General features: G+C 60.4%; 40 protein-coding genes and 1 tRNA gene. 24 read left to right on the forward strand and 17 right to left on the reverse strand.

What is annotated here, in order from left to right:
• The 3 genes from ACTIE1_RS14565 to gap form a co-directional block, all read right to left on the reverse strand.
• A partial coding sequence (locus ACTIE1_RS14565; RefSeq protein ID WP_439563460.1) for a type I glyceraldehyde-3-phosphate dehydrogenase occupies positions 1–557 on the reverse strand: 557 nt, incomplete at its 3' end.
• Between the two features lie 133 nt (positions 558–690).
• Positions 691–1104, reverse strand: a complete 414-nt coding sequence (locus ACTIE1_RS14570; RefSeq protein WP_439560458.1) for a rhodanese-like domain-containing protein — start codon at positions 1102–1104, stop codon at positions 691–693.
• Positions 1105–1225: 121 nt separating this feature from the next.
• Positions 1226–2230: a type I glyceraldehyde-3-phosphate dehydrogenase gene (gene gap, locus ACTIE1_RS14575; protein ID WP_439560457.1), complete on the reverse strand. Its 1005-nt coding sequence runs from the start codon at positions 2228–2230 to the stop codon at positions 1226–1228.
• Between the two features lie 208 nt (positions 2231–2438).
• Here gap and ACTIE1_RS14580 point away from each other — a divergent pair, with 208 nt between their 5' ends.
• From ACTIE1_RS14580 to ACTIE1_RS14620, 9 genes are all read left to right on the forward strand, one after another.
• Positions 2439–2999 carry a component of SufBCD complex gene (locus tag ACTIE1_RS14580; protein WP_439560456.1) on the forward strand — a complete coding sequence of 187 codons (561 nt, stop codon included), beginning with the start codon at positions 2439–2441 and terminating at the stop codon, positions 2997–2999.
• A gap of 58 nt (positions 3000–3057) precedes the next feature.
• The gene (mfd, locus tag ACTIE1_RS14585) at positions 3058–6510 is read left to right on the forward strand and encodes a transcription-repair coupling factor (protein WP_439560455.1); all 3453 of its coding nucleotides are present in this window, start codon (positions 3058–3060) and stop codon (positions 6508–6510) included.
• Between the two features lie 226 nt (positions 6511–6736).
• On the forward strand, positions 6737–7672 hold the full coding sequence (locus ACTIE1_RS14590) for a hydrogen peroxide-inducible genes activator (RefSeq protein WP_439560454.1): 936 nt from the start codon (positions 6737–6739) through the stop codon (positions 7670–7672).
• Between the two features lie 103 nt (positions 7673–7775).
• Positions 7776–8726: a lipoyl synthase gene (gene lipA / locus ACTIE1_RS14595; protein ID WP_439560453.1), complete on the forward strand. Its 951-nt coding sequence runs from the start codon at positions 7776–7778 to the stop codon at positions 8724–8726.
• A gap of 162 nt (positions 8727–8888) precedes the next feature.
• Positions 8889–9587: a ribulose-phosphate 3-epimerase gene (gene rpe, locus ACTIE1_RS14600; protein ID WP_439560452.1), complete on the forward strand. Its 699-nt coding sequence runs from the start codon at positions 8889–8891 to the stop codon at positions 9585–9587.
• On the forward strand, positions 9584–10243 hold the full coding sequence (gene gph, locus ACTIE1_RS14605) for a phosphoglycolate phosphatase (RefSeq protein WP_439560451.1): 660 nt from the start codon (positions 9584–9586) through the stop codon (positions 10241–10243). The genes rpe and gph overlap by 4 nt, the downstream gene beginning before the upstream one ends.
• 10 nt (positions 10244–10253) lie before the next feature.
• Positions 10254–11246 carry a tellurium resistance protein gene (locus ACTIE1_RS14610; protein WP_439560450.1) on the forward strand — a complete coding sequence of 331 codons (993 nt, stop codon included), beginning with the start codon at positions 10254–10256 and terminating at the stop codon, positions 11244–11246.
• Between the two features lie 99 nt (positions 11247–11345).
• The gene (guaB, locus tag ACTIE1_RS14615; RefSeq protein WP_439560449.1) at positions 11346–12794 is read left to right on the forward strand and encodes an IMP dehydrogenase; all 1449 of its coding nucleotides are present in this window, start codon (positions 11346–11348) and stop codon (positions 12792–12794) included.
• Between the two features lie 6 nt (positions 12795–12800).
• Positions 12801–13580 carry a sulfite exporter TauE/SafE family protein gene (locus tag ACTIE1_RS14620; protein WP_439560448.1) on the forward strand — a complete coding sequence of 260 codons (780 nt, stop codon included), beginning with the start codon at positions 12801–12803 and terminating at the stop codon, positions 13578–13580.
• Here ACTIE1_RS14620 and ACTIE1_RS14625 read toward each other — a convergent pair.
• From ACTIE1_RS14625 to ACTIE1_RS14645, 5 genes are all read right to left on the reverse strand, one after another.
• Complete coding sequence (locus tag ACTIE1_RS14625; protein WP_439560447.1) at positions 13573–14529, reverse strand: alpha/beta fold hydrolase; 957 nt, start codon at positions 14527–14529, stop codon at positions 13573–13575. The genes ACTIE1_RS14620 and ACTIE1_RS14625 overlap by 8 nt on opposite strands.
• On the reverse strand, positions 14504–15421 hold the full coding sequence (gene metA, locus ACTIE1_RS14630; RefSeq protein ID WP_439560446.1) for a homoserine O-acetyltransferase MetA: 918 nt from the start codon (positions 15419–15421) through the stop codon (positions 14504–14506). Before metA ends, ACTIE1_RS14625 begins: the two co-directional genes overlap by 26 nt.
• A 27-nt stretch (positions 15422–15448) precedes the next feature.
• Positions 15449–16306, reverse strand: coding sequence for an ATPase (locus tag ACTIE1_RS14635; protein ID WP_439560445.1), 858 nt, complete (start codon positions 16304–16306; stop codon positions 15449–15451).
• 123 nt (positions 16307–16429) lie between these two features.
• Entirely contained in the window at positions 16430–17512 is a 1083-nt protein-coding gene (locus ACTIE1_RS14640) for an OmpP1/FadL family transporter (RefSeq protein ID WP_439560444.1), read from the reverse strand.
• A gap of 157 nt (positions 17513–17669) precedes the next feature.
• A complete protein-coding gene (locus tag ACTIE1_RS14645) occupies positions 17670–20126 on the reverse strand; it encodes a penicillin acylase family protein (protein WP_439560443.1) in 2457 nt (818 codons plus the stop codon).
• A gap of 97 nt (positions 20127–20223) precedes the next feature.
• Here ACTIE1_RS14645 and ACTIE1_RS14650 point away from each other — a divergent pair, with 97 nt between their 5' ends.
• Both ACTIE1_RS14650 and ACTIE1_RS14655 read left to right on the forward strand, forming a co-directional pair.
• The gene (locus ACTIE1_RS14650; RefSeq protein ID WP_439560442.1) at positions 20224–21102 is read left to right on the forward strand and encodes an NAD(P)-dependent oxidoreductase; all 879 of its coding nucleotides are present in this window, start codon (positions 20224–20226) and stop codon (positions 21100–21102) included.
• Complete coding sequence (locus ACTIE1_RS14655; RefSeq protein WP_439560570.1) at positions 21102–21626, forward strand: gamma carbonic anhydrase family protein; 525 nt, start codon at positions 21102–21104, stop codon at positions 21624–21626. Before ACTIE1_RS14650 ends, ACTIE1_RS14655 begins: the two co-directional genes overlap by 1 nt.
• Before the next feature lie 265 nt (positions 21627–21891).
• Here the strand turns inward: ACTIE1_RS14655 and typA are convergent, their stop codons facing one another.
• From typA to ACTIE1_RS14685, 6 genes are all read right to left on the reverse strand, one after another.
• Positions 21892–23712, reverse strand: a complete 1821-nt coding sequence (gene typA / locus ACTIE1_RS14660; RefSeq protein ID WP_439560441.1) for a translational GTPase TypA — start codon at positions 23710–23712, stop codon at positions 21892–21894.
• Positions 23713–23783: 71 nt separating this feature from the next.
• Positions 23784–24386 carry a YitT family protein gene (locus tag ACTIE1_RS14665; protein WP_439560440.1) on the reverse strand — a complete coding sequence of 201 codons (603 nt, stop codon included), beginning with the start codon at positions 24384–24386 and terminating at the stop codon, positions 23784–23786.
• Between the two features lie 4 nt (positions 24387–24390).
• Complete coding sequence (locus ACTIE1_RS14670; RefSeq protein ID WP_439560439.1) at positions 24391–24714, reverse strand: SMR family transporter; 324 nt, start codon at positions 24712–24714, stop codon at positions 24391–24393.
• A gap of 10 nt (positions 24715–24724) precedes the next feature.
• Positions 24725–25453, reverse strand: coding sequence for a M48 family metalloprotease (locus ACTIE1_RS14675; RefSeq protein ID WP_439560438.1), 729 nt, complete (start codon positions 25451–25453; stop codon positions 24725–24727).
• A gap of 140 nt (positions 25454–25593) precedes the next feature.
• Positions 25594–26805 (reverse strand): NADP-dependent isocitrate dehydrogenase, encoded by a 1212-nt coding sequence (locus ACTIE1_RS14680; protein WP_439560437.1) that lies wholly within the window; start codon positions 26803–26805, stop codon positions 25594–25596.
• A 142-nt stretch (positions 26806–26947) separates the two neighbouring features.
• Positions 26948–27607: an alpha/beta hydrolase gene (locus ACTIE1_RS14685; protein WP_439560436.1), complete on the reverse strand. Its 660-nt coding sequence runs from the start codon at positions 27605–27607 to the stop codon at positions 26948–26950.
• 317 nt (positions 27608–27924) lie between these two features.
• On the opposite strand from ACTIE1_RS14685, the gene ACTIE1_RS14690 reads away from it, so the two are divergent.
• The 10 genes from ACTIE1_RS14690 (at position 27925) to ACTIE1_RS14735 (ending at position 36056) form a co-directional block, all read left to right on the forward strand.
• The gene (locus tag ACTIE1_RS14690) at positions 27925–28383 is read left to right on the forward strand and encodes an Rrf2 family transcriptional regulator (protein WP_439560435.1); all 459 of its coding nucleotides are present in this window, start codon (positions 27925–27927) and stop codon (positions 28381–28383) included.
• Between the two features lie 103 nt (positions 28384–28486).
• Positions 28487–29533 carry a cysteine desulfurase family protein gene (locus tag ACTIE1_RS14695; RefSeq protein ID WP_439563461.1) on the forward strand — a complete coding sequence of 349 codons (1047 nt, stop codon included), beginning with the start codon at positions 28487–28489 and terminating at the stop codon, positions 29531–29533.
• 49 nt (positions 29534–29582) lie between these two features.
• Positions 29583–31094 carry a Fe-S cluster assembly protein SufB gene (sufB, locus tag ACTIE1_RS14700; RefSeq protein WP_439560433.1) on the forward strand — a complete coding sequence of 504 codons (1512 nt, stop codon included), beginning with the start codon at positions 29583–29585 and terminating at the stop codon, positions 31092–31094.
• A 12-nt stretch (positions 31095–31106) separates the two neighbouring features.
• Positions 31107–31334 (forward strand): hypothetical protein, encoded by a 228-nt coding sequence (locus ACTIE1_RS14705; protein ID WP_439560432.1) that lies wholly within the window; start codon positions 31107–31109, stop codon positions 31332–31334.
• Between the two features lie 16 nt (positions 31335–31350).
• Positions 31351–32109 carry a Fe-S cluster assembly ATPase SufC gene (gene sufC, locus ACTIE1_RS14710; protein ID WP_439560431.1) on the forward strand — a complete coding sequence of 253 codons (759 nt, stop codon included), beginning with the start codon at positions 31351–31353 and terminating at the stop codon, positions 32107–32109.
• Positions 32109–33407: a SufB/SufD family protein gene (locus ACTIE1_RS14715; RefSeq protein WP_439560430.1), complete on the forward strand. Its 1299-nt coding sequence runs from the start codon at positions 32109–32111 to the stop codon at positions 33405–33407. Before sufC ends, ACTIE1_RS14715 begins: the two co-directional genes overlap by 1 nt.
• 129 nt (positions 33408–33536) lie before the next feature.
• A complete protein-coding gene (locus ACTIE1_RS14720) occupies positions 33537–34046 on the forward strand; it encodes a YIP1 family protein (RefSeq protein WP_439560429.1) in 510 nt (169 codons plus the stop codon).
• Positions 34047–34071: 25 nt separating this feature from the next.
• On the forward strand, positions 34072–34650 hold the full coding sequence (locus ACTIE1_RS14725) for a YIP1 family protein (protein WP_439560428.1): 579 nt from the start codon (positions 34072–34074) through the stop codon (positions 34648–34650).
• On the forward strand, positions 34650–35870 hold the full coding sequence (locus ACTIE1_RS14730; protein WP_439560427.1) for a cysteine desulfurase: 1221 nt from the start codon (positions 34650–34652) through the stop codon (positions 35868–35870). The genes ACTIE1_RS14725 and ACTIE1_RS14730 overlap by 1 nt, the downstream gene beginning before the upstream one ends.
• Before the next feature lie 109 nt (positions 35871–35979).
• Positions 35980–36056: transfer RNA gene (locus tag ACTIE1_RS14735), tRNA-Arg, on the forward strand.
• Positions 36057–36226: 170 nt separating this feature from the next.
• Here ACTIE1_RS14735 and ACTIE1_RS14740 read toward each other — a convergent pair.
• From ACTIE1_RS14740 to ACTIE1_RS14750, 3 genes are all read right to left on the reverse strand, one after another.
• Positions 36227–36733, reverse strand: a complete 507-nt coding sequence (locus ACTIE1_RS14740; protein WP_439560426.1) for a DUF2383 domain-containing protein — start codon at positions 36731–36733, stop codon at positions 36227–36229.
• Between the two features lie 29 nt (positions 36734–36762).
• Positions 36763–36936 (reverse strand): DUF1328 domain-containing protein, encoded by a 174-nt coding sequence (locus ACTIE1_RS14745; protein ID WP_439560425.1) that lies wholly within the window; start codon positions 36934–36936, stop codon positions 36763–36765.
• Between the two features lie 215 nt (positions 36937–37151).
• Positions 37152–37946, reverse strand: a complete 795-nt coding sequence (locus ACTIE1_RS14750; protein ID WP_439560424.1) for a response regulator — start codon at positions 37944–37946, stop codon at positions 37152–37154.
• A gap of 201 nt (positions 37947–38147) precedes the next feature.
• Between ACTIE1_RS14750 and ACTIE1_RS14755 the strand changes: the two genes are divergently transcribed.
• From ACTIE1_RS14755 to ACTIE1_RS14765, 3 genes are read left to right on the forward strand one after another with little or no spacing between them, the layout of a single operon-like run.
• Positions 38148–38327: a NepR family anti-sigma factor gene (locus ACTIE1_RS14755; protein WP_439560423.1), complete on the forward strand. Its 180-nt coding sequence runs from the start codon at positions 38148–38150 to the stop codon at positions 38325–38327.
• The gene (locus ACTIE1_RS14760) at positions 38324–38896 is read left to right on the forward strand and encodes a sigma-70 family RNA polymerase sigma factor (protein ID WP_439560422.1); all 573 of its coding nucleotides are present in this window, start codon (positions 38324–38326) and stop codon (positions 38894–38896) included. The genes ACTIE1_RS14755 and ACTIE1_RS14760 overlap by 4 nt, the downstream gene beginning before the upstream one ends.
• A gap of 31 nt (positions 38897–38927) precedes the next feature.
• Entirely contained in the window at positions 38928–40637 is a 1710-nt protein-coding gene (locus tag ACTIE1_RS14765) for a sensor histidine kinase (protein ID WP_439560421.1), read from the forward strand.
• The last annotated feature ends 151 nt before the right edge of the window (positions 40638–40788 follow it).

The raw sequence follows: 40788 nt of genomic DNA on the forward strand, positions 1-40788 counted from the left end.
AGCGTGGGCTGGTCGCCCGTATAGCTGTGGATGGTGGTCATGAAACCGCGCGTAATGCCGATTGTGTCGTGCAAGACCTTGACCACAGGGCTAAGGCAGTTGGTGGTGCACGACCCGTTCGAGACGATGCGGTCGGCTGCGGTCAACTGGTCATGGTTCACGCCGTAAACAATGGTTTTGTCCGCGCCGCCGGACGGGGCCGAGACCAGAACCTTGCCCGCGCGCCCCAGATGCACCCTGGCCTTTTCCGCGTCGGTGAAAATGCCGGTGCATTCCAGAACAATGTCAATATCGTCCCAAGGCAGGTTTGCGGGATCACGTTCGGCAGTCACCTTGATGGGACCGCGCCCGACATCGATGCAATCCCCGTCAACGGTGACTTCGGTCGGGAACCGGCCATGCACGGAATCAAAGCGCAGCAGATGCGCGCTGTTTTCAACCGGACCAAGATCGTTGATGGCAACGATTTCCAGATCATCGCGGTTCTGCTCGACCAAGGCGCGCAGCACCAGCCGCCCGATACGGCCAAACCCGTTAATGGCAAGACGTGTGGTCATCGGCCCTTATTCCCCATATTTGAACTGTGGTTTGAAATCCTGTGATTGCGCTAACATGATCGGCACAGGAAAATCAAGCGGCAAGCGGAATAACATGCCGCGTGGTGACGGGGCCTTGGTCCTGTCGTGTCCGTTAGCAGATGGTGCAGCCCTGCGCGCGGGTGGGGCGTTCGGGCGTGTAGCCCGCAGCCATAAGGCCGAACATGCCGCCCTGCACGTCAATGACAGGCACGTCCAGTTGTTGTGCCAGAATGCGCGCCGCGCGGCTGGTGCGGTTTCCCGTCCGGCAGATCAGCGCGACCGGTTGGCCGGATTGTAGATGCGGGCGCAAGGCGGCTAGAAACGCATCAGGGGTGTCAAATGGCAGCAAGACCGCATTGGGCAGAACACCGGTTTCGACCCATTCATGCGGTTGGCGTATATCGACCAGCACCACCGGCGCGTCCTGTAATTGCTGCGCAGAAGGTTGGGCCGTGAACACCTGGCCTGCGGTGGCGGGTGTGGTCAGGCAGGACAGGGCAAGAAGGATCGGGGCAAGAAAGCGCATTCGCAACAACCTTTATGATTTTTTGAATATGTATCAGCGGGTCGTGCAAGATAGAATATGACAGGGCGTCGCATGAAAAAACCCGCCAATTGGCGGGCTTTTGGTCGTGTCTTGTGATGCGCTAGTGGATCAGCCGCCCCATTGCGCCGGCCACATCGGCCATACGGCACGAAAACCCCCATTCATTGTCATACCACGCCAGAACGCGCACCATACGACGCCCCACAACCTTGGTCTGGTCGGGCGCGAAGATCGAGGAATGCGGCGTATGGTTGAAATCGATGGACACTTTCGGTTCTGGATCATAGGCCAGCACGGCCCCCATGGGTCCGTTTGCAGCCTCGCGCATGATGGCGTTGACTTCGTCCGCAGTGACGTCCCGCCCCGCATAGAAGGTCAGATCCACCGCGCTGACATTGGGCGTGGGCACGCGCAGCGCGGTCCCGTCCAGTTTGCCCGCCAGTTCCGGCAGCACCTCGCCCAGCGCCTTGGCGGCGCCGGTGGATGTGGGGATCATGGCCATGGCCGCGGCGCGTGCGCGGTACAGGTCCTTGTGGCGGCGGTCCAGTGTCGGCTGGTCGCCCGTATAGCTGTGCACAGTTGTCATAACACCGGATTCAATGCCGATCGTGTCATTCAGCACCTTGGCCAGCGGGGCCAGACAATTCGTCGTGCAAGACCCGTTGGACACCACCAGCTGGTCGGCGCGCAGGCTGCGGTGGTTGACGCCATAGACGATGGTGGCGTCGGCATTCTTGGCGGGGGCGGATACCAGAACGCGCGACGCCCCGCGCGTCAGGTGGACCGCAGCCTTGTCACGGTCATTGAACTTGCCGGTGCATTCCAGCACGACGTCAACGCCGTCCCAGTCCAGTTCTTCGGGGTTGTATGTGGACATGACCTTGATCGGCCCGCGCCCCAGATCCAGTTTGTCCCCATCCACCCGGATGGTTCCGGGGAAACGGCCATGGACGGAATCGTATTTCAGCAGATGGGCATTGGTCTCGATCGGGCCAGTGGCGTTGATCTTGACCACTTCGACATCGTTGCGCGCGCTTTCGGCGATATGTGCCAATGTGCACCGCCCGATGCGCCCGAATCCGTTGATTCCGATGGTGATTGTCATGCCCATTCTCCGCGCTGTGCTACTATTCTTGGGTATAGCCAGCCGATCAGGGCGAAAAAAGGGTCAAAACCCGTTTGAAACGGGCACGTTAGCGCAATCTTGCAATGATAGGGCTAACGTGTCTGCGCAAATAGGCGCCATGCGGCCGCCTGCGCCCCTTGCGCCGCGTGCCCTGCCGTTGCAAGAAGTAGGGCGGGCATGGCCCCGCATGTGTAACACCGCCATGCAGGAGCAGACAGGTTTGGCCCTTCTCGACAATATCTTGAGTCTGATCGATATGCGGTCCTTTTCCTCGGTCTGGTTCTGGATTGTCGTTGCGTTGTTCTGGTCGGCGGTCACCCATACGGTGCTGGGCGTGTCCTATGACCTGATTGTTCAGGCGCGCAGGAAAGGCGGGCAACCGCTGGCGGATATGCAGGCGCTGGTTGAAATTCATGTGCGGCGCATGCTGGCCATGGTGCGCCATGTCGGGCATTGGATCATGGGCTTTGTGGCGGCGGTGCTGTCGCTGATTTTTGTGCTGGCCTTTGTCTACGGGCTGGAAATGGCGCAAGCCCTGTTCCTGCTGCTTTTGCCGTTGACCATAACGCGGTTGATGGCGCTGCGCCTTGCGTTCCGGATCGAACGCGAGGGGATGCACGCGGAAAAACTGATTCAGGTGCTGTTGCGCCACCGGCTGTGGGTGCAGTTGCTGGGCGTTGTCATCATCTTCATGACAGCGATCTGGGGCATGATGCGTGTGATGACGGCCTCGGTGTTGTCGATATAGGGGCAATGGGCGGATTTCAGGCATTGACACCGGATCAGCGCGGGGTAGGTCAGGCGCGATGACACAGACCTATTCGCAGATCATACTGGGCGGCGCACCCGAAGGGTTTGATGCGCTGTTGCTGGCACGCGAGCTGGAGAAAACCGGCGCGCCCCTGCTGCATGTTGCCCGCGATGACAAACGCGCCGAGGCAATGGCCCGCGCCCTGGCGTTCTTTGCGCCGGAAATCACTGTTTTGCGCTTTCCGGCATGGGATTGCCTGCCTTATGACCGCGTGTCGCCCAATGCCGATGTGTCCAGCGCGCGGATGGCCACGCTGGCGGCGCTGGCGCATGGCGTGCCTGGCCCTTTTGTGGTGTTAAGCACGCTGTCGGCGGCCATGCAGGCCGTGCCTGCGCGCGATATCGTGGCGGGCGCGTCCTTCGTGGCGCAGGTCGGACGGCGCATTGACGAGGGGGCGTTGCGGGGCTGGCTGGTGCGTATGGGGTTCACGCAGGCCCCTACGGTCACCGAACCGGGGGATTATGCCATTCGCGGCGGCATTATCGACATCTACCCCCCCGGCGAGCTTGGCCCCGTGCGGCTGGACATGTTCGGCGATGTGCTGGAGGGGGCGCGCCGGTTCGACCCCGCGACCCAGCGCAGTCTGGAAAAGCTGGATGTGGTGGAATTTGCGCCAGTGTCCGAGATTATTCTGGATGAGGCGGCAATCACGCGGTTCCGGCAGAATTATCGCATAGAATTTGGTGCCGCGGGCAGTGATGACCCGCTGTATGAAGCCGTCAGCGCGGGGCGCAAACATCAGGGGATGGAGCATTGGCTGCCGTTCTTTCATGCCCGTATGGAAACGCTGTTTGACTACCTGCAAGGCGCATCGGTCCTGCTGGATGACCAGATCGAAGCCGCACGCATTACGCGCTGGGACGGTATTGCCGACCAGTATGATGCCCGCCGAGAGGCGATGGCAGACCGCAAGCGTTTGGACACAATCTACAAGCCTTGCCCGCCCGAGCAGTTGTATCTGAATGAAACGGCATGGGTGCAGGCCGTGTCGGGCAGGCGGGTCATCCAGTTGCAACCGACAAAGACCGCACCGGGGCCGGGCGTTCTGGATGCAGGCGGGCGGATGGGGCGCAGTTTTGCCCCCGAACGGCAGGCGGAAGCCAATGTGTTCGATGCGCTGGCCGCCCATATCAATGACCGGCGCGCGCATGGCGATGTGGTGATCGCCAGCCATTCGGATGGCGCGCGCGAACGGTTGTCGGGGCTGCTGGAAGATCATGGCGCGGGGCGTGCGCAGAATATTGCGACAGCGCGCGATATGGGCGCTGCATCGGGGGGCGGGCGGCTGTTTCTGACCGTCTGGCCGCTGGATGCAGGGTTTGAAGCGCCGGGTCTGACGGTGATTTCCGAACAGGATGTATTGGGCGACCGTCTGGTCGGGCGTGCCAAACGGCGCAAGCGCGCCGAGAATTTCCTGACCGAGGCGCAAAGCCTGTCGCCCGGTGATCTGGTTGTGCATGTCGATCATGGCGTGGGGCGCTATACGGGGCTGGAAACCATCAGCGCGATGGGGGCGCCGCATGAATGCATCGCGCTGGAATATGCGGGCGGGGACCGTCTGTTCCTGCCGGTGGAAAATATCGAACTGCTGTCGCGCTATGGCCATGAAGAAGGGCTGCTGGACCGGCTGGGCGGGGGCGCATGGCAGGCCAAGAAGGCGCGGCTGAAGCAGCGCATCCGCGAAATTGCAGACAAGCTGATCCGTATTGCAGCCGAACGCCAGTTGCGCAAAGCCCCCCAGTTCAGCGCGCCTGATGGCATGTGGGACGAATTTCTGGCCCGCTTCCCCTATGCCGAGACGGATGACCAGTTGCGCGCCATCGAAGATGTGATTGATGATTTCGACTCCGGCCGTCCCATGGACCGGCTGGTGGTGGGCGATGTGGGGTTCGGCAAGACCGAAGTCGCCATGCGCGCGGCCTTCATCGCGGCCATGTCCGGTGTGCAGGTTGTCGTCATTGCGCCCACCACGTTGCTGGCACGCCAGCATTACAAGACCTTCGCGGACCGGTTTCGCGGCTTTCCCATCAATGTGCGGCCCCTGTCGCGATTCGTCAGTGCCAAAGATGCCAATGCCACCCGCGAGGGGCTGGCCAAGGGCAGTGTGGATATTTGCATCGGCACCCATGCGCTGCTGGCCAAGGGCGTGAAATTCGCCAATCTGGGCCTGTTGGTGATTGACGAGGAACAGCATTTCGGTGTGACCCACAAGGAACGCCTGAAGGATTTGCGCAGCGATATCCATGTGTTGACACTGACGGCCACGCCCATTCCGCGCACGCTGCAACTGTCGCTGACAGGAGTGCGCGATCTGTCCATCATCCAGACCCCGCCTGTGGACCGGCTGGCCATCCGCACCTATGTCAGCGAATTCGACACTGTGACCCTGCGCGAGGCGTTGTTGCGCGAACATTATCGCGGGGGGCAGTCGTTTTTCGTGGTGCCGCGTATTTCCGACCTGCCGGAAGTTGAAGATTTCCTGCGCACTCAGGTGCCGGAAATCAGCTATGTCACCGCCAATGGCCAGATGGCCGCGGGCGAGCTGGACGAGCGGATGAATGCCTTTTATGATGGCAAATATGATGTTCTGGTCGCGACCAGTATTGTTGAGTCCGGCCTTGATATTCCGCGCGCCAACACGATGATCGTGCACCGCGCCGATATGTTCGGGTTGTCGCAACTGTATCAGATACGCGGACGTGTCGGGCGGGCCAAAACGCGCGCCTATTGTTTCCTGACCACAAAGCCGCGCGCGCCATTGACCCCGCAGGCGCAAAAACGCCTGCGCCTGCTGGCCAGTCTGGACAGTCTTGGGGCGGGGTTCAACCTTGCCAGCCATGACATGGACCTGCGTGGCGCAGGCAATATTCTGGGCGAGGAACAGTCCGGCCATATCAATGAGGTCGGCTATGAATTATACCAGCAAATGCTGGAGGACACGATTGCCAAGATCCGGTCCGGCGAGATTGCGGATGTCTCTGATCTGGACGGGCAATGGGCGCCGCAAATCAATCTGGGCGTGCCGGTGCTGATACCAGAGGACTATGTCCCCGACCTTGATGTGCGCCTTAGCCTGTACCGGCGCTTGTCGGGGCTGACAAACAAAGTCGAGCTGGAAGGATTCGCTGCCGAACTTATCGACCGTTTTGGCAAACTGCCGAGAGAGGTGAACACCCTTCTGGTGGTCATGCGCATCAAGGCCGAATGCAAACGCGCAGGCATTGCGAAGCTGGATGCAGGACCGAAGGGCGCGACGATCCAGTTCCATAACGACAAATTCGCAAACCCTGCGGGGCTAGTGGAATTTGTGACCGACCAGCAGGGTCTGGCAAAAGTGCGTGACAACAAGATCGTCGTGCGCCGCGACTGGAGCACCGAGAAAGAGCGTGTGCGCGGTGCCTTCGCGATTGCGCGTGATCTGGCGGTGAAGGCGGATGCCAAGGGCTGAGGCGTGTTGTCGGAACCTGCGGTCGGGCGGTGTTGGCCTATGGGGGGGATAGAAGTGTCCAAGGCGCGGAACAAAGGGCGCGGGCTATATCCATAGCCGCAACGCTGAGATAGGCTGGACTTACCCCGCGCTGCGCGTCCCGCTGCCATGACGGCGGTATGGCGCAATGAGGGGGGGGCAATCAGGGCACTTGGCAATCATCCATCATTTTTGATAAGACTGCCTTATGAAAGTTACCCTGAAACAGCTTGCCTATTTCCGTGCGCTGGCACAGGCCCGCAATTTCGGGCGCGCGGCGGAACTGGCCAATGTCACGCAACCCGCCCTGTCGATGCAGATCAAGGAACTGGAAGGTGTGCTGGGCGTGGCGCTGGTGGAACGCCTGCCGCGCGATGTGCGCCTGACGCGCGCAGGCCGCGAGGTGCTGGCGCGGGCCGACCGCATTTTGTCGGAAGCGATGGAACTTGAAACCTCGGCGCGGCGGCAGGGGTTGCAGGCGGCGCTGACGCTGGGCATGATTCCCACGATTGCGCCTTATCTGCTGCCCGGAACGCTGGCGCGGTTGCGCGCCGGTGACATAACCCGCGACCTGCGCCTGCGCGAGGCGCAGACCGCCGACCTGCTGTCGGGGCTGCGCGAAGGGCGGCTGGACGCGGTGGTTCTGGCCGATCCAGCGCCCGCGCCCGATCTGGTCATTGCGCCGCTGTTTCAGGACCGTTTTGTGCTGGCAGGGTCCGAAGGGCGCATTGGCGTTCTGGAACAGGGGCGGCGCGCGCTGGACCCGACCACGCTGAACCCCGATCATCTGTTGTTGCTGGATGATGGCCATTGTCTGGCCGATCAGGCGCTGGCCTTTTGCGCGATCGACCGGCGCCAGACGCGGCTTGATCTGGGGGCGTCCACGCTGTCCACGCTTTGCGGGCTGGTGGCGCAGGGGTTCGGGCTGACATTGCTGCCCGAACTTGCGGTGCGTGCCGAAGCGGCGGGCGGGCAGGGAATTGTGCTGCAACGCTTTGGCCAGCCCGAACCCTTCCGGCAAATCGCGCTGTTGCGCCGTGCCTCATCGGACGGGGGGGCATGGTTCGACGATCTGGGCGCGCATCTGTGCCATGCGGGGCAGGAGTTGATTGCGGCGGCGCGGCTGCGTTGTGCGCCAGTGTGAAGCGGCCATGCAGCCAATGCATGGCGGGCTTGAACGGTTGGCGTTGTTTTTGCCCTGAATTCGGGCTAGATGGAAGCTGGCAGCGTCCAGAGGAGGGGAAGCCTTGCGCGATTTGAAATTGCCTGACCAGCGCCACCCGGAAAAAGCCCACCGCGCGGTGCAGGCCCAACCCAAGAAACCCGACTGGATTCGCGTCAAGGCCCCCGGTGGCAAGGGCTATGCCGAAACGCATAAAATCATGCGCGAACACAAGCTGACCACTGTGTGCGAAGAAGCCGGTTGCCCGAATGTGGGCGAATGCTGGTCGCAAGGCCACGCCACCATGATGATCATGGGCGAGATCTGCACGCGCGGCTGCACATTTTGCAATGTGGCCACCGGCCGCCCCGACACATTGGATGCGTTTGAACCGGGCCGTGTGGCCCATGCGGTTGACAAATTGGGCCTGAAACATGTGGTCATCACATCGGTGGACCGCGATGATCTGGACGATGGCGGGGCGGAGCATTTCGCCCAGACGATTCGCGCCGTGCGTCACCGCAGCCCGGACACAACCATTGAAATCCTGACGCCGGATTTCCTGAAATGCGCGCCCTCGGTGCTGGAAACCGTGGTCGCCGCGCGCCCTGATGTGTTCAACCACAATCTGGAAACCGTGCCGGGCCTGTATCCCGAAGTGCGCCCCGGCGCGCGCTATTTCCACAGCCTGCGCCTGTTGCAGCGCGTGAAGGAACTGGACCCGTCGATGTTCACCAAATCGGGCATCATGGTGGGCTTGGGCGAAGACAGGCAGGGCGTGTTGCAGGTCATGGATGACATGCGCGCGGCGGATGTGGATTTCATTACCATTGGCCAGTATCTGCAACCGACCCCGCGCCACCACCGCGTGGACCGTTTCGTGACGCCGGATGAATTCAAATCCTATGAGAAGGCCGCCTTTGGCAAAGGGTTCCTGATGGTGTCGGCCACGCCGCTGACGCGCTCCAGCTATCACGCGGGCGATGATTTCGCGCGCCTGCGCGATGCGCGGCTGGCAAGGCTTGCGGGCGCGTAAACTGCTGTTTTGCGGTGCCGTTATGGTCCATGCCTTCGGCAGAGAGTATTTGTGGCAAGATGAAACCCGAAGCTGCGCCTGCCACGGCGGATGTGAAGGGGTGCATTTGTCCCGATGGGGCGCTATGAACGGGCCAACGAGCCGACTCAGGAGTGCTGCATCATGACATTTTCACGCGCCATCAAGATTGCGCCGTCCATTCTGGCCGCTGATTTCGCCAATTTCGGGGCCGAATGCCGCGCGGTGGAAGATCAGGGCGCGGATTGGGTACATGTGGATGTGATGGACGGGCATTTTGTGCCCAATATTACCTTCGGTCCGGCCACCTGCGCTGCCATCCGCCCCCATATTCGCGGCGTTATGGATGTGCATCTGATGATCGCGCCGGTTGACCCCTATATCGAGGGGTTCGCAAAGGCGGGTGCGGATTTCATCACGGCGCATATGGAAGCGGGGCCGCATATCCACCGCACCTTGCAAGCCATCCGCGCCAGTGGTGCGAAGGCGGGTCTGGCCCTGAACCCCGGCACCGGGCTGGACGGGGTGGAAAACCTGCTGGATATGATTGATCTTGTCTGTGTGATGACGGTCAATCCCGGTTTTGGCGGGCAGAAATTCATCGATATGACGGACAAGGTGCAGCGCTTGCGTGCCATGATCGGGGCGCGGCCTGTTCATATTGAAATTGACGGCGGAATCACGCCTGACACGGCACCTGTGATGGCGCGCGCGGGCGCGGATGTGCTGGTTGCGGGCTCTGCGGTGTTCAAGGGCGGATCGGTGGACAGCCCTGCGCCATACGGGGACAATATTCGCGCGATCCGCACGGCTGCGGAAGCGGCCATAGGGGTCGCGGTGTGATCCGCGCGGTTGTCTTCGACCTTGATGGCACGCTGATTGACAGCGCGCCCGATATTCATGCCGCCGCCAATCTGGTGCTGGACGGCGCAGGGCTGCCGCAGGTCAGTTTTGAGCAATCGCGCAGTTTTGTGGGGCGGGGCGCCCGCGTGTTCGTGGAGCGTATGGAGCACGCGGTCACAGGGGGCAATGACCCCGCACTGACCGCGCATTTGCATGCGCGGTTTCTGCATTTCTATGAACGCGCGCATGAACACACGCGGGTTTACCCCCATGTGCCCGAAATGCTGGCGGAATTGCGCGGCAAGGGGCTGGGCTTGGGCCTGTGCACCAACAAACCGTTGCGGCCCACACAGGCTGTGCTGACGCATCTGGGCTGGGACAGCATGTTTGATGTGGTCATTGGTGGCGACAGTCTGGCGGTGGCCAAGCCCGACCCCGCGCCGCTGCTGGCGGTGGTGTCCGGTCTGGGCCTGACGCTGGCCGAGATTGCCTATATCGGTGACAGTGAAACCGACGCGGAAACGGCTGAACGTGCAGGCGCGCGCTTTGGCCTTTATACGCAAGGGTATCGCAAAACGCCGGTGGAGCAGATGTTCCACCATTTCCGGTTTGATGATTACCGGCAGATGACCGGCCAGTTGTTCCAGCCAGGTTGAAGGTCCGCAGATGACCCAACCCCGCCGCCCCATGCCGCCGCCATTACATGTGCCCAAGCCCGGTTTCGGGCGGCGCACCCCGCCTGCGATATTTGCGCCGATTATGGGGGTGTTCGGGCTTGGGCTGGCGTGGCGCGCAGGGGCAGGGCTGTTTGGCATGTCGCCTGCCATTGGCGAGGTGATCCTTGGGGCGGTGTCCCTGCTGTTTGTGTTCGCGCTGCTGGCCTATGTGGCAAAACCCCTGCGGCGTGCATCCGCGCTGGTAGAGGATATGCGCGTATTGCCCGGACGGGCGGGGCTTGCCGCTGCCAGCCTGTCGCTGATGCTGCTGGCCGCCAGCCTTGCGCCCTTGGTGCCGCGGGTGGCCACAGTGCTGGCATTATGCGCATTTGTGGTCCATCTGGGGCTGGTTGCCTTGCTGGTCCATGTGCTGCGCACAAGCCCGCCCGAGGGGCGCGTTGTGACCCCTGTGTTCCATCTGAGTTTTGTGGGCTTTATCATCGGGGGTGTGGCGGCGAATGCGTTGGGCCATCACGATATTGCGCGCGCGCTGGTCTGGGTGATGCTTGTGCCTGCCGCGATAATCTGGGGAATAAGCCTGCGCCAGATCGTCACGCGCATCCCGCCTGCGCCGCTGCGCCCGTTGCTGGCCATTCATCTGGCGCCTGCCTGTCTGTTCGCCATTGTGGCGCATGGCGCGGGGCTGCACGGCGTGGCACAGGGGTTTGCAGTGCTGGCCATCGTGATTTTCGCAGCCCTTATGGCAAGCCTGCGCTGGTTGACGGTGGCGGGGTTTTCGCCGCTATGGGGGGCGTTCACCTTTCCTTTGGCGGCGTTTGCGACTGTGCTGACACTGGTATCGGGGGGCACGGGTGTTATGGGGCTGGGGGCGGGCGTCATTCTGGCGCTGGCGACATGCGTTGTGCCTGTTATTGCCTACAGGGTGCTGAAAATGTGGCCGGGCGGCAGTCTGGCGGCGAAAACCAACGCCGCCGAAGCCTGAGCCTGTGCCCGACAAGAGAACCCCGATACAGGGGTTTTCATTTCCGCCAAGACGTGAAAAAGGAAACTGCCAAGCGATCCACCCATAAGGAGGCCGGTCATGGAGATTCGCGAGGCGCTTACCTTCGACGATGTGCTTCTGGTGCCAGCGGCATCAAGCGTTCTGCCCACGCAGGCAGATACCACAACTTTTGTTACCAAATCCATCAGGCTGAACATTCCGCTGCTGTCCTCGGCTATGGACACAGTGACCGAAGCGCGTATGGCCATTGCCATGGCGCAGGCCGGCGGGATGGGCGTGATTCACCGCAATCTGGACACCGATGCGCAGGCTGATGCGGTGCGTCGGGTCAAACGCTTTGAATCGGGCATTGTCTATAATCCTGTGACCCTGTCGCCAGACCAGACGCTGGCGGATGCCAAGGAATTGCAGGCGCGCTACAGCGTGACGGGGTTTCCGGTGGTGGACAGTTCCGGTCGGGTTCTGGGCATTGTGACCAACCGCGACATGCGTTTTGCCAGTGATGACAAGACACCGGTGCGGGTGATGATGACCGCCGATAATCTGGCCGTCCTGCGTGAACCTGCCGACCGCGAGGAAGCGCGCAGCCTGATGCAGGCGCGCCGGATCGAGAAATTGCTGGTCACGGATGCGAAGGGCCGCCTGACCGGATTGCTGACCTTGCGCGATATTGACCGCGCGGTGCTGAACCCGACGGCCTGCAAGGATGATCTGGGGCGGTTGCGTGTGGCGGCGGCATCAACCGTGGGTGATGCGGGGTTTGAACGGTCGATGGCGCTGATTGATGCAGGCGTCGATCTGGTGGTGATTGACACCGCGCATGGCCATTCCGAAGGGGTGGCGCGTGCGGTGGAACGTATCAAGGCGCAAGCGCCGGCCGCGCAGGTTGTGGCGGGCAATGTGGCCACGGGGGACGCCACGCGCGCGCTGATCGATGCGGGCGCGGATGCCGTGAAGGTGGGCATTGGTCCGGGGTCCATATGCACCACGCGCGTCGTGGCGGGCGTGGGCGTGCCGCAACTGACCGCGATCATGGATTGCGCCGCCGCTGCGGGTGATGTGCCCATCATTGCGGATGGGGGCATCAAGATGTCGGGCGATTTCGCCAAGGCGATTGCGGCAGGCGCAAGCTGCGCGATGGTGGGCAGTGCCATTGCAGGCACGGATGAGGCACCGGGCGAGGTGATCCTGTATCAGGGGCGCAGCTTCAAAAGTTACCGTGGCATGGGCAGCCTTGGGGCAATGGCGCGCGGCTCTGCCGACCGGTATTTCCAGAAAGATGCTGCCAGCGACAAACTGGTGCCCGAAGGGATCGAGGGTCAGGTTCCTTATAAGGGGTCTGTGGGTGCGGTGCTGCACCAGATGGTCGGCGGTTTGCGTGCGGCAATGGGCTATACCGGCAAAGGCACAGTTGCCGATATGCGCGGCCAGTGCCAGTTTGTCCGCATCACCAATGCCGGATTGAAGGAAAGCCATGTGCATGACGTGCAGATTACCCGCGAAAGCCCGAATTACAGGGTTGGCTAGGCGCGTATGACGCTTCTGGAACAGACGACCCTGTTCGGGGACTGGCCCACATTGACGGCGGCGATTGTCGCCGTCTTTCTGGTCGGGCTGTCAAAAGGCGGGCTGGGCGGCGCGTTTGCATTGATGGGCGTGCCGATACTGGCGCTTGTCATGTCGCCGGTTCAGGCGGCAGCGCTGTTGTTGCCGGTCTTGCTGATGATGGACGGTGTCAGCCTGTGGACATGGCGCGGCTGGTTTGACCGTGCCACGCTGGTGCATCTTTTCCCCGGTGCCTTGCTGGGCATTGCCATTGGCGGGCTGGCGGCGGCCTTCACATCGGAAGCGTTGGTGCGGTTGATCGTGGGGGTGGTCGCCCTTGGGTTTGTCGCGCGTATGGCGCTGGCGCGGTCCGGTGGGGCGGCACAGGGGCACGGGCATGTGCGTGGCGGGTTCTGGGGCAGCGTTGCGGGGTTCACCAGTTTCGTGGCGCATGCAGGCGGCCCGCCTTTTCAGGTCTATGTGCTGCCCCTGCGGCTGGACCCGAAAGTGTTTACCGGCACAAGCGTGATTTTCTTTGCCGTGGTGAATGCGATCAAGGTGATCCCATATGCGGCCTTGGGCCAGTTTGACCGCGTGACACTGGTGTCCGCAGCCGTGATGCTGCCGCTTGCCGTCCTTGCGACATTGCTGGGTGCGGCTGTGGTCAAGCGCATGCGGGCCGAGGTGTTTTATCCGCTGATGTATGTGATGATCACGCTGGTGGGCCTGAAGCTGGTCTGGGACGGCGTGAACGCGCTGCTTATCTGACAAGCCCTGCGCGCTGTGCGGTGCGCAAAATGGCATTCGCAACCGCGTCGGGGCGGGCGTGATGGGGCATATGGCCAACGCCGTCCAGCCGTGTCAGGTTGACCGAGGGGACCTCGCGTTCCAGCCGTTCGGAATGGATGGACATGCCCACAGTTTCATCAGCCGTGCCGTGCACCACCTCGATGGGGATGTTGAGTGCGGGATATCCGGTGGCCATTGCTTCGACATGGGGTTTCAGGCCGTTCACCTGCTGGGCATTCAGCGCCAATTGTTCCGCGCGCAGGGTCAGGTCGCGGCCCAGATGATCCAGATACCCGTCCGGCACCGGATTGGGCGCAAATACCCCGTCCAGCGTCGAGTCCACCGCAGATGCAGGGGCGAAGCGCGCCACCAGCGGCAGCACAACGTGCTGGCCCAACGCAGACGCGCTGATGCGATACCACAACCCCAGATCACCCGGCCACGGATGCGAGGCGGGGGCCAGCAAGGTAAGGCCCGCCACGTCATCGCCCGCGCGCAACGCCCAAGCCAGCGCCACAGCCCCGCCATAGGAATGGCCCAGCACAATGGGGCGGGTCACATCCAGTTCGGCAACTGCCGCGCGCAGAATATCGGCCTGTTCCACCGGCCCGTCCGGCCCGCCGAAATCATCGGAAAACCCGAAACCGGGCCTGTCCAGTGCAATGACGCGAAAATCGGCGGCCATCCGGTCAATCAGGTCGAAACTGAAATCGCGGGCATTTCCATTGGCCCCGTGGATCATGACCAGATCTGGCCCCTGACCGCGGATCACGGCATGAATGCGCCCCTCGGGCAGGGTCACAAACGCCCCTTCGGGCTGTGTCTGGGCATGGGCCATCCGGTCCTCCGCCATGCCGACGCAGGCTGTCACTAGGCCCGCGCCCAGAACAAGTGCTGCAAATCTACTGGCCGATATTTTCAAGGTCATACGGTGTCGTCTGGTAAATCTGGTTTATCCAGTTGCCATATAGAAGATGCGCGTGGCTTCGCCAGCGATTGAGGGGTGTTTTCGCGGGATTGTCATCGGGATAGTAGTTCTGGGGCACATTTATGGGCTTTCCGGCCGCGATGTCGCGGTCGTATTCGTCCTTCAGCGTGGTGCTGTCATATTCGAAATGGTTAAAGATCATCAGCGCGCGATGCGCGGGATCCTGAATCAGGCAAGGGCCTGCCTGATCCGAGGCGATAAGCGTCTCCAGCCCGTCCACGGCGTCGATATCTTCCTGCCGCAATTCGGTCCAGCGGCTGACAGGGATCAGCAGATCATCCGAAAACCCCCGCAAATAGGGCGAGGCCGGCGCCAGATTGCGGTGCCGGAAACAGCCGAACGCCTTGGCGTCCAGCATATGTTTGTTGACGCCGTGGAAATGCCACAGCATGGCCATGCCCCCCCAGCACACACCGAATGTGTTATGCACATGGGTTTGCGTCCAGTCCAAAATCTGGGTCAGTTCCTGCCAATAGGTCACGTCCTCATAGGGCAGGTGCTCGATCGGGGCGCCGGTGATGATCAGCCCGTCAAAGCGCTCATCCTTCACATCCTGAAAGGGGCGGTAGAATTCGGCCATATGTTCGGCGGCGGTGTTCTTCGTCTCATGTTCGGACATGCGGATCAGCGACAGCTCGATCTGCAAGGGGGTGGACCCGATCAGCCGCGCGAACTGGGTTTCGGTCTGGATTTTCTTGGGCATCAGGTTCAAAAGCCCGATGCGCAGGGGCCGGATGTCCTGCCGCGCGGCGTCTGTGTCCGACATCACCATGACCCCTTCGCGCGATAACACGTCGAAGGCGGGCAGTGTGGCAGGCAGCTTGATGGGCATGGGCGGCGTTCCTTGGTCAGGCGGTCGTCAGTTCGGCAGTTTTCCGGCAATCAGGGCCGTGAAGTCAGATGCAGTGCGAATGGCCGCCACATCCTCGGCGGTGATGGTCACGCCCCAGTTTCGGGCCATTGCACTGTAGCGGGGGGCGCGATGGGCCAATGCGCGCGCATAGGTCCACCGCACGAATGCGTCAGGGTTTATACGGTCTGCGGGCAAATTGGTTTCAACCTGATATGCGGCCCATGCATCGTGCAGGAAATCGGGCTGGTAATACATGGGTTTGGGCGCGCGGTCAAAACGGCGGATCAGTTCTGATGTATGCGCGTCGGACCCTTTTATCCAGACCGGCAGCACATGTTGGGTCAGGTGCGCCATCAGCGGGTCATTGGGGTCATTCGGGTCGATCACCTCGCAAATCGATCCGCCCGTGTCGCAGATGAAATTTGCATAGCCATACAGATCGCCCGCGCGGGTAATGAAATGGGGCGTGTCCGACAGGGCCGCGATTTCTGCGGCGCGGTGCTGGTCCTGACGGGTCATATAGTCGTCAAAGGGCAGCCCGCCTTGATCGGGGTTGCCCGGTTTGCCCAGATAGGTGGACAAGGGGGCCAGATTGTCGAAGGTGATGTTGGAACTGATATAGACCGAGTCCGACAGCAGCAATTCACGCAGCAGCGGCACTTTCATCGCTTCGCGTTTGAAATTATCGGCAATGAATTCGCCCATATAGCGCGTGCCGATCCGGTAGTCGACGGAGTAGTGGAACCAGTCGCCCGCATCGCGCAGCAGTTTGGACAGGTGCGTTTTGCCAAGGCCGGACATGCCGAACAGCATGACACGCTTGGCTGTGGCATCTTGCCAGCTTCGGGCGTTGGGGTACAGCATGGGCGGGTGGTCCTTGGTCGCACTATGGTGACACTGCCTAGCCACAGGCGCGCGCAGGGTCAATGCCACAGATAAAGGCCCCGCCGCGGGGGCAGGGCCTTGATGTGGTCGTATGGCGGGGGATCAGAAGTTGAAGCCCACGCGAATCCCTGCGCCAATGGCAGAGTTGCTGCCGAACTGGCCGTTAATGGTGGGAACAGTGGTTGCACTGCCCAATCGGGTGTATTGCACGCCGCCGCTGATGGTCATGTTGTCCTTGGTGTAGGACGCACCAAGCCCGATGGAATTGCGCTTGCCGGTGGGGCCAAGGTTGCTGGTCGGGCTGCCATTGCCGGTGTCATGCGACAGCGAGATCGAACCGGACCAGTTTTCATTGAAACGCCGACCCACGCCCAAGGTGTAGGTGACGGAGTTCTTCTGATACCCGACCAATGGCGCTGCAGCGAGGGGGGAGGCCATGAACTGCTCTGGTGCGATTTCAAAGTCTTTCCATTTGACCCAACGGACCGACCCGAACAGAAGCGTATCTTCGGCAATGCCGGTCTGGAACTCAAGGTTCAGCGATTCGGGGATCTTGGTTGTAAAGCGGGTCTGGTTTGTGCCTGCGCCCGGAAGTACGGGCCCCGTTTCAGTTGCGTTGAACGTGTGCTTGATGGACGACTGATAGGTCAGGGCCACACGCAGGGCAATTTCAGGCTGCTCATAGGCCACACCAACCAGATAGCCCCAAGCCTGATCCGTGTTGGTTGACATGGTGTATTGCAACGCGGGAAGGTTGACAGACCCGCTGGTCCAAGAAGACCGCAGACCGGCGTGGGCGCTGAAACCGTTGCCGAATTTGTAGCGCAAGACGCCGGTCAGGGTGGTGTTATCCACCTTGCCCGTCGCGCCTGTCAGCGTTGCGGTCGTGCCGGTCGGATAGCGGACATCCGCGCCAAAAGGCTGGTCAAGGATCAGCGCATAGGACAGTTGGTCGTTGATATCCCCCTTGAACGCGATTGATCCGGTGAAAAAGCTGCGCGCGATATTGCCGGTCGGGCCGGGGGCGTTGCCGCTGACGCGCGGTGCCCCATAGGTTGCACCAAATTCCAGATAGTTGCCTTCCTGAAACAGAATGTTCATGGATTGCGGGCTGCGTTCAATGCCGCCTGCCAGTGCGGGGCTTGCGCCCAAGGCCAAAAGGCCAGCTGCGATGTAACTACGCACGGAAATCTCCTCCTTCGTTCCGAGTAGGGTGACTCCTCTCACCCGCTAGGGTTTAGTAAACACCCTGGTCACCGGCCTGTCACATTTGACTTTGCGTCAAGTTGGGCGTGATTTGCGGCCATTGTGGCCACAATACAACGGTGGCCTGAACACGCAGTTAATTCGGGCGCAGCCGCGTGACGCCGACTGCCCCGCCGCGCGCCAGATCGGGGTCCAGTGTCATGGGAATATATTCGCCCCGCCGCCATAATTCGCCAAGATCGTCGTAATGGCGCGACAGCGGGTGACCGGACTGGCCAGTGGACAGAATAAAGACCGAGCTTTCGGGATCGGCGAAATCATATACCGCGCGGTAGACGGCGGCATGCACATTGGCAAACGGGTCGGGATCGCGCCCTGACGTGCGCGCCCGCATCAACGTGTGATCCCCGCCCGATGTGGACTGGCGGATATTGACCAGCGACCGCAGCCCCGGCACATCGCCCAGTGCCGCATGCCGGTGCGTGGCGGTATGCGCGTCCCCCCAGCGCCAGCTTTCAACGGATGTGCCATAGCGTTCGGTCAGGCGCAGCAGGGCTTCATCCAGTGCCAGAAGCGCGATTTCAGTGCAGCTTTCGCGCACCGAGGACTGGACCACATTGCACCATTCGGCGGCACCGTTCGTGTTGCGGAACACCCGTTCGATGAAGTCGGGATTGACATGAATGAAGGCATCTTCCAGCGGGCCAAGCTCGTCGCGGATCAGGCGGGTTTGCAGCGCGCGCATCCATGCCGAATAGATCAGGGGTTCGGGCAAATGCTCGTTCATCTCGCCGTTCCAGTCGGCCAGCAGACTTAGGGCGCGCTGGCGCAGATGGGCGCGGGTGCCGGCGGGTGCGGCCTCGCCCGAGAACCACAGATCAGCGGCAACCAGTGGCAGCAGCAGGCGGGCTGCGGGGCTGACGGTGTCCAGCTGCGCCTCGATGAAGCTGTCGCGGGTGTGAACGCTGCGCGCGCGCATCAGGTGCAAGAACCGCGTGATGCGCTGCGTGTCGCCCCAGTCATGGCTGACATGCAGCGGAAAGGGGCGATCAAGGATCTTGTTGTTGGTATTGCCCAGAATGCCGCTTTCGGGATCAACGAAACGCGGGTTTGACGAATAGGGCAAGGTGCCCAGCCAACGGTTTTCAGGGGCCCATCCGGGGGCGGGCATGCGCCCTTGGGTCTGGTGGTCGGCGCTGCGGCGGGGCAGGTGGCCAACGGTCTGCATGGCGATCCGGTCGCCGGTGGCCAGCATCAGGTTCTGGGCGGGGGCCACAAACAGCCGGCCCGCATCAATGGCATCTTCAATGGTTTGCGCTTGCATCAGGCGGATGGCCGCACTCATGGTGGTGTCTTCGCTGGTCAGGGCGGTCCAGCCAATGGTTGCGACATGTCCGGGCGGGGTGATGGTGCCCAGATCATACAGCGACCCCGACAGGACAGGGCCGTTTTCGGACCAGCGCAGGGTCAGCGTCAACGGGTCTTCATCCTTGACCCGAATGATGGACCCGCGGGTTTCAAACTCGGCCCAGCCATCGGGGGTGCGGTATTGGGCCGGATTGTCGGGGTTCAATTCCTCGATGAAAACATCAGTGTCATCGACATAGGCCGAGGTGATCCCCCAGCCCAGTGACGCGGACCGGCCAGTCAGAACCGCCGGAATGCCCGGAATGGTGGCCCCGATGACCCCGCCAGCGGCCAGTTCGATACGCGCCAGATACATCAGCGATGGCGCGGTCAGTCCCAGATGCGGGTCATTGGCCAGCAACGCCCCGTCCCCTGCCGCCCGCGACGGTGCCGCCGCAAAACTGTTGGATGCGCCCGCCAGCGTGTGGGGGTGGACAGGGGATAGCGGATCATCAAGCCGCGCAACCTGTGTCGGGGGGGGCAGGTCGGGGAACAGGCTGGAATATTCGGGAATTTCGGCCATGCCCGCGCCGGGCGCATCGGGCAGAAGATCGCGCAAGCGGTCATTGTCCAGCAGCGCCGACGCGCGCGCGCGCAGCACTTCATTCGAGATTTGCGAATTCAGCTGCACCGACAGAAGTTTCAGAATAGCCAGCGAGTCGGCAGGTTGCCATAAGGGTGTTTCTGCATTGAATATGAACAATTCCGGCGCCCCGCGACCACGCGCGCGGTCCGATGTCAGTTGCAGCCACGCGTTCACCCCGTTGGCATAGGCGCGCAGCGCATCCTGGGTGGCGGGGTCCTGCACCTCGAATGACGCGCGCGCCAGCCCGTAAATATCCAGTCTGCGCATCAATTCGTCGGTGCGCAGGGTCCGGCGGCCGAACATTTCGGACAGGCGCCCCTGGGCGGTGCGGCGCAACAGCTGCATTTGCCACAAACGGTCCTGCGCATGCGCGAAGCCAAGGCCGAAAAACACATCGCCGTCAGTTTCGCCGAATATATGGGGCACATTATGGGTGTTGCGCACAATCTCGACAGGGGCGGTCAGCCCGTTGAGGGTGAAATCCTCGTTATAGTCGGGCAAGGAACGCGACAGGAAGAAATAAACCGCCAGCGCTGCCAGCGCCGTCAGGGCCAACAGGCCGGACAGAATATATACGAGCCAGCGAAACAAGGTGAACATGGGCGCAAAACGGCTTTCGGTTGACGGTCATTCTGGCCATGATACCTATTATCCGTGCAGCATAAGCGCAATCACAACTATTGGAAGGGGCAGGGCTATGGCGAAAATCGCGTTTCTGGGGCTGGGGGTCATGGGCGGCCCGATGGCGGGGCATCTGGTGCGCGCGGGCCATGATGTGACCGTCTATAACCGCACAAGTGCCAAGGCGGAAGCCTGGGTCGCAGCACAGGGTGGGGCATGGGCGAAAACCCCGCGCGAGGCCGCGGGTGGTGCCGAATTCGTGATGGCCTGTGTGGGCAATGATGACGATTTGCGCAGCGTCTGTCTGGGCGATGACGGGGCATTTGCGGGCATGGCGGATGGCGCGATATTCGTGGATCACACGACAGTATCGGCGCAGGTCACGCGCGAATTGCACGATATTGCGGGCGCTGCGGGCGTGGGGTTTGTCGATGCGCCGGTATCCGGCGGGCAGGCGGGCGCGGAAAACGGCGTGCTGTCGGTCATGTGCGGCGGCGCGCAGGCGGCGTTTGACCGTGCCGCGCCGGTCATGGACGCCTATGCGCGCGTGTGCAAACGCATGGGCGACAGTGGCGCGGGGCAGATTGCCAAGATGATGAACCAGATTTGTATTGCGGGGCTGGTGCAGGGCCTGTCCGAGGCGCTGCATTTCGGCGAGAAATCGGGCATGGACGGGCGCGCCGTGGTCGAGGTGATCTCGCAAGGGGCCGCAGGATCGTGGCAAATGGCCAACCGGCATGCGACCATGCTAGACGGCGAATTCAACCACGGTTTTGCGGTGGACTGGATGCGCAAGGATCTGGCCATCTGCCTGTCAGCCGCCGAGGATGTGGGCGCGTCCCTGCCGGTGACAGCACTGGTCGACCAGTTCTACAAGGACGTGCAACGCATGGGCGGCGGGCGCTGGGACACGTCCAGCCTGATCGAGCGGTTGCGCAAATTCGGGGGGGAATGATGCTGTATGAACTGGACGGGGTGCGGCCGGATGTGCCCGACAACGGGGATTTCTGGGTGGCGCCGGGCGCGCATGTCATTGGCAATGTCGTGCTTGGGGCAGGTGTTTCCATATGGTTCGGCTGTACCCTGCGCGGGGACAATGAGCCGATTGTTCTGGGCACAGGGACGAATATTCAGGAAAATTGCGTTCTGCATACCGATATGGGCTATCCGCTGACCATCGGGGCAGAGTGCACCATAGGACATAAGGCGATCCTGCACGGCTGCACGATCGGGGACGGGTCGCTGATTGGCATGGGCGCAACTGTTCTGAACGGTGCGGTGATTGGCAAGGGCTGCCTGATCGGGGCGGGCGCGCTGGTGACCGAAGGCAAGGAAATCCCTGACGGATCGCTGGTCATGGGGGCCCCGGGGCGGGTGGTGCGCCAGCTGGACGCGGCCGTGCGCGCGAGGTTGGTGCAATCTGCGGCAGGTTATCGTGCCAATATGGCACGGTTCCGCGCGGGTCTGCGGGCGATCTGATTTCGTGTGGATTTCGCCTTGGGAGAGGCTTGGGTGGCTGCCGCCCCCCAAACCCCCTGCCGCAAGGGAGGCACGCCCCCCTTGCGAAACCCCGTGGATATTTTTGCCAGAATGAAAGCAGCTATGGGCACAAGCCGGGGCGCTGGGCTGGCGCGTACATGTTCCTCAAAAATGGGAACCGGTTATGGGCTTCTCGAACATGCTCCAGTATAAAAAAAGGCCGTCATTTGACGGCCTTTTTGTGTGTCGAAGATGGGGACGCGGGTCAGGCGCTGGCCTTGGCCTGCCGTTTGCGTTCATGCGGGTCAAGGAAGCGTTTGCGCAAGCGGATTGCGTTGGGCGTGACTTCCACCAGTTCGTCATCATCGATATAGGCGATTGCCTGTTCCAGCGACATGATGGTGGGGGGCGTCAGTTTGACCGCGTCATCGGTGCCCGATGCCCGCACATTGGTCAGTTTCTTGCCCTTGAGCGGGTTCACTTCCAGATCATTGTCGCGCGAATGCTCGCCTATGATCATGCCCTGATAGACGGGTTCCTGCGGGTTGATGAACATGCGCCCGCGATCTTCCAGATTCCACAGGGCATAGGCCACGGCAGTGCCATCTTCCATGGAGATCAGAACCCCTTCGCGGCGGCCGGGGATCGGCCCCTTATAGGGCGCCCATTCATGGAACACGCGGTTCAGAACGCCGGTGCCGCGCGTGTCGGTCAGGAATTCGCCGTGATAGCCGATCAGCCCGCGAGAGGGGACATGTGCGATGATGCGTGTCTTGCCTGCGCCTGCGGGTTTCATTTCGACCAATTCGCCCTTGCGCGGGCCGGTCAGTTTTTCGATCACGGTGCCGGTATATTCGTCATCGACATCGATGGTCGCTTCCTCGATGGGTTCTAGCCGCTGGCCGTCCTCATTGCGCATCAGCACGCGCGGGCGGGAGATTGACAGCTCGAACCCTTCGCGGCGCATGTTCTCGATCAGCACGCCCATCTGCAATTCACCGCGGCCTGCGACGTCAAACGCCTCGCCGCCGGGTGTGTCGCTGACTTTGATGGCGACGTTCACTTCGGCCTCTCGCATCAGGCGTTCACGGATGACGCGGCTTTGCACCTTGGTGCCGTCGCGGCCCGCCAGTGGCGAATCATTGATGCCGAAGGTGACAGAGATGGTCGGCGGGTCGATGGGCTGGGCGTCCAGCGGGGTTTCGATTTCCGGCGCGCAAAGCGTGTCGGCAACCGTTGCCTTGGACATGCCCGCAAGGGTCACGATATCGCCCGCTTCGGCAGCATCGATGGGTTGCTGGCCAAGGCCGCGAAATGCCAGAACCTTGGTGACGCGAAACTGCTCGATCTTCTTGCCGTCGCGCGACAAGGCCTTGAGGGTTTCACCCGCCTTCAGCGTGCCGGATTCGACGCGACCGGTCAGGATGCGGCCCAGATAGGGGTCGGCCGACAGCGTGGTGGCCAGCATGCGGAACGGGTCATTGCGCGCTGCGATCTGCGCAGGCGCAGGCACATGGGCGACAACCAGATCGAACAGTGCCGACATGTCCTGACGCGGGCCGTCCAGTTCTGCATCGGCCCAGCCATTGATGCCCGATGCATAAAGTACGGGGAAATCAAGCTGTTCATCGCTGGCGCCCAGATTGGCGAACAGGTCGAACACGTCGTCAAGGGCGCGGTCGGGGTCGGCTGCGGGTTTGTCCACCTTGTTGAGAAGGACAATCGGGCGCAGCCCCAGTGCCAGCGCCTTGGAGGTCACGAATTTCGTCTGCGGCATAGGCCCTTCGGCCGCGTCGACCAGCAGGACAACGCCGTCGACCATGGACAGGATGCGCTCCACCTCGCCGCCGAAATCGGCGTGGCCGGGGGTGTCCACGATATTGATGCGCGTGTCTTTCCATTCGACCGAGGTTGCCTTGGCCAGAATTGTGATCCCGCGTTCGCGTTCCAGATCATTGCTGTCCATTGCGCGTTCGGTGGTGGCTTGGTTTTCGCGATAGGTGCCCGACTGTTTCAGAAGTTCGTCGACAAGGGTTGTCTTGCCGTGGTCAACGTGGGCGATAATCGCGATATTGCGAAGGTCCATAACAAAAGTGCCTTTTCATGCTGCGCCGCCGCATTAGCCGAAGATTGCCGGAAAAGCCAGCCCTGATATTGCTAGGTGGCGATATAATGGTCGCGGCGGTGGTTGATGGCCAGAATGGCGTTCAGCACCACAGCCCCCAATAGCGACCATATTACCAGATTCGGCGCCAATATCAAAAACGCAGCCGCAAACAGCACCAGATCGAAGCCCAGTTGCACAAGCCCCGCCCGCCAGCCGAAGCGTTCCTGCAAGTCATAGGCCACAATGCCCACCCCGCCCAGACTGGCGCGGTGGCGGAAGATGGCCAGCAACCCCGCGCCGGTGATCATGCCGAACAACACGGCCGCGATGGCGGGGTTTTGCGGGATTACCGTGACCAGATCGCCCATAAACCCTGACATGAGGGAAATCAGTGTGACCGAAATCAGTGTCTTGATGGTAAATTCCGGCCCCAGCCGCACCCATGCCAGAATGTAGAACGGGATGTTGATGATGAAGAACACCGGCCCGAAGGCCCAGCCCGTCGCATAGGAGATCAGCACCGCCAGCCCCGCCGTCTGGCCGGTGACCAGACCCGCACCGGTCAGCACCAGCAGCCCGAAGGCGCACATTGCGGCACCGAAAACCAGCCCTTGGGCGTCTTCCATACGGGTGTGGCGGGGGGTGTCGGCCATGATGTCAGACCCTTGCGCTGAACAGGTTGATGACCACAATGCCGGCAATGATCAGGGAAATCCCGATGATGGCGGGCATATCCAGCTTCTGCCCGAAAATGACCCAGCCCAGAAACGAGATCAGGCAAATGCCAAGCCCCGCCCATATGGCATAGGCCACGCCGACAGGGATAATGCGCAGCACAAGCGCCAGCAACCAGAATGACAACGCATAGGCAAGCACGGCCCCTGTGGCGGGCAGAATGCGGGTCATGCCATCGCTGGCCTTCAGTGCCGTGGTGCCCAGCGTTTCAAATACGATGGCGATTGCCAGATACAGCCAGTGCATTGCATGTCCTTCAGATTGGGCGGCCTGCGGTCATGTCGGCCACCGCACGTTCGATTTCGCGCAGGCGTTCGGCATTTGGCGGATGTGTCCCCAGAAACTGGTTGCCGGGGTCCGGAATGCGGCGGAACAGGGCCGCGCCTGCCAGCGGGTCATACCCGCCGCGTGCCGCGATGAACGCGCCAAGGCGGTCTGCCTCCAACTCGAAGGCCTTGGAATAGCGGCGCGCGCCCACGGTTGCACTGGCGTTGACAATGCGTTGTGTCGTGGTTTCGTCCGCGCCGGACAGGGTGGCCACCAGCCCCCCCAGAATAGCGCCGGTCATGGCCTGATTTTGCATGCGGGGCAGGTGGTCGGCAATGTGGTGGGCGGCTTCATGGCCGAAAACCAGCGCGATTTCATCGGCGCTGCGCAATTCGTCCAGCAGCGCCACGGTGAACGCGATGATGGGGCGGCCCTGTTCGTCGCGGGTGTGAAATGCATTGGGCGGCTGGCCGGGGCGATCGTCCAGAATGACGTTGAAATTACAATCCAGTTGCGGGCTGCGTTCGCGGCAGACCTGCGTGGCGACAGGGCGCAGGCGCGCGACCACTGCGCCGAATTCGGCGCGACTGACGGACTGAACCTGCGGTGGGGCTGACTGCTGGGGCGGGGCCAGAACAACGGGTGCCATCTGGCAGGCGGATAGCAGCAAAACCACGCCGATGGCAGCGCCTTTGCGAAGGAATTGGGGTATCTGCATCGGATTTTTCCTGTGTGCAAGAGACCCATCATCTAGCGGGCAAGTGCGGTCAGGGCAACCAAGCAAAGTTCACAGCTTTGCGCAGGGTATAAAAAAGGGGGCGATTGCCCCCCTTTTCATGTATCGGTTTTGCGAAACCTTCAGGACAGTGCCTTGTTCAGGTATTCGTCCACCTTTTCCAGATAGCCCATGGTGGTCAGCCATTTCTGGTCCGGACCGACCAGAAGGGCCAGATCCTTGGTCATGAAGCCGTCCTCGACCGTCTGGACAGTCACTTTTTCCAGCGTTTCGGCGAAGTTCAGCAACTCGGCGTTGTTGTCCAGTTTCGCGCGGTGCTTCAGCCCGCCGGTCCATGCAAAGATCGACGCGATGGAGTTGGTCGAGGTTTCCTTGCCCGCCTGATGCTGGCGGTAATGGCGGGTCACGGTGCCGTGCGCGGCCTCTGCCTCGACGATCTGGCCGTCGGGGGTCATCAGCTGGCTGGTCATCAGGCCAAGGCTGCCGAAGCCCTGTGCAACAGTGTCGGATTGCACGTCGCCGTCATAGTTCTTGCACGCCCAGACATAACCGCCCGACCATTTCATCGCACAAGCCACCATGTCGTCGATCAGGCGGTGTTCATAGGTGATTCCGGCTGCCTTGAACTTGTCGGCGAATTCGGCCTCGTACACTTCGGCGAACAGATCCTTGAAGCGCCCGTCATAGGCTTTCAGGATGGTGTTCTTGGTGGACAGATAGACCGGCCAGCCGCGGGACAGGCCATAGTTCATGGAGGCGCGGGCGAAATCGCGGATCGAGTCGTCAAGGTTATACATCGCCATGGTGACGCCCGATGACGGCGCGTCAAAAACTTCCTTTTCGATGACCTGGCCGTCTTCGCCCACAAACTTGATCGTCAGCTTGCCTGCGCCCGGAAAGCGGAAATCGGTTGCGCGATACTGGTCGCCAAAGGCATGGCGGCCCACGACGATGGGCTGTGTCCAGCCGGGAACAAGGCGCGGCACGTTGCGGCAGATGATGGGTTCGCGGAAGATGACGCCGCCCAGAATGTTGCGGATCGTGCCATTGGGCGAGCGATACATGCGTTTCAGGCCGAATTCCTCAACGCGGTCCTCATCGGGGGTGATGGTCGCGCATTTGACGCCCACACCATATTGCTTGATGGCGTTTGCGGCATCGACCGTGATCTGGTCGTCGGTGCGGTCGCGTTCCTCGATCCCCAGATCGTAATATTTCAGGTCGATGTCCAGATAGGGAAGGATCAGTTTCTTCTTGATGAAATCCCAGATGATCCGGGTCATTTCATCGCCGTCAAGTTCGACGACCGGGTTTGCTACCTTGATCTTGCTCATGTGATCCTCCGCCTTTTGGATGAGTCGATTTGCGCCCTCATACCCCATTCGGGACGGGATGCAAAGCACAGTATGCCGTTGTATACGAAAAATATGCCCGACATGGCCCGCGCGCCAGTTTTTGCCGCGCGGGCCATGTGTGTCAGCGGGTGGTTTCGGTCAGGCGGTTGGCCACATAATCCGACACTGTTTTCAGCATCGGCTGCATATGTGCGTCCTCGTCCTTGAAGAAATGGTCAGCGCCCTCAATCTCGGTATGGGTGATGGTAATCCCGCGCTGTTCTTGCAGTTTGGACACCAGCGAGCGTGTGTCGCGTGGCGGGGCCACACGATCCGCGCTGCCATTGATGATAAGCCCCGACGCGGGGCAGGGGGCAAGAAAGCTGAAATCATACAGGTTCGCAGGCGGGGCCACCGACACAAAGCCGGTAATGTCGGGGCGGCGCATCAGCAGTTGCATGCCGATCCATGCGCCAAAGCTGAAGCCCGCAACCCAGCAATGCCGCACATTATGCGACATCGCCTGCATGTAATCCAGCGCAGCGGCCGCATCGGACAATTCGCCCACGCCCTGATCATATTCACCCTGCGACCGGCCAACACCGCGAAAATTGAAACGCATCACGGAAAAGCCCATCTTGTGAAAGGCGTAATGCAGGTTGTAGACGACCTTGTTGTTCATCGTCCCGCCGAATTGCGGGTGCGGGTGCAACAGAATTGCAATCGGCGCATCGCGGTTGGGTTGCGCATGATAGCGGCCTTCAAGGCGACCTTCGGGGCCGGGGAAAATGATCTCGGGCATGGGGGCTTACCTGTTGGGATTATGTGGTATCGACATGACAACGAAAAACGGCAGGTCAGGGATGTGCAACGGCTGCATGTATTGTTGACTCTTTTCATTGGCATGATTAGAAAGATTCTAAGTCACGCGCGAAGACCGTGATTTCGTCAGATATAAGGCCGCATAGACTTATGCCCGTGCCCTGCCCGCGTCAACCTTTAAGCTGGCGCGCGGGCGCTGCGACAGGCTATGTTTTCTGCAAATCCGCGCTCGTGCGGACTATTCGGGTCGCAGCCCTGGCATCGGGCGCGCGGCGGAACAACCTGGGGATGACGCAGATGAAACTTTCCACCAAGGGGCGCTATGCAATGGTTGCGCTTGTAGATCTGGCCCTGGCGCCCGCTGGCGGGCTGGTTTCATTGAACGAGATATCGTCGCGCCAGCAGGTGTCGCTGGCGTATCTGGAGCAGCTTTTCGTCAAGCTGCGCCGCGCCGGTCTGGTCGAGTCGGTGCGCGGTCCGGGCGGCGGGTATCGCCTGGCGCGCGGTGCCGACAGCATTCGGGTGTCCGAGGTTCTGGAAGCCGTGGATGAAACCGTCAGCGCGATGCATTCGGGCGCGGGCGCATCGGGCGGTATATCGGGGTCGCGCGCGCAATCCATGACCAACCGCCTGTGGGAAGGGTTGTCGGCGCATGTCTATGTTTTCCTGCACCAGACACGGTTGTCGGATGTGGCAGGCAACAGCCTGACGCCCTGTCCCGCAGTGCCGACATTGTTCGAGGTTGTGGATGAATAGGGGCGCTGCCCCGTCACCTTCGGTGACTCCCCAGGATATTTTTACCAGAATGAAATACGGGCCGGAATGAGGTCGGGGCCAGCATGAAACACAGGACTGTCTGATGCAGCGCGTCTATCTGGATTATAATGCCACTGCGCCTTTGCGGCCCGAGGCACGCGCGGCGATGGTGGCTGCGATGGATGTCGTGGGCAACCCGTCATCGGTGCATGCCGAAGGGCGGCAGGCGCGCGCGCTGGTAGAGAAGGCGCGTGCACAGGTTGCGGCTGCCTTGGGGGCCGACGGGGGCGAGATTATCTTCACTTCGGGGGCGACAGAGGCAGCGTCGCTGGCGCTGGGCGGGCGCGGCCTGTCTTGTGCGAAGCTGGAGCATGACGCCGTGCGGGTCTGGTGTGATGATGTGTTGGCGGTAGATGCGCAAGGGCGCGTTCAGGCTGACATGCCGGAGGCGGCAAGCGTGCAGCTGGCGAATTCGGAGACGGGGATTGTCCAGGACCTGCCTGCGGGTCTGGCGGTCAGCGACCTGACGCAGGGATTCGGCAAGCTGCCTTTTGCGTTCAACTGGTTAAATGTGCAGATGGGGCTGGTTTCGGCGCATAAGCTGGGCGGGCCGAAAGGTATTGGTGCTGTGGTCATGGCGCGCGGCACGGATCTGCCCGCGCAAATCAAGGGTGGCGGGCAGGAAATGGGCCGTCGCGCGGGCACCGAGAATGTGATCGCCATTGCGGGTTTCGGGGCTGCGGCAGAAGCGGCTGCGCGTGACCTTGCCAACGGGGTCTGGGAAGGTGTATCTGTAATTAGAAATATTCTAGAAGGGGCACTGGACGCAGAGGCAAGCAAGACTATTTTAGTCGGGAAAGACGTGCAACGATTGCCCAATACGCTTTGCCTTGCAACGCCGGGCTGGAGGGGAGAGTTGCAGGTGATGCAGATGGACCTTGCAGGGTTCGCGATTTCCGCCGGGTCTGCCTGTTCTTCGGGCAAGTTGCGGGCCTCGGGGGTGTTGCAGGCGATGGGGTTTGATGATGCAACGGCTGCGGGGGCGGTGCGCGTGTCACTGGGGCCTGATGTGACGAGGGAAGATGTGCTGCGCTTTGCGCAGGGCTGGTTGAAGGAATACCGCCGCGCTGTCGCCAAGGGCGTGGTTTGAATTCGAGAGAGCGTGCGGCCTTGTGGCTGCCGTGAAGAAGGGAAAAGACATGGCTGCATTGGATGAAACCCAACTGCGCGAAGGTGTGGACCGCGAGACTGTCGAAACCGTGCAGTCCATGGCGGGCACCTACAAGCATGGTTGGGAAACCGATATCGAGATGGAATTCGCCCCCAAAGGGTTGGATGAGGATATCGTGCGTCTGATTTCGGAAAAGAACAACGAGCCGCAATGGTTGCTGGAGTGGCGGCTGGAGGCGTATCGCCGCTGGCTGACCATGGAATCCCCCGATTGGGCCATGCTGAACATTCCCGAGATCGACTATCAGGAACAGTATTATTACGCCAAACCCAAATCCATGGTCGAAAAGCCCAAATCGCTGGACGAGGTGGACCCCAAGCTGCTGGAAACCTATGCCAAGCTGGGCATTCCGCTGAAGGAGCAGATGATCCTTGCCGGTGTCGAGGGCGCGGACGCAGGGCGCAAGGTGGCGGTGGATGCGGTGTTTGATTCCGTATCGCTGGGCACCACGTTCAAGGATGAACTGAAAAAGGCCGGCGTCATTTTCTGTTCCATTTCAGAAGCGGTGCAGGACCACCCCGAGCTGGTGAAAAAATACCTTGGATCGGTCGTGCCGCAGAATGACAATTATTTCGCCGCGCTGAATTCGGCGGTGTTTTCAGACGGCAGTTTTGTGTTCATTCCCGCAGGCGTGAAATGCCCGATGGAATTGTCCACCTATTTCCGCATCAATGCCGAAAATACCGGCCAGTTTGAACGCACGCTGATTGTGGCGGAAAAAGGCGCCTCGGTCAGTTATCTGGAAGGGTGCACGGCGCCCAAGCGGGACACCACGCAGCTGCATGCGGCGGTGGTCGAGATTGTGGTTCTGGAAGATGCGGATGTGAAATATTCGACTGTGCAGAACTGGTTTCCGGGCGATGAGAACGGCAAGGGCGGGATTTACAACTTCGTGACCAAACGCGCCGATTGCCGAGAGGACCGCGCAAAAGTGATGTGGACGCAGGTGGAAACCGGCAGCGCCATTACATGGAAATACCCGTCCTGCATTCTGCGCGGCGACGACACGCAGGGTGAATTCTATTCGATCGCCATTGCCAATAACTGGCAGCAGGCCGACACAGGCACGAAAATGGTGCATCTGGGCAAGAATACGCGGTCGCGCATTGTGTCCAAGGGCATTTCCGCAGGGCAGGCGCAAAACACCTATCGCGGGCTGGTGTCGATGCACCCCAAGGCCACGAATTCACGCAATTACACGCAATGCGACAGTTTGCTGATTGGCGATAAATGCGGCGCGCATACTGTGCCTTATATCGAGGTGCGCAACGCCTCATCCCGCGTGGAGCATGAGGCCACGACCAGCAAGGTGGATGACGACCAGCTGTTCTATTGCCGGAGCCGCGGCATGGATGAGGAAGAAGCGGTCGCGCTGGTGGTCAACGGGTTCTGCAAGGAAGTGTTGCAGGAATTGCCGATGGAATTCGCCATGGAAGCGCAGGCACTGGTCGCGATTTCGCTGGAAGGGTCTGTTGGGTGAAGGCGTAGTCATATGACCGGTATCATGCAGGATTTCAGGCGCGGGTTTCATATATCTGTTCCGGGGTTGATGATTTGCGCGCTGGTGGCACTGCCCTTCATTGGGGGCGTGGTCGTGGCGGTTGCGTATCTGTGGAACCCCGCGCCGTGGGTGCTGATCCTGATGGCCGGTCTGATACAATATTTCGCCACGTTTTGGATTGCGGGATGGTGGTTGCGCAGGCGCGCACCGTCCGAATGAATGAAAGAGGAAGAAGATGCTGAAAATCGAAAACCTGCACGCCGAGCTTGAAGATGATGCGGATGTGAAAATCCTTAAGGGCTTGTCGCTGACCGTCAACCCCGGTGAAGTGCATGCGATCATGGGCCCCAATGGCTCGGGCAAATCGACACTATCCTATGTGCTGTCGGGCCGTGACGGCTATGAGGTCACAGAGGGCAGCGCCACGCTGGAAGGTGTTGACCTGCTGGAGATGGAACCCGAGGAGCGCGCGGCGGCCGGGTTGTTTCTGGCGTTCCAATACCCTGTGGAAATTCCGGGCGTGGGCAACATGACGTTCCTGCGCACTGCCGTGAATGCACAGCGCAAGGCGCGCGGGCAGGACGAACTTTCTGCCGGTGATTTCCTGAAACTGGTGCGCGCGAAGGCCAAGGAACTGCAAATCGATGCCGATATGCTGAAACGCCCAGTCAATGTGGGCTTTTCGGGCGGCGAGAAGAAGCGCAACGAAATCCTGCAAATGGCAATGCTGGAACCCAAGATGTGCATTCTGGACGAAACCGATTCCGGTCTGGATGTGGATGCCATGAAACTGGTCTCGGACGGGGTGAACGCATTGCGGGACGCCGGCCGGTCATTTTTGGTGATTACCCATTACCAGCGCCTGCTGAACCATATCAAACCGGACGTGGTGCACATCATGTCCGAGGGGCGGATCATCAAATCGGGCGGGCCGGAACTGGCGCTTGAGGTCGAGCAGAACGGCTATGCCGACCTGATGGCGGAGGCAGGCTGATGATGCCACGGGCGAAACTGAAGGCGCAAAAACAGGATGCGGCGCAGGCGCGTCTGGCCGCGCTGACACTGCCCCAAGGGGGCGGCTGGGCCACGCGCGCGCGCGATGCGGCGAAAGCGCGGTTGCTGGATATGGGCATGCCTGTCAAGCGCGACGAATACTGGCGCTACACCGATCCGCGCGATCTGACATCGGATCAGGTCACGGCGGCCAAGGTGCTGAAAGTCACGGATGAAGCCCCTGTCTTTTCCGCATTCGACCGTGTGAAGCTGGTTTTTGTGGATGGAGTGTTCGATCCTGCATCCTCCGATGACCCAGCGCTGGCGGGTGTGGAAATCAGCCTGTTGCATGATGTGGCGACAACGGACCTGCATTGGGTGCAGGACATTTATGGCAAGCTGGAAGCGCGCGGGCAATCGCCTGTGGAGCGTCCGCTGGCCGCGTTCAATACCGCGTTTGCACAGCAAGGTGTGTTGATCCGTGCAACCGGCAAACCCGCGAAACCTGTGGCGCTTGTCTATCTGCGTAGCAACGAGGATGCGGATGCCGTCATGCATCATGTCGTCCGTGTCGAGCAGGGGGCAGAGCTGACATTGCTGGAAAACGGGCCGGTAGCGGCGCGTTTCAATCAGGTGATCGAAATCGACATTGCCGAAGGTGGCACGCTGCATCATGTGCGCGCCCAAGGGCGCGATCATGACCGCGCAGGAAGTGCGCATGTCTTTGCGCAGCTGGGGCAGGGGGCGCAGTTGAAGTCCTTTACCCTGACCGCGAATGGCAGGCTGGTGCGCAACGAATCGATGATATGGCTGGACGGGCAGGGCGGGTCTGCGCATCTGGCGGGGGCAACCGTGGGTGATGGCGCGTTTCATCACGATGACACAGTGTTTATCACGCATGGGGCGCAGGGTTGCGAAAGCCGCCAAGTGTTCAAGAAAGTGTTGCGCAACGGGGCTGTTGGCGTGTTTCAGGGCAAGATTCTGGTGGAGCAGGCCGCCCAGCAGACAGATGGCTATCAGATCAGCCAGTCCCTGTTACTGGATGAAAACGCCCAGTTTCTGGCCAAGCCGGAGCTGGAAATCTATGCAGATGATGTGAAATGCAGCCACGGGTCCACATCCGGTGAAATTGACCCCGCGCAGTTATTCTACCTGCGTGCGCGCGGGCTGCCCGAAGGGACTGCGAAAATGTTGCTGGTTCTGGCATTTCTGGCCGAAGCGCTGGATGAGATTGCCGATCCCGATCTGGCCGAGGATTTGCGCGGACGGATGGAAAGCTGGCTGCAGCGCCATTCCTGAGGGGGCGATTGCTGACAGTTCCGGATACTGGGGGGCGCTGCCCCCCGGTTCACGGCCCCTTCGGGGCCGCGCCCCGTCCCCCGGGATATTTTGGCCAGAATGAAAATATGCCCGAAAGGCGCCTGTGATATGTCCGTGATGCAAAATATTGCCCGAAGCTACCGTAACCCCGGTCAGGTGGTGCGGGATTTGCTGGCGCAGGATCTGCGCGAGCCGCAGGTGCTGTTTTTCAACCTGCTTGCCTGCGGGCTGATTTTTGTGTCCCAGTGGCCGCGCCTGTCACGTCAGGCGACACTTGACCCGTCAGTGACGTTCGAGCAGCGCATGGGCGGGGCCTTGTTTGCGGTGATGTTTTTGTTGCCGCTGATTCTGTATGGGGTGTCTGCACTGATGCATGCGGGATTCAGGCTGGCACGCGTGACGCTGCCCGGCCTGTGGGTGCGTCTGGTGCTGTTCTGGTCGTTATTATGCGTGACCCCGTTGATGTTGCTGCATGGCGGTTTGGCCGCGATCTTGGGACCAGTTGGCGCAGTGCAGGCTTTCGGGTTTGTCGTGGCGGTGGCTTTCATTTACATAACGGTCCTTGGGGGGCGTGAGATCGTCCGGCTGGCGCGTGATGGCCAGCAGCCCGGGATATGATGGCAAGCACGAAGGAACACCCGTCATGCAGTTGAATGTTGCCGCGGTCAGCGCTTTGGTTCGTCTGACACTGACCCGCCCGCGAGAGGCGGCTGCGCATCTGCTTGGGCTTGGTGTGCCCGACGATGCGCGCTGGCTGGGGTTTGTTATTGTCGTGGTGCTGAGCGTGTTGCTGGGGCAGGCGTCCGTTTTGTTGATGGAAGACGGCGAGGGCATGGGCGGCGGGCTGTTGTTCATGGCCATGTTCCAGACATCCATTCTGCTGGGCTTGGTGGTCGCGGTGCAGGGTGTCGGGCGTGCGCTGGGCGGCAGGGGCAATTTTCCTGATACCTTGTTGTTGCTGGCATGGCTGCAATTCGTCATGCTTGTGGTGCAGTTTGTCCAGATTGTCGCGTTGGTCGTCATACCGCCGATGTTTGGTGTGGTGACAATGCTGGCGCTTGTTATCTTCATGTGGGTGCTGACGAATTTCGTTCTGGTGCTGCATGGGTTCGCGTCCGCATTGAAGGTGTTTGTCGGCATCATCTTTTCGTTCTTTGGTGTTGTGATGGCGCTGGCCTTCTTGCTGACATTGCTGGGCTTTGGTCCCGGAGGGGCGATGTAATGTTCGATATTGCGTCTATTCGCGCGGATTTCCCCATTCTGTCGCGGCAGGTGAATGGCAAGCCGCTGGTCTATCTGGACAGTGGCGCATCGGCGCAGAAGCCGCAGGTTGTCATTGATGCGGTGACGCGGGCCTATACGGAAGAATATTCCAATGTGCATCGTGGGCTGCATTACCTGTCCAATCTGGCCACGGACAAATATGAGGGCGTGCGCGGCACGTTGCAGCGTTTTCTGGGCGCGGCCCATGAGGACGAGATTATCTATACGACGGGGACCACGCAGGGCATAAACCTTGTGGCCTATGGCTGGGCCATGCCGCGGTTTGAGCCGGGTGACGAGATTGTTCTGTCCATCATGGAGCATCATGCCAATATTGTTCCGTGGCATTTTCTGCGCGAACGTCAGGGCGCGGTGATCAAATGGGTGGAAACTGCGGCGGATGGCAGCCTTGACCCGCAAGCCGTGATTGACGCGATCGGCCCGCGCACGAAGCTGGTTGCGATCACGCATATGTCCAATGTGCTGGGCACGGTCGTGGATGTGCAGGCCATCTGTGCAGCCGCGCAGGCGCGTGGCGTTGCGGTTCTGGTGGACGGGTCGCAGGCGGCGGTGCATATGCCGGTGGATATGCAAGCCATCGGGTGCGATTTCTATGCGGTGACGGGGCATAAACTGTATGGTCCGTCAGCGTCCGGTGCGATTTATATTCGCCGTGACAGGCAGGCCCAGATGCGCCCCTTCATCGGGGGCGGGGACATGATCCGCGAAGTGACGCGCGACACTGTTATCTATAACGACCCACCCCATAAGTTCGAGGCCGGAACGCCGGGCATTGTCCAGCAGATCGGGCTGGGGGTTGCGATCGAGTATATGACCGGCATTGGAATGGATGCGATTGCGGCACATGAAGCGGGGCTGCGCGATTATGCTGCCAGCCGGCTTGCGGGTTTGAACTGGTTGAATATTCAGGGCAATGCGCCGGGCAAGGGTGCGATTTTCAGCTTCACGCTGGAAGGGGCCGCGCATGCGCATGATATCTCCACCGTGCTGGACAAGAAGGGGATTGCGGTGCGTGCCGGACAGCATTGTGCGGCGCCCCTGATGGACCATATGGGGGTTACCGCCACATGCCGCGCGTCCTTTGCGATGTACAACACGCGGCAGGATGTGGACAATCTGATTGACGCGCTGGAGTTGTGTCACGACCTGTTCGCCTGAGGGGCGGCGTAGTTCAGGCGCGTCATGCAGGGGCCATGATAAAGACAGTGGCGGGTGTATGTCTGCCCTTCCATTTCCAAAAAAACTCGCGTAAGAGACACCAGAGTTTGCACCCATAGCTCAGCTGGATAGAGCGCTGCCCTCCGAAGGCAGAGGTCTCAGGTTCGAATCCTGATGGGTGCGCCACTTCCCTTATATCTTGCTGACAGAAAACGGGAATTCCGGCCTGTTCGGGTGGTTTCCAGACACGTTTGCGCTGTTCCGTTCCTGTTTTGCTACAAGACCCCCGCGTTTGCTGGGGCTTTCGTTCAAGGCGACAGGCCGCCATCGCTGGCGGCCTGTATCGTTTCAATATGTCAGGGTGTGTGTTTTTGCATCATCATGTCCAGTTCGGTCATGTGCTTGGCAAGAAGTGCATTTGCCTCGACTGTCTGGCCGACGGATTGCGCATCTTCATAGGCGTCCATAACATGCTTTTCGCCTTGGATGATACGATCCATAATATTGTCTGACACATCTTCAAACCAGGACCGCATTTCCACAACAGCTTTATTTACCGTTCCGAAAAAAGACCCGTCGGAGTCCGCTTCATACCCGCAACTTTTAAGATAAGAGCTTAGGTCGGATTCATGCTTGCGGTGCATGAACAGGAAGGCTTCGGCGACCGGCCTGAAATCCTGTTCTGCCTTTTCAACAACTTTTTCAAATCCGGCAATGGTATCAAGAACACGGGTGTGAACTTCACCAATGCGTTGGATGCGGTCATCTTCCGGATCCGGTTGCGCAGTTGCAGGCGGGGTGGACATGTCCGTTCCCCCTGCGGCAACCTTGGGATGCATGTGTTTGATTTCAGTTGGTTTCATATCAAGTCTCCTGACTGACTGACGCTATATTACAATGGCGGCCTGCCTCGGACGGCGCGTGCGATCATCGCAACAACGAACAGGATCAGGAAAACCACGAAAAGGATTTGCGCAATAGACGAGGCGGTGCCCGCGATTCCCGTGAACCCGAGAGCAGCTGCGATAAGTGCGACAATCAAGAAAGTAAGTGCCCAGCCTAGCATAGTGTTTCCTTTCATTTTCAGGGGCCGAATTTAGCGGCATATGATAAAGAAACGGATGAATAGGCTGTTGGTTCCCCGTATTGCTTTTATACTTTTATAATATTGCGATATTTAAAAATAAAACCCCCGCCATAAAATGGCAGGGGTATAATCCGCTTTGCGTCAATAATCCGGCAGATCGAATTGCCGGAAAACTACCTGAGTATACGCGAAAACTACACGTTCAGTGTTTTGGTTGACGCAAAGAACATTGCTTGGGATACGGCGGAACGGACCTGTTCTTCCTCGAACGGTTTGGTGATCAGGAATGCAGGTTCGGGTTTTTCGCCCGTCAGCAGACGTTCGGGATAGGCCGTGATGAAAATGACGGGAATATCCGCATTGTCGCGCAACAATTCTGCCACCGCCTCCACGCCCGAGGAGTCATCGGCCAGATGAATATCGGCCAGAATAAGGTCGGGGCGGGTTTTCTGGCCAAGTGCCACAGCTTCCTTGTGGGTGCGGGCAATGCCGGTGACCTCATGGCCCATTTCCGTGACAATGCTTTTGATGTCCAGCGCGATCAGCGGCTCATCCTCGATGATCTGGATGCGACCCTGCACCGAACGCGACATTTCTGTGTAAGCAATCGCGACCAGTTCACGGGCCTCCTGATCCGGGATCTGAATGATCTGCGCGATATCTTCGTAACTGAATTCTTCCAGTGAACGCAGCAACAGCGCCTCGCGTGTATTTGTGGTCAGGCTGGCAAGCAAGGATTGCGCGCGCGCTTCGGTGCCGGTGGCGGGATCTTCGCTGACCGGCGCGCCAGTCGTCTGCCATACAGTGTGAAATGCGCGGAAAAGCCCGAGTTTCGGCGATATTTCGCTGTCCAGCAAAGACCGGTCTTCAAGTATCGCTTCCAGCGTTGCGGCAGCATATCTGTCACCCGTTTGCTGGCTGCCGGTCAGCGCCCGCGCATACCGGCGCAAATAGGGCAGTTCTTTTGCAATACGCATCGACATCGACATAGTCTCTCCTTGAAGTTCCGTCATCTTCAACTCTCTGGTTTCTGGCACGAACGCGGCCAGCAATGAAAAGTAACAATCTTTGGAACCAAACGCATTGCGCGGCGTTTGGTTCCAAAGGTTCTTGCGATTGCTGCCATGCTTGCGCAGTGCATCGCAAAATGCCAGAGTGAAATTTGTGGAGCAAAAGGCTGTATGTCTATAATGAGCGGTAAAAAAGATGGAAACAGGAAAGATATCGCGCCCGCTGTTTCCAAGCAGATCGACGAAAACCTGAAGCGGCTTTACAGCGATGCAGCATCCGAGGAGTTGCCCAAATCCCTGACTGATCTTCTGGACGCGCTGCGACAGCAGGACGCGCAGAAGAAAGCGGGTGAAAAATGAGTGATACCCCGCAACGACAAGAAACCGATCCGCGCGACGAAATTGTGACCCATCTGCCCGCCCTGCGCGCCTTCGCCCGTGGTCTGACCGGCGATGTGTCCGCCGCTGATGATCTGGTGCAGGAAACCGTCCTGAAAGCATGGAGCAAGTTTGCCCAGTATAACGAGGGAACAAACCTGCGCGCATGGCTTTTCACGATTTTGCGCAACACCTATCTGTCCAAGCGGCGCAAGCAGTCGCGTGAAGTGTCCGATGGCGAGGGGGTGTTTGCCGCGCGCATGGCCTCCAAGCCCGACCATGACGGGCGCCTTGCGTTGCAGGAACTGAACGCCGCAATGAAGCTGCTGCCACTGGAGCAACGCGAGGCCCTTATCCTTGTGGGCGCGATGGGGTTTTCAATCGAGGAAGCCGCAGAAACCTGCAATTGTGCGCCCGGAACGATCAAAAGCCGCGCGAACAGGGCACGCAAGGCATTGGTGGAAATCCTGCATCTTGAAAAAGGTGAGCTTCCTGATTCAACAGATAAATCTGTCGCAATGGTCATGGCCGGCGCGCCCAGCGGATTTTGATAACTGAACAAGGTTGAAACAAGCATTGGCAGTGTTCGAGCTTAATGACCGACTGGCGACGCGGCTGGCAATCCTGATGACGCTGGCGCTGGCCCCTTTGGGGGCCATCTCGATCTATTCCGAATACCAGTCGCTGCGCGATCAGGCGCGAACAGATGATGCCATGCTGGTCACGCGCACGGTCGATTCCGTCGCGGGCCAGCGCGGGTTGCTGGAAAGCGCGATGTTGTCGGCGCATCGCCTGACGCCGCTATTGCTGGAACGGCTGGATGATACCGCAGCGTGTTCGGGTTTCCTGCGCGAATTTGTCGACTCCACCGGTTTGTATGCTTTCGCAGGGTTTATCGCGCAGGATGGGGTCATGCGCTGCGTGTCGCAGGGCGAGGAGGTGAATTTCAGCGGGTCTGACGCCTTGCGGCAGAACATGGACAACCCGCGCAGCTTCTTCAGTTTCCAGCCAACAGGCGCGATTACAGGGCGGCCTGTGGTGTTGGCCAACCGGCCCGTCTATGCAGAAGGCGAATTTCTGGGGTATATCAGTATTTCGATATCGCGCCAGACCTTCACGTTGATCGCCACCGAACCGGACGAACAGACGGGGTTGCGCATGACCTATCTGGTCAACCCCGCAGGGGACACATTGACCAGCGTGGACACCGCCGAGGCCGTTGACAAACTGCCTGACGCGTCAACGCTGCAATCGCTGCTGGGGGTGCATAACGGGGTGCTGCGCGGCACCAGCGAAAACGGCGAGGGCCGTATGTTCACCATCGCAGAGGTTATCCCCGGCCAGCTATATGCCTTGGGCAGCTGGGCTGGCGACCAACTGCCGTCAACTGCGGCCATGAACCTTTGGCGATTGAGTTTTCCTGTCCTTATGTGGTTCGCGTCGTTGGCTGTGGTCATGTTCGCTGTTGACTATATGGTCGTGCGACACCTGAAGCGGCTGAATTCCCAGCTGCGCCGTTTTGCACTGGGCAATCGCGCGGAATTCCAGCGCCTGCCCGCCGAGGCGCCCTCGGAACTGCGCGAGATCGACTCGACCTTTTCCAAGATGGCCCTGCTGATCCGGCGCGACGAACGCGAACGCGAGGAAGCACTGACCGAAAAGACCATCTTGCTGAAAGAAGTCCACCACCGCGTCAAAAACAACCTTCAGCTTATCGCGTCGATCCTGAATTTGCAGATGCGCCGTTTGCGTGATCCGGACGCGCGCCAGATATTGAAAGGTGTTCAGGCGCGTGTGCGGTCGCTGGCCACTATCCACCGGTCCCTATACCAGCAGGAACGGATATCAGAGCGGCACGCGGCAGAGTTTTTTGACAGCATCCTGCAAGAAACACTCGCGCTGGCGCAGACAGAAGTGCAGGGCCTTAAGATCAACAAGGATTTCGGACCGGTCAACCTGCCGCATGACAAGATCATTCCGGCCTCGTTGTTGTTTGCGGAGGCGCTGACCAATGCCTGCAAATATGCCTCTTGCCCCGATGGGACAGGGGGGGATCTGGACATAACCCTGCGCAGCGATGATGGCGTAGCCGAGCTGATCGTGTGGAATTCCGTCGCGGGGGCGCTGGAACATGAACCCAGTGATGGCTTGGGGCGAGAGTTGATGACCGCCTTTGCCTTGCAAATTCACGGAGAGTTCGACATCGGACCGAAAGATCGTGACGGGCGGCACGGCTGGCAAGTCTGCCTGCGCGTCACCGAGGAGGTTCGACAGGACGATGCAGCGTCGTGACGCGCGTGCCGTCATACAAGCGTCGGGCCGGATATCGGGTATCAGGGCGCGCGTGCGGCATTTATTGCATGCTGCTCAAAAGTGGGAACCGGTTTTGAGCTTCGCGAACATGCAAAACCAATAAGTTAGAGCATGTCGCGTGAATACGAAT

The sequence above is a fragment of the Roseinatronobacter sp. genome, from assembly GCF_051859525.1.
GTDB lineage: Bacteria > Pseudomonadota > Alphaproteobacteria > Rhodobacterales > Rhodobacteraceae > Roseinatronobacter.

Coding starts and splice junctions, on each gene's coding strand:
- ACTIE1_RS14570 (WP_439560458.1), bottom strand. CDS start 1,104: ATGCGCTTTCTTGCCCCGATCCTTCTTGCCCTGTCCTGCCTGACCACA.
- gap (WP_439560457.1), bottom strand. CDS start 2,230: ATGACAATCACCATCGGAATCAACGGATTCGGGCGCATCGGGCGGTGC.
- ACTIE1_RS14580 (WP_439560456.1), top strand. CDS start 2,439: ATGTGTAACACCGCCATGCAGGAGCAGACAGGTTTGGCCCTTCTCGAC.
- mfd (WP_439560455.1), top strand. CDS start 3,058: ATGACACAGACCTATTCGCAGATCATACTGGGCGGCGCACCCGAAGGG.
- ACTIE1_RS14590 (WP_439560454.1), top strand. CDS start 6,737: ATGAAAGTTACCCTGAAACAGCTTGCCTATTTCCGTGCGCTGGCACAG.
- rpe (WP_439560452.1), top strand. CDS start 8,889: ATGACATTTTCACGCGCCATCAAGATTGCGCCGTCCATTCTGGCCGCT.
- ACTIE1_RS14610 (WP_439560450.1), top strand. CDS start 10,254: ATGACCCAACCCCGCCGCCCCATGCCGCCGCCATTACATGTGCCCAAG.
- guaB (WP_439560449.1), top strand. CDS start 11,346: ATGGAGATTCGCGAGGCGCTTACCTTCGACGATGTGCTTCTGGTGCCA.
- ACTIE1_RS14620 (WP_439560448.1), top strand. CDS start 12,801: ATGACGCTTCTGGAACAGACGACCCTGTTCGGGGACTGGCCCACATTG.
- ACTIE1_RS14625 (WP_439560447.1), bottom strand. CDS start 14,529: ATGACCTTGAAAATATCGGCCAGTAGATTTGCAGCACTTGTTCTGGGC.
- metA (WP_439560446.1), bottom strand. CDS start 15,421: ATGCCCATCAAGCTGCCTGCCACACTGCCCGCCTTCGACGTGTTATCG.
- ACTIE1_RS14635 (WP_439560445.1), bottom strand. CDS start 16,306: ATGCTGTACCCCAACGCCCGAAGCTGGCAAGATGCCACAGCCAAGCGT.
- ACTIE1_RS14645 (WP_439560443.1), bottom strand. CDS start 20,126: ATGTTCACCTTGTTTCGCTGGCTCGTATATATTCTGTCCGGCCTGTTG.
- ACTIE1_RS14650 (WP_439560442.1), top strand. CDS start 20,224: ATGGCGAAAATCGCGTTTCTGGGGCTGGGGGTCATGGGCGGCCCGATG.
- ACTIE1_RS14655 (WP_439560570.1), top strand. CDS start 21,102: ATGCTGTATGAACTGGACGGGGTGCGGCCGGATGTGCCCGACAACGGG.
- typA (WP_439560441.1), bottom strand. CDS start 23,712: ATGGACCTTCGCAATATCGCGATTATCGCCCACGTTGACCACGGCAAG.
- ACTIE1_RS14665 (WP_439560440.1), bottom strand. CDS start 24,386: ATGGCCGACACCCCCCGCCACACCCGTATGGAAGACGCCCAAGGGCTG.
- ACTIE1_RS14670 (WP_439560439.1), bottom strand. CDS start 24,714: ATGCACTGGCTGTATCTGGCAATCGCCATCGTATTTGAAACGCTGGGC.
- ACTIE1_RS14675 (WP_439560438.1), bottom strand. CDS start 25,453: ATGCAGATACCCCAATTCCTTCGCAAAGGCGCTGCCATCGGCGTGGTT.
- ACTIE1_RS14680 (WP_439560437.1), bottom strand. CDS start 26,805: ATGAGCAAGATCAAGGTAGCAAACCCGGTCGTCGAACTTGACGGCGAT.
- ACTIE1_RS14685 (WP_439560436.1), bottom strand. CDS start 27,607: ATGCCCGAGATCATTTTCCCCGGCCCCGAAGGTCGCCTTGAAGGCCGC.
- ACTIE1_RS14690 (WP_439560435.1), top strand. CDS start 27,925: ATGAAACTTTCCACCAAGGGGCGCTATGCAATGGTTGCGCTTGTAGAT.
- ACTIE1_RS14695 (WP_439563461.1), top strand. CDS start 28,487: ATGCAGCGCGTCTATCTGGATTATAATGCCACTGCGCCTTTGCGGCCC.
- sufB (WP_439560433.1), top strand. CDS start 29,583: ATGGCTGCATTGGATGAAACCCAACTGCGCGAAGGTGTGGACCGCGAG.
- ACTIE1_RS14705 (WP_439560432.1), top strand. CDS start 31,107: ATGACCGGTATCATGCAGGATTTCAGGCGCGGGTTTCATATATCTGTT.
- sufC (WP_439560431.1), top strand. CDS start 31,351: ATGCTGAAAATCGAAAACCTGCACGCCGAGCTTGAAGATGATGCGGAT.
- ACTIE1_RS14715 (WP_439560430.1), top strand. CDS start 32,109: ATGATGCCACGGGCGAAACTGAAGGCGCAAAAACAGGATGCGGCGCAG.
- ACTIE1_RS14720 (WP_439560429.1), top strand. CDS start 33,537: ATGTCCGTGATGCAAAATATTGCCCGAAGCTACCGTAACCCCGGTCAG.
- ACTIE1_RS14725 (WP_439560428.1), top strand. CDS start 34,072: ATGCAGTTGAATGTTGCCGCGGTCAGCGCTTTGGTTCGTCTGACACTG.
- ACTIE1_RS14730 (WP_439560427.1), top strand. CDS start 34,650: ATGTTCGATATTGCGTCTATTCGCGCGGATTTCCCCATTCTGTCGCGG.
- ACTIE1_RS14740 (WP_439560426.1), bottom strand. CDS start 36,733: ATGAAACCAACTGAAATCAAACACATGCATCCCAAGGTTGCCGCAGGG.
- ACTIE1_RS14745 (WP_439560425.1), bottom strand. CDS start 36,936: ATGCTAGGCTGGGCACTTACTTTCTTGATTGTCGCACTTATCGCAGCT.
- ACTIE1_RS14750 (WP_439560424.1), bottom strand. CDS start 37,946: ATGTCGATGTCGATGCGTATTGCAAAAGAACTGCCCTATTTGCGCCGG.
- ACTIE1_RS14755 (WP_439560423.1), top strand. CDS start 38,148: ATGAGCGGTAAAAAAGATGGAAACAGGAAAGATATCGCGCCCGCTGTT.
- ACTIE1_RS14760 (WP_439560422.1), top strand. CDS start 38,324: ATGAGTGATACCCCGCAACGACAAGAAACCGATCCGCGCGACGAAATT.